48 protein-coding genes and 1 pseudogene (2 of these 49 running past the window's edge) are annotated in these 57671 nt (G+C 73.1%); 17 read left to right on the plus strand and 32 right to left on the minus strand.

Going from position 1 to position 57671, the window contains the following annotated elements:
* Positions 1-314, minus strand: the 5' end (the start) of a protein-coding gene (locus HUT12_RS28645; RefSeq protein ID WP_176095255.1) for an NADH-quinone oxidoreductase subunit C. The gene continues 499 nt to the left of window position 1, outside the view; 314 of the gene's 813 nt are visible here — the first part of the coding sequence; its start codon is at positions 312-314; its stop codon lies beyond the left edge, outside the window.
* 156 nt (positions 315-470) lie between these two features.
* Here HUT12_RS28645 and HUT12_RS28650 point away from each other — a divergent pair, with 156 nt between their 5' ends.
* Positions 471-1517, plus strand: coding sequence for a glucose 1-dehydrogenase (locus HUT12_RS28650; protein ID WP_131054099.1), 1047 nt, complete (start codon positions 471-473; stop codon positions 1515-1517).
* Positions 1518-1534: 17 nt separating this feature from the next.
* Here the strand turns inward: HUT12_RS28650 and HUT12_RS28655 are convergent, their stop codons facing one another.
* The 5 genes from HUT12_RS28655 to HUT12_RS28675 all read right to left on the minus strand — a co-directional run bounded on the left by HUT12_RS28655 (position 1535) and on the right by HUT12_RS28675 (position 6979).
* Positions 1535-2848 carry a DUF2252 domain-containing protein gene (locus tag HUT12_RS28655; RefSeq protein WP_131054100.1) on the minus strand — a complete coding sequence of 438 codons (1314 nt, stop codon included), beginning with the start codon at positions 2846-2848 and terminating at the stop codon, positions 1535-1537.
* 90 nt (positions 2849-2938) lie between these two features.
* Entirely contained in the window at positions 2939-3562 is a 624-nt protein-coding gene (nuoB, locus tag HUT12_RS28660; RefSeq protein ID WP_176095256.1) for an NADH-quinone oxidoreductase subunit B, read from the minus strand.
* 128 nt (positions 3563-3690) lie between these two features.
* Positions 3691-5166, minus strand: a complete 1476-nt coding sequence (locus HUT12_RS28665) for an aminotransferase class V-fold PLP-dependent enzyme (protein ID WP_176095257.1) — start codon at positions 5164-5166, stop codon at positions 3691-3693.
* Positions 5163-6632, minus strand: coding sequence for an MFS transporter (locus HUT12_RS28670; RefSeq protein ID WP_176095258.1), 1470 nt, complete (start codon positions 6630-6632; stop codon positions 5163-5165). Before HUT12_RS28670 ends, HUT12_RS28665 begins: the two co-directional genes overlap by 4 nt.
* A gap of 32 nt (positions 6633-6664) precedes the next feature.
* Entirely contained in the window at positions 6665-6979 is a 315-nt protein-coding gene (locus HUT12_RS28675) for an MGMT family protein (RefSeq protein ID WP_176095259.1), read from the minus strand.
* Between the two features lie 61 nt (positions 6980-7040).
* Here HUT12_RS28675 and proB point away from each other — a divergent pair, with 61 nt between their 5' ends.
* Positions 7041-8150, plus strand: coding sequence for a glutamate 5-kinase (proB, locus tag HUT12_RS28680; protein ID WP_176095260.1), 1110 nt, complete (start codon positions 7041-7043; stop codon positions 8148-8150).
* Between the two features lie 94 nt (positions 8151-8244).
* Positions 8245-9489 carry a glutamate-5-semialdehyde dehydrogenase gene (locus tag HUT12_RS28685; RefSeq protein WP_176095261.1) on the plus strand — a complete coding sequence of 415 codons (1245 nt, stop codon included), beginning with the start codon at positions 8245-8247 and terminating at the stop codon, positions 9487-9489.
* 112 nt (positions 9490-9601) lie between these two features.
* Here HUT12_RS28685 and HUT12_RS28690 read toward each other — a convergent pair whose 3' ends face one another.
* The 6 genes from HUT12_RS28690 to HUT12_RS28715 all read right to left on the minus strand — a co-directional run bounded on the left by HUT12_RS28690 (position 9602) and on the right by HUT12_RS28715 (position 17566).
* Positions 9602-10432: a prenyltransferase/squalene oxidase repeat-containing protein gene (locus HUT12_RS28690; protein WP_254876980.1), complete on the minus strand. Its 831-nt coding sequence runs from the start codon at positions 10430-10432 to the stop codon at positions 9602-9604.
* A 189-nt stretch (positions 10433-10621) separates the two neighbouring features.
* Entirely contained in the window at positions 10622-11803 is a 1182-nt protein-coding gene (moeZ, locus tag HUT12_RS28695; protein ID WP_131056131.1) for an adenylyltransferase/sulfurtransferase MoeZ, read from the minus strand.
* 133 nt (positions 11804-11936) lie between these two features.
* Complete coding sequence (locus HUT12_RS28700; protein ID WP_176095263.1) at positions 11937-12761, minus strand: DUF3152 domain-containing protein; 825 nt, start codon at positions 12759-12761, stop codon at positions 11937-11939.
* A 60-nt stretch (positions 12762-12821) separates the two neighbouring features.
* On the minus strand, positions 12822-13637 hold the full coding sequence (locus HUT12_RS28705; RefSeq protein ID WP_176095264.1) for a DUF3152 domain-containing protein: 816 nt from the start codon (positions 13635-13637) through the stop codon (positions 12822-12824).
* 96 nt (positions 13638-13733) lie between these two features.
* Positions 13734-14696 carry an alpha/beta fold hydrolase gene (locus HUT12_RS28710; protein WP_176095265.1) on the minus strand — a complete coding sequence of 321 codons (963 nt, stop codon included), beginning with the start codon at positions 14694-14696 and terminating at the stop codon, positions 13734-13736.
* Between the two features lie 23 nt (positions 14697-14719).
* The gene (locus tag HUT12_RS28715) at positions 14720-17566 is read right to left on the minus strand and encodes a hypothetical protein (protein ID WP_176095266.1); all 2847 of its coding nucleotides are present in this window, start codon (positions 17564-17566) and stop codon (positions 14720-14722) included.
* Between the two features lie 145 nt (positions 17567-17711).
* Between HUT12_RS28715 and HUT12_RS28720 the strand changes: the two genes are divergently transcribed.
* Together HUT12_RS28720 and HUT12_RS28725 are read left to right on the plus strand one after the other, a co-directional pair.
* Complete coding sequence (locus tag HUT12_RS28720) at positions 17712-18350, plus strand: TetR/AcrR family transcriptional regulator (protein ID WP_131056701.1); 639 nt, start codon at positions 17712-17714, stop codon at positions 18348-18350.
* Between the two features lie 63 nt (positions 18351-18413).
* Positions 18414-18644 (plus strand): DUF3107 domain-containing protein, encoded by a 231-nt coding sequence (locus HUT12_RS28725; protein WP_131056703.1) that lies wholly within the window; start codon positions 18414-18416, stop codon positions 18642-18644.
* A gap of 3 nt (positions 18645-18647) precedes the next feature.
* Here HUT12_RS28725 and HUT12_RS28730 read toward each other — a convergent pair whose 3' ends face one another.
* Positions 18648-19301 (minus strand): ferritin-like fold-containing protein, encoded by a 654-nt coding sequence (locus HUT12_RS28730; RefSeq protein ID WP_176095267.1) that lies wholly within the window; start codon positions 19299-19301, stop codon positions 18648-18650.
* 357 nt (positions 19302-19658) lie between these two features.
* On the opposite strand from HUT12_RS28730, the gene HUT12_RS28735 reads away from it, so the two are divergent.
* From HUT12_RS28735 to HUT12_RS28745, 3 genes are all read left to right on the plus strand, one after another.
* Entirely contained in the window at positions 19659-21404 is a 1746-nt protein-coding gene (locus HUT12_RS28735; RefSeq protein ID WP_176095268.1) for a DEAD/DEAH box helicase, read from the plus strand.
* 168 nt (positions 21405-21572) lie between these two features.
* On the plus strand, positions 21573-22727 hold the full coding sequence (locus tag HUT12_RS28740) for an SAM-dependent methyltransferase (RefSeq protein ID WP_176095269.1): 1155 nt from the start codon (positions 21573-21575) through the stop codon (positions 22725-22727).
* A 118-nt stretch (positions 22728-22845) separates the two neighbouring features.
* A complete protein-coding gene (locus HUT12_RS28745) occupies positions 22846-23262 on the plus strand; it encodes a helix-turn-helix domain-containing protein (RefSeq protein WP_176095270.1) in 417 nt (138 codons plus the stop codon).
* Position 23263: 1 nt separating this feature from the next.
* Here HUT12_RS28745 and HUT12_RS28750 read toward each other — a convergent pair whose 3' ends face one another.
* Both HUT12_RS28750 and HUT12_RS28755 read right to left on the minus strand, forming a co-directional pair.
* A complete protein-coding gene (locus tag HUT12_RS28750) occupies positions 23264-24265 on the minus strand; it encodes a hypothetical protein (RefSeq protein ID WP_254876981.1) in 1002 nt (333 codons plus the stop codon).
* 133 nt (positions 24266-24398) lie between these two features.
* Positions 24399-26558: a RecQ family ATP-dependent DNA helicase gene (locus HUT12_RS28755; protein ID WP_176095271.1), complete on the minus strand. Its 2160-nt coding sequence runs from the start codon at positions 26556-26558 to the stop codon at positions 24399-24401.
* Between the two features lie 349 nt (positions 26559-26907).
* Here HUT12_RS28755 and HUT12_RS28760 point away from each other — a divergent pair, with 349 nt between their 5' ends.
* The 3 genes from HUT12_RS28760 (at position 26908) to HUT12_RS28770 (ending at position 29965) form a co-directional block, all read left to right on the plus strand.
* Positions 26908-27696, plus strand: a complete 789-nt coding sequence (locus HUT12_RS28760) for a hypothetical protein (protein WP_176095272.1) — start codon at positions 26908-26910, stop codon at positions 27694-27696.
* A gap of 273 nt (positions 27697-27969) precedes the next feature.
* Positions 27970-29304 (plus strand): TrkH family potassium uptake protein, encoded by a 1335-nt coding sequence (locus tag HUT12_RS28765; RefSeq protein WP_176095273.1) that lies wholly within the window; start codon positions 27970-27972, stop codon positions 29302-29304.
* Positions 29294-29965 carry a TrkA family potassium uptake protein gene (locus HUT12_RS28770; protein WP_131054300.1) on the plus strand — a complete coding sequence of 224 codons (672 nt, stop codon included), beginning with the start codon at positions 29294-29296 and terminating at the stop codon, positions 29963-29965. Before HUT12_RS28765 ends, HUT12_RS28770 begins: the two co-directional genes overlap by 11 nt.
* Before the next feature lie 8 nt (positions 29966-29973).
* Here the strand turns inward: HUT12_RS28770 and HUT12_RS28775 are convergent, their stop codons facing one another.
* The 7 genes from HUT12_RS28775 to HUT12_RS28805 all read right to left on the minus strand — a co-directional run bounded on the left by HUT12_RS28775 (position 29974) and on the right by HUT12_RS28805 (position 38906).
* On the minus strand, positions 29974-31641 hold the full coding sequence (locus HUT12_RS28775) for a serine/threonine-protein kinase (protein ID WP_176095274.1): 1668 nt from the start codon (positions 31639-31641) through the stop codon (positions 29974-29976).
* Between the two features lie 70 nt (positions 31642-31711).
* Positions 31712-33265, minus strand: a complete 1554-nt coding sequence (locus tag HUT12_RS28780; protein ID WP_176095275.1) for a fused MFS/spermidine synthase — start codon at positions 33263-33265, stop codon at positions 31712-31714.
* Positions 33266-33301: 36 nt separating this feature from the next.
* On the minus strand, positions 33302-34306 hold the full coding sequence (locus HUT12_RS28785; protein ID WP_131054303.1) for a hypothetical protein: 1005 nt from the start codon (positions 34304-34306) through the stop codon (positions 33302-33304).
* Positions 34307-34566: 260 nt separating this feature from the next.
* A complete protein-coding gene (locus tag HUT12_RS28790) occupies positions 34567-35376 on the minus strand; it encodes an inositol monophosphatase family protein (protein ID WP_176095276.1) in 810 nt (269 codons plus the stop codon).
* Positions 35369-35821: a response regulator gene (locus tag HUT12_RS28795; protein ID WP_131055476.1), complete on the minus strand. Its 453-nt coding sequence runs from the start codon at positions 35819-35821 to the stop codon at positions 35369-35371. Before HUT12_RS28795 ends, HUT12_RS28790 begins: the two co-directional genes overlap by 8 nt.
* Positions 35818-37704: an ATP-binding protein gene (locus HUT12_RS28800; protein WP_176095277.1), complete on the minus strand. Its 1887-nt coding sequence runs from the start codon at positions 37702-37704 to the stop codon at positions 35818-35820. The genes HUT12_RS28795 and HUT12_RS28800 overlap by 4 nt, the downstream gene beginning before the upstream one ends.
* Positions 37701-38906 carry a PP2C family protein-serine/threonine phosphatase gene (locus tag HUT12_RS28805; RefSeq protein ID WP_131055480.1) on the minus strand — a complete coding sequence of 402 codons (1206 nt, stop codon included), beginning with the start codon at positions 38904-38906 and terminating at the stop codon, positions 37701-37703. Before HUT12_RS28805 ends, HUT12_RS28800 begins: the two co-directional genes overlap by 4 nt.
* Positions 38907-39108: 202 nt before the next feature.
* Between HUT12_RS28805 and HUT12_RS28810 the strand changes: the two genes are divergently transcribed.
* Positions 39109-41487 (plus strand): M28 family peptidase, encoded by a 2379-nt coding sequence (locus tag HUT12_RS28810; protein WP_176095278.1) that lies wholly within the window; start codon positions 39109-39111, stop codon positions 41485-41487.
* A gap of 71 nt (positions 41488-41558) precedes the next feature.
* Here the strand turns inward: HUT12_RS28810 and HUT12_RS28815 are convergent, their stop codons facing one another.
* The 3 genes from HUT12_RS28815 to HUT12_RS28825 form a co-directional block, all read right to left on the minus strand.
* Positions 41559-41813 carry a Smr/MutS family protein gene (locus HUT12_RS28815; RefSeq protein WP_030329768.1) on the minus strand — a complete coding sequence of 85 codons (255 nt, stop codon included), beginning with the start codon at positions 41811-41813 and terminating at the stop codon, positions 41559-41561.
* Positions 41814-41937: 124 nt separating this feature from the next.
* On the minus strand, positions 41938-42306 hold the full coding sequence (locus HUT12_RS28820; protein ID WP_117226333.1) for a M48 family metallopeptidase: 369 nt from the start codon (positions 42304-42306) through the stop codon (positions 41938-41940).
* A 155-nt stretch (positions 42307-42461) separates the two neighbouring features.
* Positions 42462-43208 carry an ROK family protein gene (locus HUT12_RS28825; protein ID WP_176095279.1) on the minus strand — a complete coding sequence of 249 codons (747 nt, stop codon included), beginning with the start codon at positions 43206-43208 and terminating at the stop codon, positions 42462-42464.
* A 79-nt stretch (positions 43209-43287) separates the two neighbouring features.
* Between HUT12_RS28825 and HUT12_RS28830 the strand changes: the two genes are divergently transcribed.
* The 3 genes from HUT12_RS28830 to HUT12_RS28840 all read left to right on the plus strand — a co-directional run bounded on the left by HUT12_RS28830 (position 43288) and on the right by HUT12_RS28840 (position 46549).
* Entirely contained in the window at positions 43288-44925 is a 1638-nt protein-coding gene (locus HUT12_RS28830; RefSeq protein ID WP_131051879.1) for an ABC-F family ATP-binding cassette domain-containing protein, read from the plus strand.
* A gap of 139 nt (positions 44926-45064) precedes the next feature.
* Positions 45065-45790, plus strand: coding sequence for a methyltransferase domain-containing protein (locus HUT12_RS28835; RefSeq protein WP_176095280.1), 726 nt, complete (start codon positions 45065-45067; stop codon positions 45788-45790).
* Between the two features lie 222 nt (positions 45791-46012).
* The gene (locus HUT12_RS28840) at positions 46013-46549 is read left to right on the plus strand and encodes a phospholipase (protein ID WP_131051877.1); all 537 of its coding nucleotides are present in this window, start codon (positions 46013-46015) and stop codon (positions 46547-46549) included.
* Between the two features lie 113 nt (positions 46550-46662).
* On the opposite strand, the pseudogene HUT12_RS28845 reads toward HUT12_RS28840, so the two are convergent.
* Both HUT12_RS28845 and HUT12_RS28850 read right to left on the minus strand, forming a co-directional pair.
* Positions 46663-49422: pseudogene (locus HUT12_RS28845) on the minus strand (NB-ARC domain-containing protein); the annotation flags it as partial.
* 202 nt (positions 49423-49624) lie between these two features.
* A complete protein-coding gene (locus tag HUT12_RS28850) occupies positions 49625-49843 on the minus strand; it encodes a zinc ribbon domain-containing protein (RefSeq protein ID WP_131051875.1) in 219 nt (72 codons plus the stop codon).
* Between the two features lie 38 nt (positions 49844-49881).
* Between HUT12_RS28850 and HUT12_RS28855 the strand changes: the two genes are divergently transcribed.
* Together HUT12_RS28855 and HUT12_RS28860 are read left to right on the plus strand one after the other, a co-directional pair.
* Positions 49882-51393: a lytic transglycosylase domain-containing protein gene (locus HUT12_RS28855; RefSeq protein ID WP_131051874.1), complete on the plus strand. Its 1512-nt coding sequence runs from the start codon at positions 49882-49884 to the stop codon at positions 51391-51393.
* Positions 51394-51465: 72 nt separating this feature from the next.
* The gene (locus tag HUT12_RS28860) at positions 51466-52482 is read left to right on the plus strand and encodes a GNAT family N-acetyltransferase (RefSeq protein WP_176096019.1); all 1017 of its coding nucleotides are present in this window, start codon (positions 51466-51468) and stop codon (positions 52480-52482) included.
* A 31-nt stretch (positions 52483-52513) separates the two neighbouring features.
* Here the strand turns inward: HUT12_RS28860 and HUT12_RS28865 are convergent, their stop codons facing one another.
* The 5 genes from HUT12_RS28865 to HUT12_RS28885 form a co-directional block, all read right to left on the minus strand.
* Complete coding sequence (locus HUT12_RS28865; protein ID WP_254876982.1) at positions 52514-52951, minus strand: helix-turn-helix transcriptional regulator; 438 nt, start codon at positions 52949-52951, stop codon at positions 52514-52516.
* A 479-nt stretch (positions 52952-53430) separates the two neighbouring features.
* On the minus strand, positions 53431-54414 hold the full coding sequence (gene hemB, locus HUT12_RS28870) for a porphobilinogen synthase (protein ID WP_176095282.1): 984 nt from the start codon (positions 54412-54414) through the stop codon (positions 53431-53433).
* Between the two features lie 20 nt (positions 54415-54434).
* A complete protein-coding gene (locus HUT12_RS28875) occupies positions 54435-56015 on the minus strand; it encodes a uroporphyrinogen-III synthase (RefSeq protein ID WP_176095283.1) in 1581 nt (526 codons plus the stop codon).
* Positions 56012-56983, minus strand: coding sequence for a hydroxymethylbilane synthase (gene hemC / locus HUT12_RS28880; protein WP_131051882.1), 972 nt, complete (start codon positions 56981-56983; stop codon positions 56012-56014). Before hemC ends, HUT12_RS28875 begins: the two co-directional genes overlap by 4 nt.
* A 171-nt stretch (positions 56984-57154) precedes the next feature.
* Positions 57155-57671, minus strand: partial view of a glutamyl-tRNA reductase gene (locus HUT12_RS28885; RefSeq protein ID WP_131051870.1) — the 3' end only. 809 nt of this gene lie beyond the right edge of the window; the window shows 517 of its 1326 coding nt (coding positions 810-1326); its start codon lies off the right edge, out of view; its stop codon occupies positions 57155-57157.

Consider the following 57671-nt stretch of genomic DNA (forward strand, 5'->3'; position numbering starts at 1 on the left):
GACACCACCGAGTCGACCGTGGGCGTGGCCCGGGACACCCGGGTCCGCAGCAGCACCCCGTGCCGGTGCGTGGTGGACCAGAGGTGAGCCACCACGTCGAACCCGTCGGCCAGCTCGTCGACCGCGGAGAGCCAGTCGAAGTAGTCGCAGGCCAGCTCCGGGTCGTCCCGCACCGCGAGCAACGCCGCCCGCCACTGCTGCGGGGGTACGTCGACGGTGGCCCGGGAGTGCGCCTGACCCCCGGAGAGCGTCGCGGTGGCCTCGACGGGGGCGAGCAGCGTGACGAGCCGCCGGCCGACCTCTTCCGGTGTCATGCCGCTGATCCTAGGGCGTGTCCGGCCGCCCGTGCCCGGCTGCGAGCCGGGTCCTGCGGTCGGTGACCCGGCCCACGGCCCGGCCGGTGGTGCGCGGCCGGGTGGAGATCCCGGCTTTGCCGGCGGCGGCCCGTCGGCGCCCGACAGGATGGGCCGGTGCGCGCTGTGACCGTGACCCCGGGAGTACCCGGCTCGCTGCGACTGCTCGACGACTACCCGGAACCCGCCACCGAGGAGGGCGCGATCCTGGTCGAGGCCGTCGCGGTGGGAGTCTGCGGCACCGACATCGAGATCATCGACGGGCAGTACGGCGAGGCGCCGCCCGGCGCCGACCGGCTGGTGCTCGGACACGAGTCGCTGGGCCGGGTGCTGGAGGATCCGACCGGCACGCTGCAGACCGGTGACCTGGTCGCCGGGATCGTCCGGCACCCGGACCCGCTGCCCTGCCCGAACTGCGCGGTGGACGAGTGGGACATGTGCCGCAACGGCCTGTTCACCGAACACGGCATCAAGGGACTGCCGGGGTTCGCCCGCGAGCGGTGGCGGCTGCAACCCCGGTTCGCCGTCGGCCTCGACCCGGAGCTGGGCGAGGTGGGCGTCCTGCTCGAACCGACGAGCGTGGTGGTCAAGGCGTGGGACCACATCGACCGGATCGGGCGGCGGGCGGAGTGGCAGCCGCGTACCGCCCTGATCACCGGTGCCGGGCCGATCGGCCTGCTGGCCGCCCTGCTGGCCAGCCAGCGGGGGTTGTCGGTGCACGTGCTCGACCTGGCCAGCGACGGACCCAAACCGGCGCTGGCCGGTGCACTCGGGGCCACGTACCACTCCGGGCCGGTCGAGGAACTCGACTTCGAGCCGGACGTGATCGTCGAGTGCACCGGCGCACCGGTGGTCGTCCTGGAGGCCATGTGCAAGGTCGCACCGACCGGGATCGTCTGCCTGGCCGGGGTCTCCAGCGGCGGCCGGATCATCGACTTCGACGCCGGTGCGCTCAACCGCACCCTGGTGCTGGAGAACAACGTCGTCTTCGGGTCGGTGAACGCCAACCGGCGGCACTGGGAAGCCGCCGCCGAGGCGTTGGCCCGCGCCGACCGGGACTGGCTCGGCGCGCTGATCACCCGCCGGGTGCCGCTGTCGGAGTACGCCTCGGCCTACTCCCCCGGCCCTCAGGACATCAAGGTCGTCATCGACTTCGGCGCCTGACCGGCCTCCCGGAGCTGCTACACGCCCGGCAGTTCACCGTTGCGGAACAGGTCCACGAAGAGCTGATGGTCCTGCCGGGCCCGCACACCGTACGCGTGGGCGAAGTCGACCAGGTGCGCGACGAAGCCGGCGGGGTCCGCGTCGACGGCCGCGACGATCGCCTCCTCGGTCGAATAGTCGACCAGGTCGTGGCTGGACTCGTCGTCGGCGACCGAGTGCATCCGGGCGACCGCCCGACCGAGGTCGGCCAGCACCCCGGCCAGTTCTTCGGGCTCGTTGACGTCCGCCCAGTCGAGGTCGGCGGCGTACGGGGAGACCTCGGCGACGAGTTGACCCACCCCGTCCAGCTCGGTGAAGCCGACCCACGGGTCGGCGTGCGCCTGGAGGGCGCGCTGCGACTCGGCCGTCCGGTGGCCCTGGTGGCGGAAGTAGCCACGGACACGCTCGTCGTCGACGTAGCGGGCGACCGCCGGGACCTGGGCCTGCTTCATGTAGATCAGGACGTCGTTCTCCAGCGCCTGGGTGTGCCCCTCCAGCAGCAGGTTGTACGACGGCAGCCCGGCCGAGCCGATCCCCACCCCCTTGCGCAGCACCACGTCCTTGATCTGCGCCGCCACCGGCCGGGTCTGGGTGCTGGCGGGCAGCGTGTCCAGGTAGTCCTGGAAGGCGGCGCAGACCCGCGCCCGGACGTCGTCGTCCACCTCGTACACGCCGTCGCGCAGCGAGAACCGCCGCTCGTACTGGTCCACGGTGGTCTGCTCGCGCAGCAGGTCGACCCGGGTGTTGAGGCGGGCCTGCTGGAGCACCCGGCGCAGGACGCCGTCGGCGTTGTCCAGCGTGATGGAACCGATCGCGTCGTCACCGCCGGCGGCGATGGCCCGCAGCTCGGTCAGGTAGTGCTCGGCGAACGCCGTCACCAGGTCGCTGATCACCCGGTCGGAGAGCGCCTTGGTGTAGCCGATCAGGGCCACGCTGGCGACGAAGCGCCGCAGGTCCCAGGTGAACGGCCCGACGTACGCCTCGTCGAAGTCGTTGACGTTGAAGACGAGTTGGCCGGAGCCGTTCATGTAGGTGCCGAAGTTCTCCGCGTGCAGGTCGCCGTGGATCCACACCCGGCTGGTCTGCTCGTCGAGGAACCGCTCGTCGGCGAAGTCGCCACGCTGGTCGGCATAGAAGACGCTGGCACTGCCCCGGTAGAACGCGAACGGCGACGCGGCCATCTTGCGGAACTTGCGCCGGAAGGCGGCCGGGTCGAGCGCCATCAGGGTGCCGAACTCCTCGGTCAGCACCTTGACGATGAAGGCGGAGCGCGGCTCCGCGAAGTCGGTCATGACCGCACGCTAGCGCCCGGCCGCCACCGTGGCGGCTACCGCGCCGAGCGGGGTGCCCCGCTGGCCCCGGATCGGGCGTCGCCGCGAGTTTCAGGAGGTCGGAGGGCGTACCGGCGGGGCGGTGAGGGAGGCCGCGTCGCGGGGTGGCACAGCCGGTGGGGCGCCGTCGGCGGGCCGCGCGTCGGCCGGTGGGGCGCCGTCGGCGGACGGTGCGTCGGCCGGTGAGGCGAGCGGGTCGGGGCGGGGTACGCCGCCGATGCCGGACTGCTCGGCGGCGATCTTCTCCTGGAGGCGGAGGATGCCGTGCAGCAGCGCCTCGGGCCGGGGCGGGCAGCCCGGCACGTAGACGTCGACCGGGATGAGCTGGTCGACACCCTTGGTCACCGAGTACGAGTCCCAGTACGGGCCGCCGCAGTTGGAGCAGGCGCCGAACGAGATGACGTACTTGGGCTCGGGCATCTGGTCGTAGAGCCGCTTGATCGCCGGGGCCATCTTGTCGGTGACCGTGCCGGAGACCACCATCAGGTCGGCCTGGCGGGGGCCGTGCGCGAACGGGATCACGCCGAGCCGCATGAAGTCGTGCCGGGACATGCTGGTCGCGATGAACTCGATGGCGCAGCAGGCCAGCCCGAAGTTGAAGACCCAGAGCGAATACCGCCGGCCCCAGTTGAGCACGAACCGGATCGGCTCGCCGAGCACCGCCGGTAGCTGCACGACCGTCCCCTTCCCGTCCCCGACAGTCAACCACAGCGCCCGTCCGGCCCGGCCGGGCCGCTCGGTAAGGAGGGGTCCCCTGCTAACGCCTCGTGTATATGAAGGGCCCCCTCCTAACAAGAAAGCGCTCAGAACGACGGGCGTTGCAGCAGACTCACGAACTCCACCAGGAGGCGCTCCCGCAGCGCGGGTGGGGCGGCGTCCAGGAGAGTGTTCACCGGTGCCATCCGGTCCGGCAGTCCACCGCCACCACCGAGGCCCAGTCCGGCGGCCAGCCCGGCGACCAGGTCGGCGGTGAGCGCCTCCGGGGTGAGCGCCCCGGCCAACGCGAGCAGGTCCGGCGGCAACGCGACCGGGCCGGCCGCCTCGGCCGCCGCGACCGCCTCGGCCAGGTCGGCGCCGAACTCCGCCGCCGTCGGCGCGACCGCCGCGGTCACCGTCAGGTGCACGCTGCACGGCATACCGGCGTACGCGAGCTGGGGCTGGGTGTGCCAACCCCGCGCGGCCAACTCGTCGACCAGGACGAACAGGTCGGGGCCGGACTCGGTGGCGGTGAAGCAGACCACGGTCGACTCGGGCTCGGCGACCAGCCGCAGCCCGTCGACGCCGCGCACCGCGTCGGCCAGTACCCGTACCGCCTCCCGGGTCCGGCGGGCCAGCTCCAGGTAACCGTCGTCGCCGAGATGGCGAAGGGTGGCGTACGCGGCGGCGATCGGACCACCGGACCGGGTGGAGGAGATCACCGGGTTGACCATCGTGTACCCGGGCCAGTCGGCGTACGCGAAGTACTGCGGTGCGCGCAGCCCGGCATCACGGTGCAGCAGCACCGAGACGCCCTTCGGCGCGTAGGCGTACTTGTGCAGGTCCACCGAGATCGAGGTGACCCCGGTGACGGCGAAGTCGAACGCGGGCAGGTCGGCGCCGAGGCGACGCAGGTAGGGCAGGGTCCAGCCGCCGAAGCAGGCGTCCACGTGGCAGCGCACCCCGGCGGCGGCGGCCGTCTCGGCGATCTCTGCCACCGGGTCCACCACGCCGTGCGCGTACGAGGGGGCGGAGCAGACCACCAGCACGGTCTCCTGCGTGATCGCGGCGGCCACGTCGGCGACCGAGGGGCGGAGCGTGTCGGGGTCGACCGGCACCGTGTCGAGCGCCACCCGCAGGTAGTGGGCGGCCTTGGCGAACGCGGCGTGGGCACTGGCCGGCACCACGATCCGGGGTGCGGTGATCTCGGGCCGGGCGTCGCGGGCCGCCTTGACGGCCAGGATCAGCGACTCGGTGCCGCCACTGGTGACACTGCCGACCACCTCCGGCGCGCTCGTGCCGGGCCCGCCGCCGAGGACCCGCGCCGCCGCGCCGACCAGCGCGTTCTCCATCGTCAGCAGCGAGGGGAAGGCGGTCGGGTCGAGCCCGTTGACGTGTGCGCTCTCGGCGTACGCCGCCGCCGCCAACTCGTCCAGCCCGGCGACCGCCGCGTCGTACACGTACGCGAACAGTCGCCCGCCGTGCGTCGGCCGGTCGGCCTCCCGCAGCCTGCGGACCTCCGCCAACACCTGTTCCGCCGGTACGCCGTGTGCCGGCAGTGCCGACCCGCTCTCGTCGATCATGGAGTAGTGGTGCCCTTTCCGTGGCTTTCAACAGCATTCGTCCCGGCGACAACTCCATGATCGACGCCGGAGACACGGGGGGCGTCGGGAGCGTCGGGGAGGGGGGAGGCGTGGGGGGTGAGGGTGGCCAGGAGGGTGGGGGTCAGGTCGTAGGGGCGGAGCAGGAGGGTGGCCAGGCCGATCAGCAGGGCCGGGAGGAGGGTGAAGCCGAGCAGGACGCCCAGGCGGGCGGTGTCCGACTGGACCGCGGCGGTGCCGGTGGTGGAGGAGACGTAGCCGGTGAGCGCGAGCACCAGACCGAAGACGCCCGGACCGAGGGCCAGGCCGAAGGTCTCGCCGGCCGTCCAGAGGCCGGTGAAGACGCCCGCCTGCCGCCGGCCGGTGCGCGCCGTGTCGTACGCGATGCAGTCCGGGAGCATGGCCAGCGCGAACACCTGCTGACCGGCGTACCCGACGCCCAGCGCCGCCACCAGCAGATAGACCACGACGGCGGGCAGCACCGGCGCGGCGACCAGGGCCAGCCCACCGGCGGAGAGGATCAGCGACGCGGCCACCAGGGCGGCCAGTTTGCCCAGCCGGGCACCCACCCGCGACCACAGCGGCATCACCACCAGCGCCGGTCCGACGAAGCAGAGGAACAGCAGGGTCGGACCGGTCGTCGGGTCGCGCAGGATCTGGTCGGCGAAGTACTGCACCCCGGCGAGGATCGTGGCCACCCCGGCGGACTGGACCACGAAGCAGAGCAGCAGCGCCCGGAACGGCCGGTTCCGACCGGCGACGGTGAGCTGGGCACGCAGGCTCGGCTCGCTCTCCCCGACCGAGCCCTGCGGGGCCGACCGGGTGCCGAGGAACGCGCCGACGGCACCGACCGCGATCAGGGCGGCCACGAAGACGCCCATCCAGCGGTGCCCCGGCACGCCACCGCCGGCGGCGTCGCGGACCAGCGGGGCCACCGCACCGGCGACCAGGATGGCCAGCGCCAACACCGCGATCCGCCAGGTCATCATCCGGGTACGTTCGGCGTAGTCGTCGGTCAGCTCGGCCGGCATCGCCACGTACGGCACCTGGAAGAAGGCGAACGCGGTGGCCGTCGCCAGGAAGGCGATCGCCACGTACGCCCCGGCGGCCGGTCCGGCGCCGAACGGCGCGGCGAAGATCGACCCGAACAGCACGGCCAACGCCAACCCACCGACGAGCAGGTACGGCCGGCGGGCACCCCACCTCGACCGGGTCCGGTCGGAGATCCGCCCGGCGACCGGGTTGACCAGCACGTCCCACGCCTTCGGCAAGAGCACCAGCAGGGCCGCCACTCCGGCGGCCACCCCGAGCGTGTCGGTCAGGTACGGCAACAGCAGCAGCCCCGGCACGGTGCCGAAGGCTCCCGTGGCCAGCGAACCGAGCGCGTACCCGGCGTGCACCTTGCGCGGCAACCCGGCCGCCCCTGCTCCACCCGGCGACGCGTTCATGGCGCCGAATGTTACTCACGTTATGGCGCGGGTCACATCCCCTCTCCGGGCTGCCACTGCGCCGCCCGCATGTCGACCCGGCCCGCGCGCAGCGGCGTACCCTCGCTGAGCCACCGCGCCCGCGCCTCGGCGGCGAGGCGTGGTGGCATCGTGCCGGTGGCGTTGACCACGCGGTGCCAGCCGACGGCCCCACCGTGCCGCGCCATGATCGATCCGATGAGTCGGGCGGACGCCCGTCCGGAGCGCTCGGCGAGCGCGTCGGCCACCCCGCCGTACGACATCACCCGGCCCGGCGGTATCCGGTCGACGAGCTCCAGCACCGCCTCGACGTACTCGTCTGGTGTCACAAGCGGCCAGACTATGGGAAGGCCGCCGGGCCGTACCGCGCCGACCACGCAGAATAGGCGGGTGCGTGACGCGGTAACGGCGGCCCGGCGGGTCGTTGTCAAGATCGGTTCCTCCTCGTTGACCACCGCCACCGGCGGTCTGGACGACGGGCGGGTGGACGCGTTGGTCGACGCCCTCGGGACACGGATGGCCGACGGACGTGAGGTCGTGCTGGTCTCCTCCGGCGCGATCGCCGCCGGCCTGGCCCCGCTCGGGCTCTCCCGGCGACCACGGGACCTGGCCACCCAGCAGGCCGCCGCGAGCGTCGGTCAGGGCCTGCTGATCAGGCGGTACGCTGCCGCCTTCGCCCGGCACGACCGGACCGTCGGGCAGGTGCTGCTCACCGTCGACGACGTGACCCGCCGGGCGCACTACCGCAACGCGTACCGCACCCTGCGCAAGCTGTTGGATCTGCGGGCGGTGCCGATCGTCAACGAGAACGACACGGTCGCCACCGAGGAGATCCGGTTCGGCGACAACGACCGGCTGGCCGCGCTGGTGGCCGCGCTCGTCGACGCCGACCTGCTGGTGCTCCTCTCCGACGTCGACGCGCTCTGGACCGGCAACCCGTCACGTCCCGGTGCCCGCCGGATCGCCGAGGTACGCGACGAGTCGGACCTGGTCGGAGTCGACGTCGGCGGTGCCGGGCGGGCCGGTGTCGGCACCGGTGGCATGGTGACCAAGGTCGAGGCGGCCCGGATCGCCACCGGATTCGGCATCCCGGTGGTGCTGACCTCCGCGCCGCAGGCGGTCGCGGCGCTGGCCGGTGAGCCGGTCGGCACCTTCTTCCATCCCAGTGTCAGCCGCCCGGCCGCGCGGCTGTTCTGGCTGGCGCACGCCACCGCGCCCCGGGGACGGCTGCACCTCGACCCCGGCGCGGTCGCCGCGGTGGTGGGCCGCCGCAAGTCGCTGCTGCCGGCCGGGATCACCGCCGTGGACGGGGCGTTCACCGCCGGCGACCCGGTCGACCTGGTCGACACCTCCGGCGCGCCGGTCGCCCGGGGACTGGTCAACTACGACGCGGTCGAGCTGCCCGGCCTGCTCGGGCGGTCCACCTCGGATCTTGCCGCAGCGCTCGGTCCGGCGTACGAACGGGAGGTCGTCCACCGCGACGACCTGGTGTTGCTGTGAGCGGACGATCCGCCGGCTTGAAGTGATTGCAGGGGGCCCTTCCTATGCACGAGGCGTTAACAGGGGGCCCTTCCTTACATCGAAGGAGCGTGTCATGAGCGTGAGCGAGCAGGCCCGGCGGGCGCGTACGGCGGCGGAGGCGCTGGCCGTGGCGACACGTACGGCCAAGGACGCGGCGCTGCACGCGATGGCCGACGCGCTGGTGGCGCGTACGCCGGAGATCCTCACCGCGAACGAGGCGGACCTGGCGGCCGGGCGGGAGGCCGGGCTGAGCGCGGCCGTGCTGGACCGGCTCGCCCTCAGCGAGACCCGGGTGGCCGGCATCGCCGACGCGCTGCGCCAGATGGCCGGGCTGCCCGACCCGGTGGGTGAGGTGGTACGCGGCTCGACCCTGCCCAACGGGCTGGAGCTACGGCAGATCCGGGTGCCGTTCGGCGTGGTCGGGATCATCTACGAGGCGCGGCCGAACGTGACCGTGGACGCCGCCGGCATCTGCCTGAAGTCGGGCAACGCGGCGCTGCTGCGCGGTTCCTCGTCGGCCGCGCACTCCAACGCGGCGCTGGTGACGGTGCTGCGGGACGCCATCGACGGTGCCGGGCTGCCCGCCGACACGGTGCAGTTGCTCGACGCCACCTCACGCGACTCGGTCAAGGAGCTGATGCGGGCCCGGGGGCTGGTGGACGTGCTCATCCCGCGCGGCGGCGCGTCACTGATCCGCACCGTGGTCGAGGAGTCGACGGTGCCGGTGATCGAGACCGGGGTGGGCAACTGCCACGTCTACGTGGACGCCGCCGCCGACCCGGTCAAGGCCGTCTCGATCACCCTCAACGCGAAGACGCAGCGACTGTCCACCTGCAACACCGCCGAGTCGCTGCTGGTGCACCGGAACGTGGCGGACGCCGTACTGCCTCCGATGCTGACGGCGTTCGCCGAGGCCGGGGTGACGGTGCACGGCGACGCCCGGACGGCGGCGTACTCGGACGCGGTGGTGGCCGCCACCGACGAGGACTTCGCCACCGAGTACCTCTCGGCCGACATCTCGGTGGCCGTGGTCGACTCGCTCGACGCGGCGGTGGCGCACATCCGGCGGTACGGCAGCGGCCACACCGAGGCGATCGTCACCGACTCCCAGTCGGCCGCCCGGGAGTTCGTGGCCCGGGTGGACGCGGCGGCCGTGATGGTGAACGCGTCGACCCGGTTCACCGACGGCGGCGAGTTCGGCTTCGGTGCCGAGATCGGCATCTCCACCCAGAAGCTGCACGCTCGTGGCCCGATGGGCCTGCCGGAGCTGACCAGCACGAAGTACGTGGTCACCGGGGACGGTCACCTGCGGAGCTGAGCGGCAGGCGCCCGATCCCGGTGGCAACGACTGGCCCTGGTGGCACCGGGATCGGCCCTGGTGGCACCGCACGGACCGTGGCGTCGACCGGGAGACGGTGGCATCGGCCGGATCAGCGGAAGGCGCGGATCACCGCAAGGGTGGCGTGCACGTCGAACTGGTGGCCGTCGTCGCTGCTCCAGCCGCCGTCGCTGCGTTGCGTCTCGGTGAGCCGGCGACGGGCCGCCACCATCGTCCACTCCTGTTCGTCGACCTCGACGCGGCGCAGGGTCGAGGCGAGCCAGGCGGCGTCGGCCGGAGACGCCTCCGGCATCCGCTCGGCGAGCAACGCCTTGATCCGTGCCGATTCGTAGAACAACTGCTGCCGGTGCAGGACAGCCGCACTCAGCCAGCCGGCGGCCAGGAAGGACGGCCAGCTGCCGTCGGGGCGCAGGTGGGCGGCGAGCGCCTGCCCGGCGGCGTGCACCACCCCGGCGTACGCGCCGCCGACCCGGTGGTCCAGCGGCCCGGCGGCGCGGGCGTCCAACCCGGCCACTGTGAGCCAGAAGGCGGCGTTGGCGGTCAGGTAGAGCCGCGCCTCCGGGCTGCCCGGCCGGGCCCACTCCGGGGCGGTCTCGGCCAGCGCCGGATCCTCCTCCCAGCAGCCGTCGCGCTGTTGGGAGGCGGCGAGCCAGTCGAGTGCGCGACGCGCGGCCGGGCGACCCAACGCCCCGAGGTCGTCCAGTTCGGCGAGACGGAAGCAGGTCGCGTCGACCGAGGCGACCGGGTCGCCCCAGGAGGCGGGCCAGCCGCCGCCCGAGGTCTGGCCGACCTCGGCACTGTCCAGCGTCTCCGGTTGCGGCGGCGTGCCGGTGCGCAGCCAGGAGAGACGGGCACGTTCGACCGTGTCCCCGTGAGCCACCACGAATCCGATCGCGGCGTCGATATCGACCACGGCGGTCACGCTACCGGCGGGAACATGATCCCGCCTCGGTACAACGGGCAGGTGGGACCGGCCGTCGGCCGGGTGGCGCGCGGGCCGTCGGCCGGGTGGCGCGCGGGCCGTCGGCCGGGTGGCGCGCGGGCCGTCGGCCGGATGTTAGGAGGGGTCCCCTGCTATACCTGAGGCGTTAGCAGGGGACCCCTCCTTACATCAGTACGCGGGCAGGGAGGGATCGATCTGCTTGATCCAGGAGAGCACGCCGCCCTGGACGTGCACAGCATCCCGGAAGCCGGCCGCCTTGAGCGCGGCGAGCGCCTCGGCGGAGCGGACACCGGACTTGCAGTGCAGCACGATCTGCCGGTCCTGCGGGAGCTTGGCGAGCGCCTCGCCGGAGAGGATCTCCCCCTTGGGGATCAGCGTCGCGCCGGGGATGCGGACGATCTCGTACTCGGCCGGCTCCCGCACGTCGACCAGGAAGATGTCCTTGCCGGCGTCCTGCCACTCCTTGAGCTCGGCGGCGGTGATGGTCGCGTCGACGACCGCCTCCTGGGCCTCCTCGGAGACCGCGCCGCAGAAGTCCTCGTAGTCCTCCATCAGGTCGGTCAGGGTGGCGTTCTCGCCGCAGAGCACGCAGTTCGGGTCCTTGCGAACCTTGATCTTGCGGTAGCTCATCTCCAGGGCGTCGTAGACCATCAGCCGGCCGACCAGCGGCTCACCGATGCCGGCGAGCAGCTTGATCGCCTCGTTGACCTGGATCGAGCCGATCGAGGCGCAGAGCACACCGAGCACGCCGCCCTCGGCGCAGGAGGGGACCATGCCGGGCGGCGGGGGCTCCGGGTAGAGGCAGCGGTAGCAGGGGCCGTGCTCGGCCCAGAACACCGACGCCTGGCCGTCGAACCGGTAGATCGACCCCCAGACGTACGGCTTGCCGAGCAGCACCGCCGCGTCGTTGACCATGTACCGGGTGGCGAAGTTGTCCGTCCCGTCCACGATCAGGTCGTACTGGGAGAAGATGTCCCGGACGTTGTCCCGGTCCAGCGCGGTGTTGTGGATCTCGACGTTGACCAGCGGGTTGATCTCGCGGATGCTCGCCGCGGCGGACTCGGCCTTGGATCGGCCGATGTCGGAGACCCCGTGGATGATCTGCCGCTGCAGGTTGGACTCGTCGACGGTGTCGAAGTCGATGATGCCGAGCGTGCCGACACCGGCGGCAGCCAGGTACATCAGCGCGGGCGAGCCGAGACCACCGGCGCCCACACAGAGCACCCGGGCGTTCTTCAGCCGCTTCTGCCCGGTGACTCCCACGTCGGGGATGATCAGGTGACGGGAGTAGCGGCGGATCTCGTCTACGGTCAGCTCGGCGGCAGGCTCGACGAGCGGGGGCAACGACACGGTGGACTCCCCGGGATCGATGTGGCGGTCAACCGAGCCATTGTTGCTCGCCGGCCCACCCGCCGACCATGAGCAGCGACACGTCGCCCGGCATGCGGGAGCGGGAATATCCCGGACCGGGTGACGGCCGGGGTCAGGTGGCCGGGTCGCCGACGTACCGCAGGCCGTCCAGGTACGGCCAGGCGTACGCCAGGCAGCCGTCCAGGCCGTACGTCTGCTGCTGCATCACCGGCGCCGGTCGGCCCGCGCCGGGGCACGTCTGGTGCCCCTCCCCGAACTCGTGGCCCACCTCGTGGTTGATCACGTAGGCCCGGTACACCGCCAGCGGCGCACCGTAGCCGGGTACCGCCTCCGCCCAGCGCGCCAGGTTGATGATCACCTTCCCGGGTAGCCGGCACGAGGTGTAGCCCTCGGTGCTCAGACCGCCGGTCGCGCACATCGCCTCGGAGGTGGCCGGCGTGGCCAGATAGAGAGTGAAGTCGGCGTACTCCGGGTCGTCGATCCGGCGGACCCGCAGGTCCCCCGAGCCGATCCAGCTCCGCGGATCACCGAGCACCGCGTCGACCTCGGCGGCGAAGGCGTCCGGGTCCTGCCCGGTGCCCTGCTCGACGGCCACCCGGTAGTGCACGACCCGGCCGTCCAGGCCGCGCACCGGGGACGCACCGCCGGCCACCGCGAAGCTGCCCGCACCGACCATCGGGTACGCCGGTCCCGATGGCGCGGTCGCCGTGTCGTCGTACGCCCGACCGGCCGGTGCCGCGCCGGTCGATCGTTCCTCGGCCGGTGCGATGCGCAGCACGAGGGTGACCGTCAGCGCCAGCGCCACCGAGAGGGTCACGACCAGCCGGCGTCGACGCCGACGGACCGCCGGACGCTGCCCCGGCGGCGGCTCCTCCGGCCGGGACTCCGGCGGATCGTCCGGCAGCCCGGGGCTGCCGTTGAGGGGCGAGGACGGCATATGCCCATCGTCGCACTCTAATCGGGCATATCAGAGCATTACCGCACGGTCGGTCCGCCTCTACAGCGGCGGGCCGGCGTACCGCTTCCCGTCCAGGTACGGCCACGGGTTGGCCACGCACCCCTTGAGGAAGATGGTCTGCTGCATCATCACCGGGGCCGGCTCACCCCGCCCCGGACAGCGCTCGTGCCGGTGGCCCAGCTCGTGCCCGACCTCGTGGTTGACCACGTACGTGCGGTAGACCGACAGCGGCACCTCGGCCTCGACGTAGTGCGGCACCGACTGCCGCCACCGGTCCAGGTTGATGATCACTTTCCCGGGGGCCCGGCACGAGGTGTACGGGCGGCCGCCGATCCGGATGTCGACCCCACCGGCCGCACACATCCGCCCCGCCGTGGTGGCGGTGGCCAGATAGACGGTGAAGTCGTACCGGGACGCGGTCTCCACCTGCCGCAACCGCAGCTTCCCGCTGTCCACCCAGCTTCCCGGCCCGGCCAGCGCCGTGTGGACCGCCAGGGCGAACTCGCCCGTGTCCACGCCCGCGCCGGACTCGACCGCCACCCGGTACCGCCGCACGTCGCCGGCCGTACCCAGCACCGGACCGGTCCGCTCGTCGTAGTCGAAGCGACCCGGCCCGGACGACGGGACCGGCCCGGACTCCCGCAGCACCGGCTCGGGCGACGGGACCACCGCCGACGGCGACGGTGACACGGGCGACGGCGAGACCGAGGGCGGCACCGGCGGTGGGGACGCCACCGCCGCCACCTCGTCGGCGGAACCGACCGGGGTCCGGGTCACACCGGTCACCAGCGCCGCCCCCGCCCCGAGCGCCACCACCAGCACGGCCAGCCGGCGCACCACGGCACGCCGCGACATGGTGGTCGTGGCCGGTCCCGGTGACCGGGTGTGCCGACCGACGGAGCCAGACCGCCCACGACCACCAGGACTACGCATTCGGGTCATCCTGCCAGGTCAGCTCTCCCGGGCGCACTCCGCCGACTCGGTCAGAAGCCCGACCACGGCTCGCGCCACCAGGCGCGGCACCTCCAACTGCGCGACGTGCCCGACGCCGTCGAGCATCAGCAGCCGACTGTCCGGGATGACCCGAGCGGTCTGCGGTGCCACGCGGACGTCGACCAGGCGGTCCTGCCGACCGCCCACCACCAGCGTGCGGGCCCGCACCGCCCCGGCCATCCGCCACAGCGACCCCGACCCCGGCAGGTACGACCGTAGGAAGCTGGAGACGATCCCCCGGAACGTCCGGACGTACGCGGCGGCGTAGTGGCTTTCCTCGTACCGCACCCGGACCTCCTCCACCGCCTCCTGCCGGCGCTGTTCGGAGATCCGGCTGATGTCGGCCACGCACGCCTCCATCGACTGCTGCGCCATCACCTCCGGCGCGAGTTGGGCCAGCCGCCAGGCGGCCAGTTGCTCGGCGCGGGGTATCGCCAACAGTGGCAGCATCCGGCCCTGCAACGACCGCCGGAAGTCGAGGAACGGCAGGGCCGGCGACACCAGGGTCAGCGTCCGCACCAGATCCGGCCGCAGCGCGGCCACGCGGACCGAGACCGCCCCGCCCAGCGAGTTGCCGAACAGGTGCACCGGGCCCCGGTCGGAGTGCTCGATCCAGCGGATCACCCGGTCCGCGAAGGACGGCAACGTGTAGCGCAGGCCCGGCTCACTGCGCCCGAACCCCGGCAGGTCGATCGCCTGACCGTCGAGGCGGTCGGCGAGCAGGCCGGCCAGGTCCGTCCAGTTCTGCGAGGACCCGCCCAGGCCGTGCACGTACAGCGCCGGCTCCGCGTCCGGGCCGGTGGCCGGCGTCTCCCGGACATAGGTCACCGTGCCGTCCAGGCGTACCTGCCGGCCCGGCCAGGGCGGCGGCATCGAGGGGGCGGGCAACAACCGATCGGGCCAGAGGGTGGCAGGCTTCACCACTCCAGTCTGCCCCGAACGGGTCAGGCCAGCAGAGCCTCCAGCCGCCGGTTGACCGCGGCCAGGCTGGCGCGGACCACCGCCTGCCGGGGGTCGCCGGCCACCAGCGCCGACCCGGCCAACTGCTCGACCCATCCGTCGCAGACCAACAGCACCACGACGGTGGCCACCTCGCAGTTGCCGAACGGCACCACGGCGGCGTGCTCCACGAAACAGCGTCCCCGCTCGGCGGTGGGGTCGGCGCCGCGCAGCAGCTCGTCGATGGCGGCCGCGGCGGCCACCGCGCAGAGCCGCAGCACGTACCCGTCGACGGCCGGGCCGGTGGCGTACCCGGCGGCACTCTGGTCCCCGGCGAGCAGGCGCACCTCGACGGTCGCGTCGAGACCGAACGTGCTGACCTGGACGTGGTCGAGCACCACCCGGGGACCGGGCACCCCGCCGGTGTCCAACGGCCGGGACGGCGCGGACTCGGTCGTGGTGAGCTGCCCACCCGAGTAGGAGGAGCCGAGTGTCGCCGGGCTGCCGGTCGGGCCGGGTTCCTCGACGACGGCCCGTCCCCGGGGCGGGGCGGGCGTCGGGCGTCGGCGGCGGGCGGGCTCCGGCTCGGTGCGGGACGGTGGGGCCTCCGTCCGCGCTACCGCCGGGCGGGACGGTGGGGCCTCGGTCCGGACCCCCGCCGGGCGGGCCGCCGGACGTCGGGGCTCGACGGGCGGACGTGACTCGCCGCCGTCGCGGGGGTCGGTGGAGCGGCGGCGCACCGGCACGGCCGGTGGTCCCGGCGCTTCGCTCGGCGCGGCGGCCAGCCCCATCCGCTCCTGGAGCAGGCGGGCGACGTGCCGGCTCACCTCGGCCGGGTCGGCACCGTCGGAGAGGTCCAGACGCAGGCTGTGGGCACCGGCCGGGGTACGCCGCAGGGCCGCGTCGCGTACTCCCTCCACGCCCCGCACCGCGTCGAGGATCGCGTTGACGTCGAAGCCCTCGGGCCGCTCACGCAGCGGTGCCGGTTCGTCGTCGCGACGCAGATGGGTGGCGATCCGGGCGAGTTCCGGGGTTTCGGCGGGTGGGTCCACGGCTGGCGGCTCCGGCACGACGGGCACGTCCGGCTCGGCGGGGACGCGCTGCGGCAACACCGCCGAGGTGCCGTCCGGCGACCGCTCGCCGGGCGTTTCGGGATCGGGAGCTGATCGGCGGGCCGCGTAGGGGGCCGCGCTCGTCGGGACGGGCGCGGACGGGGTGCGTTCACGGTGCGTGGGCACGTCGGAAGCCCGGACGCCGGATGCCTGCTCGGTCGGAGCCGGAGTGGCGGGCGGGCAGGGCGAGGCGGGCGGCGGGGCGGTCGGCCCCGGATCGCTGGGCACCGGTCGGAGCCGGAACGGCCGGTAGGCCGGGCCGCCGCCGGAGGCGTTCGCGGCCTCGGTGGCCGGCGGCCTGGGCGGCTCGGGCGGGGTCGTCTCGCGCGCTCCGGCCGGTGATGCGCTGGCGGGCGGTGCGCTGGCCGGGTCACGTGCCCAGGGCAGGCGGTCGTCGGCGGGCGGCGGGCCGCCGACACGCATCCCCCAGGGCAGGCCCTCCTCGGTACGCGCGCCCCACGGCAGGCCCTCGTCGGCCGGAGCCGCGCTGACCGGACGGGTTCGCCAGGAGGCGCGCTCGTCGGCGGGAACCCCGCTGACCGGGGACGACGACCAGGCCGGCCGCTCGTCGGCGGGCGCGCCACTGACCGGGGACGACGACCAGTGGGGCCGCTCGTCGGCCGCCCACGCGGGCCGGTCCCGCGTCGGTGGCGCGGCGGTCGGTTCGGTGGACTCCCGTGCGGGGCGCTCGTCGACCGGTGGCGCACTGGTCGGCGCGGCGGCCCACGAGGGCCGGTCGGTGGACCCGGGCGGTCCGGCCGGGGTACGCGGCCCGGACGCCTCCGGCCGGGTCGGCTCGTACGGCCGGGGCCGCTCGACCGGCACCGGCTGGTAGGGGCGGGTCGGCTCCACCCGGACCGGCTCGTACGGTCGGCTCGGTTCGCTGGACCAGCCCTGCCCCGAGGTCTCCCGCCCGCGTCGGCCGCTCTCGTCCTCGCCGCGCGCCCAGGACGGCGCCCAGTCACTCGGCGGGCCGGAGCGGGCCCAGTTCGGCTGCTCGTCCTCCGGCGGGTCTGCCTCCGCCGACCAGCCAGCACGCCGGTCGGCACTCGGCGGAGGCCATCCACCGCCCTGGTCGGCGGCGTAACCGTGGTCGCCGGACGGACCGGCAGCGGGGTGGGACGGACCGGTCGGCTCGGCCGGGTACGGCTCGTCCCAGCCGCGCGACCGGCCGGCGGACGGATCGTCCCCGTGGCGCTCGGCGGTGGGCGCATGCACGCCGGGCGGCATCTCGAAGCCGGAGGCGGCGGTGCCGACGGGCGGCACCTGCACGGCCGGCGGCGCCGAGGTGGGCAGGCCGGCGGTCGAGGTCACCGGCTGCTCGCCGGCGGGGGTGGGACGTGGCGCCGGCACCACCATCCGGTCGTGACCGGCGTCACGGCCCGACTCACGCAGGCCGGGCGGGGCACTGACCGGGGTGTGTCGACCGGCCGACGACTCGTCCTCGGGGTGTACGCCGTTGACGTGGTGTCCGTTCGTGCGCGTCGCGCGTTCCGGCTCCGACTGGTCACCGGCGGGAGCGGGCAGGTCGGCGTAGCGTGGTGAGGCGGTCGCCCAACCGGAGGGCGGCTCGGGGTGACGCCGGGGCGCGCCGAGGTCGCGGGAACCTTCCGCCCCCCACGACCAGTCGGCCGCCGACGGTGCCCACCCGTTGCCGGAACGGGCCAGGTCATCCCACTGACCCGTCCCGTCGCCGTGCTCTCCCGGGGTGGCGGCACCGGGTTGCCCTGCTTCACTCACCGCGCGCTCCTTGGTCGCCCCCGCTGAGGCTACCGTGTGGCGACAGTGGCGATAAGTTACAGCGGCGGGCCAATTCCGCGCGGGGCCATGGCGGCCCTGAGCGGTTCGGGCGAAATGCGGCCCGTCTACAGACTCGGAGGTTCCCATGACCGCTGTGGGGAACGGCGCCCAGACCACCGGCAGGCCGACCCGCCTGCCCCGTTCGGCACGCCGCAAGCAGCTGCTCGCCGCTGCTCAGGAGGTATTCGTCGCGCAGGGTTACCACGCCGCGGCCATGGACGACATCGCCGAGCGGGCCGGCGTCTCCAAGCCCGTGCTGTACCAGCACTTCCCGGGCAAGATGGAGCTGTATCTCGCCCTGCTCGACACGCACTGTGACGCAATCGTCGCCAAGGTGCACGACGCGATGGCGAGCACCGCCGACAACAAGGAGCGGGTCAGCGCGTCCGTACGGGCGTACTTCGACTTCGTCGACCACGAGAGCGAGGCGTTCCGCCTGGTCTTCGAGTCGGACCTGCGTAACGACCCGGCCGTGCGGGAGCGCGTGGAGCGGGTCGAGCAGGGCTGCATCGCGGCGATCACCGACACCATCATCTCGGACACCGGGGTCAGCCGGGCTCATGCGGAGCTGCTCGCCTCCGGCCTGGTCGGCGCCGCCGAGACCGCGGCACAGTTCTGGCTGGCCCGCGGGCGGCAGGTACCCAAGGCCGAGGCGGAGGCGTTGGTGGCCGCGCTGTCCTGGCGGGGCATCGCGAGCTTCCCGCTGCAAGGTGAGTCAGCCTGAACTCGCACCTTGTGATCGGATAGCCTTCGCACGGCGACCATTTCGCCCGACGGAGGAGGCACAGTGGAGGTCAAGATCGGGGTGCAGTACGCACCGCGCGAGCTGGTCCTGGAGAGCGCACAGTCGCCGGCCGAGATCGAGCAGATCGTGACCGACGCGATGGCCAGGAACGAGGGCGGCACGCTCTCCCTGACCGACGAGAAGGGCCGGCGGGTCATCGTGCCGGTCAGCAAGGTCGCTTACGTCGAGATCGCCGAGGCGTCCCCTCGGGCAGTGGGCTTCACCGTCCGCTGACGATCAGTTGTTGAGGCCGGCGGCGGCCATCCGCGCGGTGTGCGCGGCGGTCAGCCGCCGGAACAATCCGGGTACGTCCGCCTGCCCGTACGCGACGATCAGGGCGGTCAACGTCCCCCGGTCGGCGGCGACCACCCGGCCGGCCTGGGACAGCGCCTCGCCGACCAGTCGCCGGGCCCACATGGACAACCGACCGGCGACCTTCGGGTCCGCCGCGACGGCGTGCCGGATCTCGGCGGCGGCGAACTCCGCGTACCGCGAGTCACGCAGCACGTCCAGGACCAGGCGCCGGTCCGGCTCCCGCAGCGCCTCGGCGATCTCGCGGAGGAAGTCCTCGGTGATCCCGTCACCGACGTACGCCTTGGTGACCGCTTCCGCCCAGTCCCGGGGCTCGGTCGAGTCGTGGTACCCCTGCAACGGCTCGACGTAGGCCGCCATCGCCTCCTCCACCGGCACACCGAGCACCGCCAGCCGGTCGGCCAGCCGCCGGTAGTTGGCGATCTCGGCGGCGGCCATCTCGCTCAACGCGGCCCGACGGCGCAGATCCGGGGCGAACCGGGCATCGGCTGCCAGACGTTCGAAGGCGAGCAGTTCACCGAGGGCCACCAGGCCGAGCAGGTCGGCGACGGCGTGATCGGGCGCGGCGGGGGCGGACACCCGCGCAGGCTACCGCCGTCGGCCGCCCGGGGAGCGCTCGGCGAGGCGTCACCGGGCGGGCTGACCAGGCAGCACCGACCACATGCATGTGATACAGGTCACATTGAAGCCCTCCCGGTGACTCTTGCCGGACTGGAATCGGGACGGCTTCACACCCGTTCAGGTAACATGGACGAGTTGCCGTAGGCGCCGATCCCGACCGGATTCAGATCCAACCCGGTCGACGTCCGACCCACGGCGCGCGTGCGGCCCGGTCCGCCCGGCATCTCTGCCGCCGACCGTGTGGCCCGCGCCAAAACCGAACGCGCCCTGAGGACATGACGGGGCGCACCCACGAGAGGGCACCCCCAAATCCACATGAGTGAGCCGATTCAAGACCTCACAGACGGCCAGGAACTGGCCCCGACCGCCCCGGTCCGACCGGAGGCACCGACCTTCGCCGAGCTCGGCGCGCGCGCCGAGACCGTCGACGCGCTGGCCGCGTCCGGCATCACCCGCGCCTTCGCCATCCAGGAGTACGCGCTGCCGATCGCCCTGCGCGGCGCCGACCTGATCGGGCAGGCGCCGACCGGCACCGGCAAGACCCTCGGCTTCGGCGTACCGCTGCTGGAGCGGGTCTTCGCACCGGGCGAGGGCAGTGACGGCGTGCCGCAGGCACTCGTCGTCGTACCCACCCGTGAACTGGGCATCCAGGTCGCCAAGGACATCGCCGCCGCAGGCCGCACCCGGGGCGTCCGGGTACTCCCGATCTATGGCGGGGTCGCGTACGAGCCGCAGGTCGACGCGCTGCGCAAGGGCGTGGAGATCCTCGTCGGTACGCCGGGCCGCCTGCTCGACCTGGCCAAGCAGAAGCACCTGCGCCTGCACGGCGTACGCGCGCTGGTGCTGGACGAGGCCGACCGGATGCTCGACCTGGGCTTCCTCGACGACGTCGAGCGGATCCTGGCGATGCTCCCGGAGGAGCGGCAGACCATGCTGTTCTCCGCCACCATGCCGGACCCGATCGTGACGCTGTCCCGGCGGTTCCTGCGTCACCCGATCACGATCCACGCCGGGCACACCGCCGAGACCGGCCCGTCCCCGCAGACGGAGCAGCTGGTCTACCGCACCCACTCGATGAACAAGATCGAGATCGTGGCCCGGATCCTCCAGGCGGAGAGCCGTGGCCTGACGATGATCTTCACGCGGACCAAGCGGGCCGCCGACCGGGTCGCCGAGGACCTCGACTTCCGTGGCTTCGCGGTCGCGGCCGTGCACGGCGACCTCGGACAGGGCGCCCGCGAGCGGGCCCTCCGGGCCTTCCGCGCCGGCAAGATCGACACTCTGGTCGCCACCGACGTCGCGGCCCGGGGCATCGACGTCAGCGGCGTCACCCACGTCATCAACTACGACTGCCCCGAGGACCAGGACACCTACACCCACCGGATCGGCCGTACCGGCCGGGCCGGGGCGACCGGTGTGGCGGTGACCTTCGTCGACTGGGACGACATGCCCCGCTGGCGGATCATCGACAAGACGCTCGGGCTGGACATGCCCGAGCCGCAGGAGACCTACCACACCTCCCCGCACCTCTACACCGACCTGCACATCTCGACCGAGGTGACCGGCACGCTGCCGACCGCCGAGCGCACCCGCGCCGGATTGTCCGCCGAGGTCGAGGAGGACCTGGGCGGCGGTCGCGCCCGCCGTGGCGGCGAGCCGCGCGGCGCCGGACGTCGCCAGGGCCGTGGACGCGGCGAGGGCGGACGCGGCGACAGCGGCGGACGCAGCGAGGGCGGACGCGGTGAGGGCCGGGGTCGTGGCGAGGGCCGGAGCCGCGCCGAGAGCGGTCGCGGGCCGGGCGGCGAGGCCGGGCCGGAGTCCGCCGAGGCCGGCGCAGAGCTGTCCGGCGAGGCCGGTGAGGGCACCCGCACGCCGCGCCGCCGTCGGCGCCGCCGCGCCGGCGAGGTCATCGCCGGTGTCGACTCGACCAACTCCGCCGAGACGGGCACCCCCGTCGAGGCCGCCACCGGCACCGAGGGCACCGCCGAGACGCCCCGCCCGCGCCGCCGTCGGCGCCGCCGGGCCACCGCCGGCAGCTCGGCCGAGGCCAGCACCGACTGATCCCGCTCCGTCCACCGGACGGAGCGGCACAGGAGACCACGCAACGGCATCGCGCCGACGACCAGCCCGGTCGTCGGCGCGATGCTGTCACCACCCGCCGCCTCGAACACACAGCACCGCCGCCCCGCCGATGTCGGCATGCCCCGGGCCGGCGTGGAAGATGGAGCGATGCCCGAACCGTTGGACTCCGCCCTGGCCGAGGTCCGCTCGATGCTGCTGGATCCCGCGCTCACCCGGGCCGTGGCCGCCGGTCGTCGGCGCGGCCAACGACCTTCCGTGGTCCGGGCCGAGCTGCGACCGGTCGCGCTCAAGGCCGGCCCGAGGTTGCAGATCTCGACGTCCGACGGCGACCGGCCGTACACCCGCAACGTGACCGCCGGGCCGGAGGCGGACGCGGCGGTCGAGGCGCTGCTGGCCGAGCCCTTCGGCAACTGGCACGTGGAGACCACCGGGGCCACGCTCCAACTGCGGGTCACCAAGTCGGGTGAGGCGCAGGTGCACCGCAGCGCCAGCGACCGCCCGGCCGCCGCTCCGGCCGGACACGACCGGGCCAAGGAGTACCTGCTCGACCCGGGCGACCCGCTCTTCGCCGAGATCGGCGGCTCGGCGGCCAAGCGTCGGCAGGTGGACGCGTTCCTGCGGGCGCTGGCGGCGACGCTGCCCGACGAGCCGGGTCCGCTGCGGGTGGTGGACCTGGGCTGCGGCAACGCGTACCTCAGCTTCGCCGCGTACCGCTACCTGTCCGGGCGCGGGTGGGACGTCGAGCTGGTCGGTGTCGACGTACGCGACGACCAGCGGCACCGCAACACCGCGCTGGCGCAGCGGCTGGGCTGGGCCGACCGGGTCCGCTTCGTGGCCGGCACCATCGCCGACGCGGTCGTCGAACCGGCACCGGACCTGGTGCTCGCCCTGCACGCGTGCGACACGGCCACCGACGAGGCGCTGGCCCGCGCGGTGCGCTGGGAAGCCCGGTGGGTGCTGGCCGCGCCCTGCTGCCACCACGACATCGCCGCGCAGCTCCGCGCCCGTCCGGCACCCGCGCCCTACGAGCTGCTGACCCGGCAGGGGATCCTCCGGGAGCGTTTCGCGGACGTGCTCACCGACGCGGTGCGGGCCGGTCTGTTGCGGCTGCACGGCTACCGGGCCGAGGTGGTCGAGTTCGTCGACTCGGCACACACCCCCCGCAACCTGCTGATCCGGGCACGACGCACCGGCGCCGCACCGACCGACGCCCACCGCGCGGAGTATCGCGAGCTGGTGACGCAGTGGCGGGTCTCACCACGACTGGAGACACTGCTCGCGCCGCTCGCCGAGAAGCGTTGACCCGACTCGACTCCGCCGTCACTGTCGTCTGGTCGATCAGTCAGTTGCGTCCGCAACTTCGCGTACTAGTCTCGAAGAACGCACCGTCGGGTGCCGGTCGGGAGGGCATACCCACCGGATGAGTTCGGCAGAGGTCTCGCCGCAGATGGCGTTCGCGCGCTTCGTGCGCCGCGCCATCGACGACGCCCGGGAGGAACGCGGGTGGACGGTCACCGACCTGGCCGGGCACACCGGCGTCGGGCGCTCGACCGTCTTCCGCTGGTTGGCCGGTGACTGGCAGGACTACCCCGAGTTGGCCAAGGTTCGCGGCTTCTGCGCCGCGCTGGACCTGCCGGTGGCAGCGGCCTTCCGCGCACTCGGCCTGCCCGACGCCGGCCCCGGGCCCTGGCGACGCGGCGACGAGGGCCCGGTCGAGGCCGACGTCCGGGTGATCCTGCAACGGCTGGCGGACCCGGCCGTGCCGGCCGAGGAGAAGCATCACATCCGCGACCTGCTGCGTTACCTCGCCCGCCGACCGATCCGCCGGGCCGGCTGAGCTAGCCGACGGTCACCGTGAACTCGGCGGTACGGACCTGCCCGCCGGTGGCGAAGTCCAGATAGAGGCGGTACCGCCCCGGCCCCGGCGCGGTCAGCCAGAACTGGATCGCACCGTCGACCAACTCCGTCTCGGGGTGCACGTGCAAGTACCCGAGGTCGCCCTCGCGCAACGCGACGAGATGCCCGTACGCGCCGAGGTACCGCTCCAGCGCCGGGGCGGCGCCGTCCGCACCGGCGACCCGGAAACTCAACGGCACCGTCAGCCCGGGTTCGGGGCAGCCCTGGTATCCGACGGTCCACCCGTCGACCATGTCGGTGGTGGCCGGGGCGGGCAGGTCCCGGGGCTGGTACGTGCCGGGGGCGACCAGGTCCACGCCGAGCGTGGTGGCGGTCTGCCGGCCGTCGTCGGCGAGCGCGGTGAAGTCGGCGTACGCCCGCCACAGGCCGGGCTGCGCCAGGGTGAGCGGCACCGACCAGGTGCCGTCCGCCGCCATGGTCGGGTGCAGGTGCTGATAGCCGCTCAGGTCGCGACGCACCACGATGACGTGCATCGGCTTGTCGTGCACGACCGCGAACCGGGTGACCGCGCGGCGCTGCCCGTCCTCGACCCGGAACCGCAGCTCACCTTCGCGGCCGGCGGTGAACTCGACCGACAGCGGGGCGAGCGTGTAGCCGTCCCGGCTGATCGCCAGCCCACCGGCTTCAGCGGCGGCCTCCTGGTCGGCGCCGTGCGAGTGCGCGCCGACGCCGGGTGCGTGACTGTGGTCGGCCAGCGCGCTGTCCCCCGCGCCGCCGAGTGCCGCTGCCGGACCACCGCCGTTGATCCGGCCGAGGCCGAAGCCGAGCAGCACGGCCAGCACCAACCCGCCGACCACCAGGGCCAGCCGCAGCGTGGCCCGGTCCGGCGTCGCGGGGACCGCGTCCGGGTCGCCGCCCGCCGCCGGCCGCTCGGCGACCCGCACCGACCCGAACGCGGGCGCGTCGGGTTCCTGGTCAGCCATGCGCCCACCGTACCGCCGGATGCTGCGGCGCCCCGGCGGGTACGCCCGGTCGTGGCTCCGGTCGCACCCGCGGACCGGTCCCGGTCTGGCCTGGCACGTGGGTGAGGGTGTCCGCCCGGCCGTGTGCCGAGCGTCAGCCGGCGACGGCGAGGGCCAGCGGCAGGACGTCGGGGGCACCGGCGCGGCGCAGTTCCCGCGCCGCCATCGTCATCGTCCAGCCCGAGTCGACCAGGTCGTCGACGAGCAGGACCGGGCCGTCCAGCCCGGTGAGGGCGTCGGCGAGCGGCTCGGGCAGGGTGAGGGCGCCGTGCAGGGTGCGTACCCGCTGGGCGCTGTTGCCACGCGGACCGGCCGGCGGACCGGCCGAGACGACCCGGCCCAGCAGCGGCAGCCGCCCGACGGCGGCGATCCGCTCGGCCAGCGACCCGACCAGCACCGGATGGGTCCGTGAGTCGACCGCGACCACGCCCGCCGGGCGGCGGGGCCACGGGTCGTCGCCGTGCGCCCACGCCTTGAGCACCTCGATGACGGCGGCAGCCAGGTCGTCCGGCAGCGGGCCGTCCGGCGTGCCCGGCCCGACCAGGCCGCGCAGCCGGCCACCCCAGCCGAGGTCGGAGAGCCGGCCCACGGCCCGTCCGGAAAGGGCCTGCTCCGTCGGGGCGATGCGGCCCTTCAGCGGTACGCCGACCGCCTCCAACCCGGTCGGCCAGAGCTTCTTGGGCGCGAGCGGCACGCCGGGGCGACCCAGGAACGTCTGCGCGGTGGTCAGCGCGGCCGGTGACACCTCCGCCGTGAACAGCGGCGCGGCGCACCGGTCACAGCGCCCACAGTCGGCCGCCTCCGCGTCGTCCAGACAGTCCCGCAGGTAGCGCATCCGGCAGTCGGTCGTCGCGGCGTACCCGAGCATGGCCTGTTGCTCGTCGGCGCGGGCGGCGGCGACGCGCCGCAACCGGGGCTCGTCGTAGACCCAGGTTTCGCCGGTGGCGAGCCACCCACCGCGCACCCGGCGGACGGCGCCGTCCACGTCGAGCACCTTGAGCATCAGTTCCAGCCGGGCCCGGCGCAGGTCGACCAGGGGCTCCAGGGCCTGGGTGGAGAGCGGCCGGCCGGTGTGCAGCGCGGCCAGCACGGCGCGGACCTGGTCCTCGGGCGGGAAGGCGAGCGACGCGAAGTACCGCCAGATGGCCTGGTCCTCGACACCGGGCAGCAGCAGCACCTCGGCATGCTCGACCGCGCGGCCGGCACGGCCGACCTGCTGGTAGTAGGCGATCGGCGACGGGGGCGCGCCCAGGTGCACCACGAAGCCGAGGTCCGGCTTGTCGAAGCCCATGCCGAGCGCGCTGGTGGCGACCAACGCCTTGATCTTGTTGTCGAGCAGGTCCTGCTCGGCGGCGCGGCGGTCGGCGTCCTCGGCCTGCCCGGTGTACGCGGCCACCGTCCAGCCCCGCGACCGCAGGAACTCGGCGGTCTCGGTCGCCGACGCCACGGTCAACGTATAGATGATGCCGGAGCCGGGCAGCCGGTCCAGGTGGTCGGCGAGCCAGCCGAGCCGGTGCGCCGGGCTCGGCAGGTCGAGTACGCCCAGCCGCAGCGACTCCCGGTCCAGGCTGCCGCGCAGCACGAGGACGTCCGGTCGCTGCCGCCCCGACGTGACCGCCTCGGTGCCGAGCTGCTCGGCCACGTCCCGCGTCACCCGCTCGTTGGCGGTGGCGGTGGTGGCCAGCACCGGCGTCTGCTCCGGCAGGTTGCCGAGGAAGGTCCGCAACCTCCGGTAGTCCGGCCGGAAGTCGTGCCCCCAGTCCGACACACAGTGCGCCTCGTCGACCACCAACAGGCCGGTGGTGGCGGCCAACCTCGGCAGTACGCCGTCCCGGAAGTCCGGATTGTTGAGCCGCTCCGGGCTGATCAGCAGCACGTCCACCGCACCGGCGTGGATCTCGCCGGTGATCTCGTCCCACTCGTCGAGGTTGGCCGAGTTGATGGTGCGCGCCCGGATACCGGCCCGGGCCGCCGACTCGACCTGGTTACGCATCAACGCCAGCAGCGGCGACACGATCACGGTGGGCCCGGCCGGCTCCCGGCCGTCCACCTCCTGCCGCAGCAGCGCGGTGGCCACGAAGTAGACCGCCGACTTGCCCCAACCGGTGCGCTGCACGCAGAGCACCCGCCGTCGGTCGACCACCAACGCCTCGATCGCCCGCCACTGGTCCTCCCGGAGCCGGGCGTCCTCGCCCGCCAGCCGCCGCAGCACCGCCTCGGCCCGCTGCCGGATCGTCGTCCGTTCCTGGCTCATCCGGCCTTTCTACCAGCACCGTCGGACGACCGGCCCGTCACGGCGTGCGCTCAGCGCGCTCGGCGGGCTCGGCTGCCAGGCGGGCGGCAGGGTGCCCTGCTGCGGTCGGTCCGGTGTTGTCCCCGGCGTCCTTTGCTCTGCTTCAACTGGCGCAACAGAATCCGGGCGTGTTCGGTGCGTGGGGTGAAGCAGAGCAAAGGGCGCACGGTGAGGTGACCGACGGCCCACGAGAGGCGCGGCGGACCGGCGGTGATGTGGGGGTGGGTGGGTGGCCGTACGACGTGGTGGCGGGACGCGGCAGCGGGGCGTCTGGCATACGATTCCGTTCGATCCGCGGAAGAGAGACGAGATGACTCAGCGAACCGGTACCACCGCCACGACCCGGCGCTTCGCGGTCGCGACGATCGCCCTGCTGGCCGCGACCCTGGTGGCCGGCTGCGACGACAAGGACGCCCCGGAGGCGGCCCCGCCACCGCCGGACCCCAAGCAGGAACTGCTGGACGCGGTACCCGGCGACCAGGACCCGGCGTTCCGTTTCACCACCTCCGGCGACGTGTCCGGAGTGGTCGACCCGGCGAACCGGGGCATGGACATCGACACGGTCACCAAGGACAAGGACTTCACCCTGGAGATGTCCTTCCGGATGATCGAGTCACGCACCTGGATGAAGGTCAACTTCAAGGGCGACAAGAACATCCAGAAGCTGATGAAGCTGCCCACCACGTGGATGGAACTGGACCCGACGAAGGTCGACGGGCCGGACTCCCTGCCCACCTACGAGGGCACCGACCCCGGCAACGCCGAGGTGATCATCCAGGCGGCCAGCGACGTCCAGGCCGGTGAGGGCGGGACGTACACCGGCACGGTCGACCTCTCCGCCCAGCCGGACCTGGCGGACGCCCTGGAGGGCGTGGCCAAGCTCAGCGACGCCATCACGCAGATCCCGCTCACCGCCGTGGTGGGGGCGGACGGCAACCTCACCTCGCTCACCCTGGCGATCCCGGCCGACGGGGAGCAGAAGGCGTCGGAGTACGTGGTCGAGTACTTCGACTTCGGCAGCGCCCCCGCGATCGTCGCGTTCACCGAGGACGAGGCAGAGAAGGCGCCCACGGCGGCGTACGACCTGCTCAACGGCTGATCGGTCAGGGGCGGCACGGCGACGGGCCGCCCCTGCCGCCGTACCCTCCCGCTTGTCCCCGGCCAGGCGACGTCAGGTGCGGGACAGGTGACACGGCCCGTCGTGGTCGGCCGCGATTCCCTCGCCACAACTCCATGATCGGCGCGAGGGGCGAGGACAGCGGCCACTGCCGCACGGTGGCCGGTGGCTGGTGGCTGGGGCGCCTGACGGTCGGTGGAGGCTCGGGATCTCGATTCCCGCACCCCGAACCGGACGGAATCGGAAGATTGTCTGGTGCGCCGGTTCCTTCGTCACCCCGTGCGGCTGGTACCGGTCGGCTTCCTCGTGACGATCCTGCTCGGCGCCGGCCTGCTGATGCTGGAGCCGATGACCATCCAGCACCAGCACCCGCCGTTTCCGGTCGCGCTGTTCACCGCCACCTCGGCGGTCTCGGTCACCGGGCTGGCCATCACCGACACGCCGAACTACTGGTCCGAGACCGGGCTCGTGGTGATCACGGTGCTGACCCAGGTCGGCGGACTCGGCATCCTGACGCTCGCCGCACTGGTGGTCCTGACCGTGTCCCGGCGGCTCGGTCTGCACAACCGGATGCTGGTCCAGGCCGAGACCCTGGAGTACGGACTGGGTGACGTACGCCGGCTGCTGATGCGCATCGGGACCACGGTGCTGGTCTGCGAGGTGGTGATGACGGTCGTGCTCACCGCCCGGCTCTGGCTCGGCTACGAGTATCCCCTGCGGCGAGCGCTCTGGTCGGCGTCCTTCCACTCGATCCAGGCGTTCAACAACTCCGGCTTCTCGCTCTACTCCGACGGGCTGCTGGCCTTCGCCCGGGACCCCTGGGTGACCCTGCCGCTGGCTCTCGGTTCGATCGTCGGCGGGCTGGGGTTCCCGGCGCTGTTCGAGGCGGTCCGCCAGTGGCGGCGGCCGGTGCGCTGGTCGGTGGCCACCAAGCTGACCATCTGGGGCAGCGTCGTGCTGGTGGCCGTCGGGTTCGTGATCCTGCTGGCCAGCGAGTGGTCCAACCCCTGGACCATCGGCCAGTACGACGTTCCGGGCAAGGTGAACGCCGCGTTCACCCAGATCACGTTCTCCCGCACCGGCGGCTTCGAGGTGATGCCGATCGACCGGTTGCGGGAGGAGAGCTACCCGCTGCTGATCGCGTTGATGTTCGTCGGCGGCGGCAGCGCCAGCACCGCCGGTGGCATCAAGGTGTCCACGTTCTTCCTGCTCGCCTTCATCATGTGGGCGGAGATCCGGGGCGAGCCGGACGTCACGGTCGGGCACCGGCGCATCGCCACGTCGAGCCAGCGGCAGGCGTTGACCGTCACCCTGCTCAGCGTCGCGATGGTGGCCGCCGGCACCAGCGTGTTGATCCTGCTCACCGACGGGTTACCGCTCACCAGCACGCTGTTCGAGATCACCTCGGCGTTCAGCACCACCGGGCTCACGGTCGGGCTGACGTCGTCGTTGGAGGACGGGGGCGTGTTCCTGCTGACCGTCCTGATGTACATCGGCCGGGTGGGTCCGCTCACCCTCGGCTCGGCGATCGCCCTGAACACCCGTCGCCGTCTCTACCGCTACCCGGAGGAGCAACCCATTGTCGGCTAGAAGATCCGACGACGAGACCATCGCCGTGATCGGGCTGGGCCGTTTCGGCTGTCACCTGGCCGAGTCGCTCAGCGCCCTCGGGCACGACGTGCTGGCCATCGACCGCAACGCCCAGCAGGTGCAGAAGTGGTCGGCCCAGCTCGACGAGGTGGCCCAGGCCGACTCCACCGACGAGGACGCGCTGCGCCAGCTCGGCGTCGCCGACCTGCAACGCGTGGTGGTGGCCATCGGCGCCTCGGTGCAGGCCAGTGTGTTGACCGTGCTGGCTCTGGTCGAGCTCGGCGTACCGCAGATCTGGGCGCGGGCCACCTCCGCGCAGCACGCGAAGATCCTCTCCTCGGTCGGCGCGCAGCACGTGATCTTCCCCGAGGCGGAGACCGGCGAGCGGCTGGCCCACCTGATCGTCAGCCGGATGCTCGACTTCGTGGAGTTCGACGACGCGTTCGCCATCGCCAAGCTCCGCGTACCGGAGTCGCTGGTGGGACAGGCGATCAGCGAGGTACGGCTGCTGGACCGCTACGGCGTACGCGTGATCGGTATCAAGCCGCCCGGGGAGAGCCGCTTCCGCTACGTCTCCGACGGGCTGGAACTGGTCCGGGACAGCACGCTCATCGTCGAGGGGACCATCGAGCACGTACAGCGGTTCTCCCTGGTCACCTGAGGTCGGTGTCACCCCTTGCCGGGCTTGCCCTTCTTCGGCTTGTCCTTGCCGGGTTGCTTGTCCTTGCCCGCCTTCTCCTTACCGGGCTTCTCCTTGCCGGGCTTGGTCTTCGTGCCGGCCGGCTTCTTCTCCGCCCCGCCCTTGGCCCTGGTGCCGCCGGAGCCGCCCGAACCGGCCTTCGACGTCGTGGTGGTGGCCTTCACCGGCTTACCGGCTGCCGGGGCGCTCCCGGCGACCCCGGAGACCTGCACCCCGCACCGCGCGTCGCCGACCCGGAACTCCACCGGCAGCGGGTTCGGTCCGGTGTACCGGCCGGTCAGGCTCATCTTCTCGGTGGCTCCCGGCGCCAACGTCGGCTTCCCCGACGCCGGTTGCACGGCGACCGATCGGCCCTGCTGGCGGGCCTGCGCCGGGCTCGCCTTGGTCACCTTCTGCTTCCCGGGGAAGGTGAAACTCATCGTCCAGTCGCGCAGTTCCCGCTCGCCGGAGTTGGTCAGGCTCAGCTCGGCGGTGAACTCGGTGCCCGAGTCCGTCCGCAACGCGTAGCTGACCTGGCAGGGGACCGTCTCCTCGACGCCCATCCGGGCCTGGGTGAGCTGATCGATGCCGCCACTGGCCGGGCTGCGCGAGGTCATCGTCCAGACCATCGCCGTGACGCCGATCAACGCGGTGGCGGCCACCGCCGCCTCGATCCGGCGGCGGCGGGTCGTGGCACGGCGGGTCCGCTGGCCGGCGAAGGGCAGCGCGTCGGTCGCGGCGGACCAGGGCAGAATCGTGGTGCCGACGCTGGCCAGCATCATCGGCGCGGGGGCCCGTTCGTCCTCGGCCCGCGCGGTCACCTTGCCGACCGCCTCGGCGAGGCACCGGGCCAGTTCGGCGGTACGCGGCCGGTCCTCCGGGCACTTCGCCAGGCAGCGGTGCACCAGCGCGGCGACGCCGTCGGGCAGCCCCGGCACGTCCGGCATCGGCTCGGGTTCGCGGTACAGGTGCGCCCGCAGCATCTGCGTGGTGGTGTTCGCCTCCCAGGGCAGCCGCCCGGTGAGCATCCGGTAGAGCAGCAGGCCGACCGCGTACACGTCGGTGGCCGGGCTGACCTGGCCGTTGTCGAGCCGTTCCGGGGCGAGGTAGGCGGGGGTGCCGAGCAGTGTGCCGTCCGGCCCCTTCTCGCTCTCCCCGACCAGCGCCGAGATGCCGAAGTCGACGACCTTGACGCCGGTCGGGGTCAGCATCACGTTGCCGGGCGTGACGTCCCGGTGCACCACACCCCGGGCGTGCGCGGTGGCCAGTGCGGAGGCCACCTCCGCCGCCACCGTCACCGCCTCCCGCCACGGCAGCCGGGCGTCGCGGCGCAGTCGTGCGGTCAGCGGAGCGCCGTCGATGAGTTCCATCACCACGTACGGCACGGTCAGCCCGACCTGCTCGGACTCCCCGTAGTCGTACACGTTGGTGATGTTGGGGTGGCAGAGCCGGGCGGCGGCCTGTGCCTCGATCCGGATCCGGTGCCGGAACGCCCGGTCGCTGGCCAGCCGGGACGCGAGGACCTTGACCGCCACCTGGCGGCCGAGCACCTCGTCGTAGCCGCGCCAGACCACCGACATCCCGCCGGTGCCGACCTGCTCGATCAGTCGGTACCGCTCACCGACCAGTTGCGTGCCCCTGCGTTGGCCACCACCCATGGTCGGCGTTGTTGCCCGACACGAACCCGCCTACACCTTTCTGGTCGGATTCGGTCAGGATCTCACCCGATCAGGCGGTCGCGAGCAATTGGTCCACCGGCGCGTAGTCATCGGTCAACACCAGTGCGTCACCGACGAAATCAGTCAGGTCGCCGCCGGAGAGCAGGCTGACCGCCTCGTTGCGGTCGTCCAGCCGGGCCCGCACGGCGGCCAGCGGCAGCGGCGTGTCCGAGGCGACGATCAGGAAGTTGGCGCCCCGCTCCCCCGCCAGCGCCTCCGGCGGGGCGATCAGCGCGACGTGCCGGAACTCGGCGGAGACGGTGGCGACCTCGCTGCGGATTAAGCGCAGCGGCGGGTAGTCGATCACGTTCTGCACGTACACCCCGCCGGGCCGGACGACCCGCCGCACCTCGGCCGCCATCTCCCGGGTCGCCAGGTGCCACGGCACCACCAGGTGGCCGAACGCGTCGCCGACCACGAAGTCCCGCGTGTCGGTGCCCTCCGCGACCACCAGCATCCGGGCGTCGCCCACCGCGGCCCGCAGGTCCGGTCCCTGCCGTACGCCGAGGTGGCGCTCACCCAACTCGACCAGCCCGCCGTCGATCTCGAAGACCAGGTTGTCGGTGCCGGGCCGGGTGGCGGTCAGGTAACGCGGCACGGTGAACCCGCCGCCGCCCAGGTGCAACGCGTCGAGCCGCTGGCCCTCCGGCGCCATCACGTCCGCCACCGCCCCGATCCACCGGGTGTACGCGTACTCCAGGTGGGTCGGGTCGGCCAGGTCGACGTACGAGTGTTGGGCCGAGTTCAGGAGCAGCGTCCGCCCGCTGGACCGGCCGGGATCCGCCTCCACCCGGGCGCAGTGGTACGCCGTCTCCACGTCGCACGGGTCCGGCGCCACCACGGTCAGTCCCACCCCGACCAGCCCCAGCACCGCCAGCGCGGCCCTGGTCCGGGCCGGACCCGGCAGGCCGGCCCGGTCCTGCCGGTGCAGGTACACCCCGAGCGCGATCCCGGTGATGCCCAGCGAGGCGGCCAGCCCGAACAGGATGACCGTGCTCGGCAGCGCAGCGACCAGCACGAAGCCGGTGACCAGGGTGGCCGTCACCGCACCCAGGGTGCCGATGCCGGAGAGCCGGCCGACCACCTGACCGGTCCGGCGCAGGTCGGCGAGCTGAAGCTTGATCACCAGCGGGCTGACCGAGGAGAGCAGCATCGCGGGCGCGAAGACGGCGACCACAACGAGCAGCAGGATCGCGCTCTCCGCGCCGCCACGCAGCACCTCACCGGCGTACCGCACCGCCGGCAGGGTGATCGCGGTGGCGATGCCGGAGAGCACCAGCGCGGGCGCCAGCAGCGTACGCGGATTGCGCCGGTCGGCCAGCCAGCCGCCCGCCCACGCCCCGTACGCGATCGCGGCCAACGCGATGCCGATGACCGAGCTGGTCACCTGGAGAGTGACCCCCACGTACGGCCCGACGAGGCGCAACGCGGCGGTCTCCAGGACCAGGACGGCTCCGCTGGAGTAGAAGACCAGGAACGCGGCGAGCCCGTTGGGCAGTGCCCGGGGTGCCTCCGGTTCGGAGGGCACGGCGGGCACCGCCACCTCAGGCGATGGAGAGTTCATCGTGGCGATGGTACGCAGCGGGAAAGGGGCGCCGGGTCAGTACATCGAAGTGTGAACATGGTTCGTGTGATCCGCGGCCGGACTGCCACTGCCGCCGTACGCCCGCCAGCCGGTCCCCGGGTGCCAGATCTGTCGGTACCAGATCACGTAGAGCACACCGAGCCGGTCGGCGTTGCGGACGTGCCAGGCGGCCAGGCTGTCCCCGTACGACTTGTCGCCGCCGGTGGCCGTGCGGTCCTCGAACCCGTTCGTGGCGGCCGAGAAGTCGCAGGCCCGGCCCTTCGGGTGCTCACCCGAGCCGCCGCTGCGGTAACAGGAGACGTGCCGCTTGTAACCGGCCGCCTTGGTTTGGTTGAGCATGTGCAGCGTGCGCGCGGTGATGCAGCCGGAGGTCGTCGGGTCGTTCACCGAGCACGACTCACCGGGCCAGGAGCCGTCGGAGTTGCGCGGTGCCGGGCTGGCCGAGCTGGAGTTGCCGCCGCTGAAACCGCCACTGCCGCCCGAGCTGACGGCGGCCAGGGCCGTCTCGGCCTCCTTCTTCTTCTTCGCCATGACGGCGAGCTGCTTGCGCTGCTCGCGCACCTCGGCGTTGATCGCGAGCTTCGCCTGCCGGGCCTCCTCGCGGGCCGCGGTCAGCTCGCGCACCCGGCGACCGTCCCGCTGGGCCATCATGTCCAGGCTGGCGGCCCGCTGCACGAAGGCCTCCGGGGTGCCGCTGTCCAGCAACGCGGCCGCCGCGCTCAGCCGGCCGACCCGGTAGGACTGCGCGGCCACCTCGCCGACCAGATCGGTCAGCTCGCCGAGCCGGCCCTCCACGTCGGCCAACTGCGCGGCCATCTCCTTCTGCCGCTTCTCCGAGCCCTGAAGCTTCCGCTTGGCCTCGATGTGCGCCTTGGCGGTCGACTCCAGGGCGTCCCGCAGCTTCTTGCTGCCCCCCTCGTTGGGCTCGGCGTACGCCGGGACGGCCCCGAGGCCGAACAGCAGCGCCACCGCGGCGAGCAGGGCGATCAGCGGCCGGAGAGCCCGCCGCCCGATGGGCATGGACCTGCGCACGAAAGCATCCTTCCGTCGGCCGCCGGCCCCCGATGGGGCGCTGCGCGGCGTCGGCCGCCGCCGACGCCGGTCGGCGGCCTGCTGGCGAAGACCGCCGGTCAGGATACCGGACCGGACCCGCAGAACCACGCCCCCGAACCCCGCACCGGCCGCACCGTCGACACACCGACACCACGCCCTCACCCAGCGCACTCGCATTCACGTCGGTCACGGCGTGCGAGCGGTCGTGGATCTCCCGATGCCAGCGGTCAGGGTGCCAGGAGCGTGTTGTGCACCTCGGTCCACACCTTGTCGCTGGCGGCCACCAGCAGACCCGGCTCGGTGTCGGCCGGGTGGTAGTCGGTGCCGTCGAGACGACGGGCCACCCCACCGGCCGCCCGGACCAGCAGCGTGCCGGGGCCGTGGTCCCAGGGCAGGGTGCGCCAGAACAGCACGAACTGCTGCCGCCCGGTGAGCACGTCGAGATACTCGCGGCCGGCGCAGTGCTGGCCGGGCAGCAACTCGCCGATCCGGGAACTGCCGGCCACGACCGTCCGCTGGGACGGCCCCGGCAGGAACTTGGTCATCGCGGCCCCCCGCAGCTCACCGACGGGTGGCGCGTCGGCGGGCAGGCGCAACGGCGCACCGTCGACGTACGCGCCCGCGCCGTCCTGCGCGGTGGCCAGCGTCCCGGCGACCGGATCGAGGATCCACGCGGCCGTCGGACGCCCCTCGGTGAGCAGGGAGACCATCAACGCGAACGGGGACTTGCCGGCCGCGAAGTTGGCGGTGCCGTCGATCGGGTCCACCAACCACACCTCGCCCGAGGAACCCAGGTGCCGCAGCAGGCCCGGATCGTCGGCCACCGCCTCCTCGCCGACCACCACCGAATTGGGGCGTAGCCGACGCAGCCCGGCACTGATCATGTCCTCGGACCGGCGGTCGGCGACGGTGACCAGTTCACCGGGGGCCTTCTCGGTCACGTCGGCGTCGTCGAGGTGCCGGAAAAGCGGTAGCACCACCCGGTCGGCGGTCTCCCGCAGCAACCCGGCGACGTCGTCGACCAGGGTGTCAGCCACGCGGCGGCAGCTTCACCACGCTGACGAAGAACTCGTCGATCTGTCGGACCACCGCGATGAACCGCTCGAAGTCCACCGGCTTGGCGACGTACGCGTTGGCGTGCAACTGGTAGCTGCGCAGTATGTCCTCGTCGGCCTGCGAGGTGGTGAGCACCACGACCGGGATGCGGCGGAGCTGCTCGTCCTTCTTGATCTCCTCCAGCACCTCCCGGCCGTCCCGGCGCGGCAGGTTCAGGTCGAGCAGGATCAGGTCGGGCATCGGCGCGTCCGCGTACTCGCCCTCGCGGCGCAGGTAGGCCAGCGCCTCGGCGCCGTCGGAGACCACGCTCAGCCGGTTGCGCAGCTTGTGCTCCTCGAAGGCCTCCCGGGTCATCAGCACGTCGCCCGGGTCGTCCTCGACCAGCAGCACCTCGATCGGGCTGTTGCCGTCAGCCGGCGCGGTCATCTCACCGCCTCCTTCATGCCACCAGTTCCGTTGCCCGCCGCCCCGTCCGGGGCCTGCGGTCCGCCGTCGTCGGGCGACCCGCCGGTGCGCTGCGCGACGCCGGACGAGGGCCGCCCCGCACCCACCTCTTCGCCGACCGTACCGCCGTCACCTGGGGTTTCCGCACCCGATCCGGCTCCGTCACCGCGCGACGACCCCGCGTCGACGCCGGTGGCCCCGGCCGTCGACGGCCCGTCACCGGGCCGCTCCGCCGCGTCCGGCCCGGCGCCATCCGCGTCCGACGCCGCCTCGGCGGTCGATCCGTCCGCACCGGCGGTCTGCCTGGCGCGCTCGATGTCGGCGGGGAGCGCCGGCAGGGTGAAGCGGATCGCGGTGCCCTCCGGCACGTCGGTGTCCACCCAGACCCGGCCGCCGTGGTACTCCACGATCTTCTTGACGATCGCCAGCCCGATGCCGGTGCCCGGGTACGCGTCCTTGGCATGCAGCCGCTGGAAGATCACGAAGATCTTCTCGGCGAACTCCGGCTCGATCCCGATGCCGTTGTCCTGGCAGGTGATCTCCCACTCGTCGTCGACCAGCCGGGCCGAGACGTGCACCTTCGGGGTGACGTCCGGCCGGCGGAACTTCACCGAGTTGCTGACCAGGTTCACCAGCAGATTGGTGAGCAGCGGCTCCTCGCCCCGGATCACCGGCAGGTCGCCCCAGGTCAGCTCCGCGTCGGCGTACTGGCGGGCCGGCTCGGTCTGCGCCGACACCTCGCCCATCAGGCGGTTCAGGTCCACCTCGGTGAACCCGGCGGTGATCCGGCCGATCCGGGAGAACGCCAGCAGGTCGTTGATCAGCCGCTGCATCCGCTGCGCGCCGTCCACGGCGAAGGCGATGTACTGGTCGGCCCGCTCGTCGAGGCGGCCGGCGTACCGGCGCTGGAGCAGCTGGCAGAAGCTGGCCACCTTGCGCAGCGGCTCCTGCAGGTCGTGCGAGGCGACGTAGGCGAACTGCTCCAGGTCACGGTTGGACCGGGTCAGCTCCTCCGCCTGCTTCTGCAACTGGGTGTTGACCCACTCGATCCGTTCCCGCGCCTCGCGTACCTCGGCCAGGTCCGCGGCGATCTTCTGGCGCATCGCGTCCACGTCCTCGCCGAGACGCTGGAACTCCGGGGGCCCGGCACCGGTGATCCGGTGCGAGTAGTCGCCGGTGGCCACCTGACGGACCTGCCCGGCCAGCGTGGTCAGCGGACGCAGCACCATCCGGTCCAACGAGAGCAGCAGCGCGATGCCGGCCAGCGCGACCACCAACGCGGCGACGATGAGCAGCACGACGAGCAGGTTGCCGGTCCGCTCGACGTCGCGGGCGGTCGCCTCCCGGGCGGTGAAGATCTCGTCCTGCAACGCGGCGACCGAAGCGCGCAACTCGTCGAACCGCTGACGGCTCTCGTCGGTCAACAGGGCCTGCCCCGCCGCCGTGCCGCTGCTGTTCGTGGTGTCGATCACCGGCTGGGCGACGGTGCGCCGCCACTCCTGTGCCTGCTGCTCGACCACCACGAGGTCGTCCACGATGGCCGGGTACTTGCCGGACAGCTTCCGGATCTCCCGGGCTGTCGCCTGCTCCCGCGCCAGTCCCTGCTCGTACGGGCCCAGGTCCTCCGGATCACCGGTGACCGCGTAACCGCGTACCCCGGTCTCCTGGTCGAGAAGCGCGTTGAGCATCTCCTGGCCCTGCACCCGCAGCGGTCCGACCTGCATCAGCAGCACGTCGGTGTACTCGCGGTTCTTGGTGGCCACGACCGCCTCCGCGCCCGCGACGCTGAGCAGGATCGCGCCGACCACGCCGAGCATCACCAGCACCCGGCGACGCAGCGTCCACGCACTCGCCACCAGGTTCATCGGCCGCCGCCCCGGGAGACCAGCAGCATCGCCACGTCGTCCGCGAACGGGCCACCGTTGAGCTGCTCGGCCCGACCGACCAGCCAGGCCGGCATCTCGGAGAGCGGGAGCTTGCGGCTGTCCGGCTCGGCGAGCAGGCGGGTGAGGCCGGGCACGTCGAGGCGTTCGTCACCATCGCCCACCCGGCCCTCGATCAGGCCGTCGGTGTACATCAACAGGGACCACTCATCGGTGTCGAACTCCAGGTCGAAGGCAGTCGGCCGGCGCGGCCGTACGCCGAGCAACAGACCACCCGGTGCGGGTACGGGCACCACCCGCCCACCGGTGAGCATCACCGGCGGCGGATGACCCGCCAGCCGGACGGTCGCCCGGTTGGCCGCCAGGTCGAGGCGGACCGCCGCGACCGTGGCGAAGATCTCCTGGAGCCGGCGCTCGCTCATCAGCACCTGCTCCAACGCGGGCAGCACCTCGTCGTCGGGCACCCCGGCGAGGACCAGCGCCCGCCAGGCCACCCGGAGTTCGACGCCGAGCGCCGCCTCGTCCACCCCGTGCCCGCAGACGTCCCCGACGATCAGGTCGACCCGGTCCGGGCGGGTCTGCACCACGTCGTAGAAGTCCCCGCCGATCAGGGCGGCGTGCCGACCGGGGCGGTAGAACGTGTGCACCGCGATCTCGTCGGTCGACATCAGCGGCTGGGGCAGCAGGCCGCGCTCCAGACGCGCCGACTCGGCCTGGCGCAGCTCCACCTCGCGCAGCCGGCGGGCGTTCTCGTCGGCCCGCTTGCGTTCCACCGCGTACCGCAGCGCCCGGGTCAGCAGCACCCCGTCGACCTGGCCCTTGACCAGGTAGTCCTGTGCCCCCTCGGCGACCGCCACGATGCCCAGGTGCTCGTCCGAGCGCCCGGTGAGTACGCACACCGCCGCGCTGCCGGACATCTCCAGCACCTGCCGCAGCCCGTCCAGCCCCTGCGCGTCGGGCAGCCCGAGGTCGAGCAGGACGCAGTCGACCCCGGCGACGCGTTTGCGGGCCTCGCGCAGGCTCGTCGCGACCAGCAGGTCGATTCCCGAGTTGGTCTCGGCGAGCAGCTCGCCCACGAGGAACGCGTCTGCCTCGTCGTCCTCGACCAGCAGCACCCGGAGTCGCTCACCGGGCGGCAGGTTGGGATTGCCGCCGAGACCGCCCTGCGGATACGGCCACGACACGACGGAGGGACCGGTCACACCGGTCCCCCGGTGCGGCCGGGTCACCGCCGCCACGGGCGGGAGGTCGTTGGCGATGTCGGGCTCCTTCCGAGTGCCCTGCTGATCCTGTATTAGACAACGTTCGCACACAACACGAGGGGGCGGCCCGGCCCGGCATGGAGGATGATGTCCACCCCCAGGTCCCACCCCCGAGGAGCCACCCGTGGGCGTTCCCCCCAGCCCCGCCGCCGACCGTGCCCTCTCCCGACCGGCCCGGCGACCCCTGGCCGCGCTCGCGGCACTCGTCGCGCTGGTCGCCGTCGGCACCACCGCGCTGCTCGACATCCGGCCCCCGGCACCCCGTCCGGCCGACGCGCCGGCCGGTGAGTTCAGCGCCGGGCGGGCGTACCCGCACGTGCAGCAGGTGGCGAGCCGGCCGCACGTCGCGGGCAGCCCGGCCAACGACGAGGTCCGCGCCCACCTGGAGACGGTGCTGCGCGGTCTCGGCCTACAGACCGAGGTGCAGGACACGGTCGCCGAGGAGGCCGGTCAGCTCAGCGGGGCGGCGGGCGGGGCCACGCTGGCCCGGGTACGCAACGTGGTGGCCCGGCTGCCCGGCACCGCCTCCACCGGCACGGTGTTCCTGGTCGCCCACTACGACGCGGTGCAGACCGGCCCGGGCGGCAACGACGACGGCGCCGGTGTCGCCACCATCCTGGAGGTGGCCCGGGCCCTGACCGACGGCCCCGCCCCGCGCAACGACATCGTGTTCGTGCTCACCGACGCCGAGGAGGCGTGCCTCTGCGGAGCCTCGGCCTTCGCCACCGAGCACCCGCTCGCCGCCGGCAAGGGAGTGGTGCTCAACCTGGAGGCGCGCGGGCGGACCGGGCCGGTGATCATGTTCGAGACGTCGCCCCGGAACGCCGCGCTGGTCGACGTCTTCGGTCGGGCCGCACCGCATCCGGTGGGCACCTCGTTCGCCGTGGAGGTCTACCGGGCGCTGCCCAACGACACCGACTTCACCGCCTTCCTCGACGCCGAGTTCGTCGGGCTGAACTCGGCGTACCTGGACGGCGGGGCGATCTATCACACCCCGCTGGACACCCCGGCCTCGATGGACCGGGCCAGCCTCCAGCACCACGGCGACAACACGTTGGGACTCGCCCGCGAGTTCGGCGCGATCGACCTCGGCAACCTGCGTGCCGGCCACGACGCCACCTACTTCCCGGTGCCGGGCGGGCTGGTCCGTTACCCCGGCACGCTGGTGCTGCCGCTGGCACTGCTGGCGCTGGCGGCCGTCGTCGCCCTCGGCTGGCTGGCCCGCCGCCGGGGTCGGGTCACCACCGGTCGGCTGGCCGCCGGCTTCGCCCTGGGGCTGGTGCCGATCGTGGTCGCGCCGGTCGGCGCACAACTGCTCTGGGTGGCGATCACCGCCCTGCGGCCCGGGTACGCCGAACTCCTCGACCCGTACCGTCCGACCCTCTACCGGCTGGCCGTGCTGGCGCTCGCCGCCACCGTCCTGTTCACCTGGTACGCGCTCACCCGTCGCCGGGTCGGTCCCGCCGCGCTGGCCGTCGGAGGGCTCGGCTGGCTGGCGCTGCTCGGCGTACTCCTCGCCGTGCTGGTGCCCGGCGGGGCGTACCTGGCGACGCTGCCGGCCCTGGCAGGCGCGCTCACCGGCCTGGTCGCGGTCGCCACCCGTCGCGACGGCCCGGTGCCGGTGGTCGCCGTCACCCTCGGCGCGGCGGTGGCGGTGATCGTGCTGCTGCCCACCGTGGTGCTGCTCTTCCCGGCCCTCGGCATGGGCATGGGCGGCGTGGCCGCCCTCTTCGCCGTGCTGCTCGGCCTGGCCGCGCTCCCGGTCGTGGACCTGCTGCACCCGGAGGCCGGCGGCCAGCGCGGCATGGTGGCGCTGCGGGCCCGCCGACTCGGCGCCCTGCCGGCCGGGGCCGCCGCGCTGGCCACCGTCGTCCTCGCCGCCACCGGCTTCGCCGTCGACCGCTTCGACGCCGCGCACCCGGTGCCCACCCACCTGATGTACGCCCTGGACACCGACACCGGCACGGCCCGCTGGCTCAGTCACGAGTCGACCCCGCAACCCTGGACCGACGAGTACGTGGACGGGACCATCCGGATCGCCGACGAGTTCCCCGGCATCGGCGCCGAGGAACTGTTCGCCGGTCCGGCGCAGGCGGCGGCCCTGCCCGCGCCCCGACTGGAGGTGCTGGCCGACACCGGCACCGCCGACGAGCGCACCCTGCGGCTACGGCTCACCCCGCAGCGCCCGGTACGCCTGACCACCCTGCACGTCGACACCTCCACCGCGACGGTCCGCAGCGCGCAGGTGGCGGGGCGGCCGGTGCCGGTCGAGGTCCGCGACGGCCGGTGGGGTTTCGGGGTGGTCTTCCACGCCCCACCGCCGGAGGGCATCGAGATCACGCTGACCGTCGCGCCGAAGGCCCCGCAGGTCGCGTTCCGCGCGATGGACGCCAGCGACGGGCTGGACGCGGTACCCGGTTTCCGGCCCCGACCGCCGGACGTCGGTGTCGCCGGCTCGCACAGCTCCGAGATGCTCGCCGTGGCCCGCACCTATCCGCTGTGAGCGGGCTGCCCGGCCGGTGGGCCGGGCGCCCGCTGGCGCGGTCCCGCCGCCCGTGCTGCGGCGGGTCTGGCCTACTTCCAGCGGAAGTGCACGAAGAGTCGGCCGAAGTTCTTGGAGTCCTTCTCGACCCGGTGGTAGAGCTGCTTGACGTCCTTCTGGTCGAGGAAGCGCAGCACCCGCTTCTTGAGCTGACCGGAGCCCTTGCCCGGGATGATCTCCACGAGGGTGGCCTTCTTGGCCACCGCCTCGTCCATGATCCCGCGCAGTGCCCGGTCGATGTCGTGGCCCTTGTTGAAGATCTCGTGCAGGTCCAGCTTCAGCTTCATGCCCCGTCCACCGTCCGGTCGGCTCCCATGCGGCCATCGTAGGCACGTCCCCGGCAGGGCCCGGAGACGACGAGAGGGCGGCCCGTCCGGGCCGCCCTCTCGTCGTCGTGTCGCGTACGCCGCCTCAGCGGCTACCGCCGACCCGGGTCTCGACCCGCCGCAGCGCGGTCGTGTAGTCGTCGTTGGCGGAGTGCATGGCCGCCGCGATGCGCAGGTGCCGCAGCGCGTCGGTGTACCGGTTCAGCCGCTCCAGCGTCCGGCCCAGCACGTGGTGGGCGTAGTGGTCGCTGGGGTTGCGGTCGATCAACTCCTGCAACTGCTCCTCGGCCCGCCGGAGCTGGGCCGACTGGAAGTACGCCCGGGCCAGCAACTGGCGGACGGCGGAGTTGTCGGGCTCGGCCTCGACGATCGGCTCGAGCAGCCGGGCCGCTCCGCTCGGGTCGCCCGACTCGAAGAACAGGGTCGCTCGCCGGTACTCAGCCAGAAGATCCATTCTGCCCACCCCCTAGTTCGCACCACTGCCCTGACGCTGGCACAACACCGGCGGGCGCGCGAGTGTTCCCGCACGACTCCGCCGGGGGGTGGGGCGGCTGCACGTGTTAGCAGGGGTCCCCTGCTATGCCGCAGGCGTTAGCAGGGGACCCCTGCTTACACCAGGTCCCAGGCGCGGACACCACCGACGATGCCGGCGCTGTTGGGCACCACCACCACGTCGTCGCCCATCCGGGCGAGTTGCTCGGGCCGGATCAGCCGGGAGTTGCCGCCGCCCAGATAGAGCCGGTCCCAGCGGAACACCGGGCGCAGCCCCTCCACCACCTGCCGGATCCGTCGGGACCAGAACGCGTCGCCCAACCGGCGGCGTTCCGGCTCGCCCACGTACGTGTCGTAGGTGGTGCCCCACCGCACCGGGGCGTGCGACAGCTCCAGGTGCGGGGCGAGCACACCACCGTCGAAGAGGGCGCTGCCCAGCCCGGTGCCGAGGGTCAGCACCAGCTCGCAGCCGGTGCCCGCGACCACCCCGGCACCGTGCACCTCGGCGTCGTTGAGCACCAGCGTGGGCAGCTCGAACGCGGCGGCGAGGGCGCTGCGGGCGTCGTACCCGGACCACTGGGCGTTCAGCGCCGGGTCGACCCGGCTGCGCGGGCCGGAGCGGGTCACGTAGTGCGGGGTGGTGACCACCACGCCGTGCCGGATCATGCCCGGCATGCCGACGGTCACCCGGTCGGCGGAGGGGAGCCGGTCGCCGAGTTCCCGCAGGGTCCGCACGAACAGCTCGGGCGGTAGCGGGTAGGGGGTGGGCACCCGCATCGGTTGGGCCCGCATGGTGCCGGCGGCGTCCAGGACGGACGCCTTGATCCCGCCACCGCCGCAGTCGATCGCCAGAGTGGTCTGCACGACCGTGAGTCTGCCTCGTGTGCCGCGCCCGGGCATGGCGGGCCACACCAACCACGCCGGCGGGTAGGCTCGGCTGCTTGTGAGCGCCACGTTGATCGCCAAGGACCTGGCCGCCGGGCACGGGGAGCGGACGCTGTTCACCGGGCTGGACCTGGTGGTCGCCCCCGGGGACGTGATCGGCCTGGTCGGGCCGAACGGGGCGGGCAAGTCGACGCTGCTGCGTACGCTCGCCGGGCTGTTGCCGGTGGAGGCCGGCAGTGTCGCGGTGAGTCCGCCCGGCGCGAGCGTCGGGCACCTGCCGCAGGAGCCGGACCGCCATCCCGGCGAGACGATCCGGGCGTTCCTGGCCCGGCGGACCGGGGTGGCCCGGGCGCAGGCCGCTCTCGACGCGGCCACCGAGGCGCTGACCACCGGTGCACCGGGCGCCGACGACGCGTACGCCACCGCGTTGGAGAGTTGGCTCGGCCTGGGCGGAGCCGACCTGGACGAGCGGGCCGAGGAGGTCGCTGCGGAGCTGGGTCTCGCCGTCGACCTCGACCACGAGATGACCGGGCTCTCCGGCGGACAGGCCGCCCGCGCCGGGCTCGCGTCGCTGCTGCTCAGTCGGTACGACGTCTTCCTGCTCGACGAGCCCACCAACGACCTGGACCTGGCCGGGTTGGAGCGCCTGGAGCAGTTCGTCACCGGGTTGCGGGCCGGCACGGTGCTGGTCAGCCACGACCGGGAGTTCCTGACCCGGACGGTGACCCGGGTGCTGGAGCTGGACCTGCATCAGCAGCAGGTCAACCACTTCGGTGGCGGCTACGCGGCGTACCTGGAGGAGCGGGAGGTGGCGCGCCGCCAGGCACGCGCCGAGTTCGAGGAGTACGCCGACACCAGGTCGTCGTTGGAGGCGCGGGCGCGCACGCAGCGATCCTGGATGGAGAAGGGTGTCCGCAACGCCCGGCGCAAGGCCACCGACAACGACAAGATCGGCCGCAAGTTCCGCTCCGAGGCGAGCGAGAAGCAGGCGGCGAAGGCCCGACAGACCGAACGGTTGATCGAGCGGCTGGACGTGGTCGAGGAGCCACGCAAGGAGTGGGAGCTGCGGATGGAGATCGCCGCCGCACCCCGTGCCGGCGCCGTCGTGGCCACTCTCCGCGACGCGGTGGTACGCCGGGGCGACTTCACCCTCGGTCCGGTGCATCTGCAGATCGACTGGGCCGACCGGGTGGCGATCACCGGGGCGAACGGCTCCGGCAAGTCGACGCTGCTCGCCGCCCTGCTGGGCCGGCTGCCGCTGGACACCGGTCAGGCCGCGCTGGGCCCGGGTGTGGTGGTCGGCGAGGTGGACCAGGCACGCGGGTCGTTCCTCGGGGACGCCCCGCTGCTGGACGCCTTCCGGGTCGCCGTACCGGACCTGTCGCCGGCCGACGCGCGGACGCTGCTGGCCAAGTTCGGCCTGCGCGCCCAGCATGTGCTGCGCCCCGCCGCGACGCTCTCGCCGGGCGAGCGGACCCGGGCCGCGTTGGCGCTGTTGCAGGGGCGCGGGGTCAACCTGCTGGTGCTCGACGAGCCGACCAACCACCTGGACCTGCCGGCGATCGAGCAGTTGGAGTCGGCGCTGGCCGGCTACCCGGGCACGTTGCTGCTGGTGACGCACGACCGGCGGATGTTGGACGCGGTACGCGTGGACCGCCGTCTGCGGGTCGACGCCGGGCGGATCGCCGAGTCCTGATCCCGGCCCGCCACACCGGGCTGACCGGCCCCTTCCCGGCGCACCGGTCCGGCCGACGGCCCACCGGAGCGCCGCCTTCTGGGCTAAGTTGCCCATAACGGGCAGCGATCGGGGTATCGCGCCGGCCGGAGGTGGGCGAATGGTCGCGTTGGCACACACCCCGCCCTCGGCCGAACGGCTGCGGGCGGTCGACGGGTTCCTCGCGGAGGCATGGGCGGACCAGGCCCGCCACGACGAGAGACTGCGACCGCTGGCCGTGGAGGTCCGCTTCGACCGGGGCGTCGCCCACCTGACCGGCGAGGTCGACGAGCCGGCCCAGCTCCGCCTGGTACGCGAACAGGTCGGCCGACTCGCCGGGGTCTTCGGCGTCTGGTGCCGGGTACGTGTCGGCGGACGCGACCCGGTGGTGGTGGACCTCGGCTGCGGCGGCACCAAGCAGTGGCCGGGCAACCTCGGGCTGGACATCTATCCGGCGCCCGGCGTGGACGCGGTGGCCGATCTCTCCGGCTCGCTGCCGCTGGCCGCCGACTCGGTGGACGTCCTGTTCGCGGTGCACATCCTGGAGCACCTGATCGACTTCCTGCCACTGCTCGACGAGTGCCACCGGGTGCTGCGCCCCGGCGGCGTCCTGCACGTGATGAGCCCCTGGTGGGGGCATGTGAACGCGGTCGCCGACCCGACCCACGTCCGACTGCTGGACGTACAGACCATCAAGGGGGTCTGCGCGATGCGTCCACCGGGCACACCGCGCTGGCACCCGTTGCACGCCGGCACCGACGGCGCCTCGATCTTCGCCGACCTCACGCCGTTGGGCGTGGACGACGACGGCCCCTCCCCCGCCCACATGGCCCGCTTCTTCGACTGACCACCCACCGGTCCACCCGGCACTGAGCGGCGAATCGGGCCGACCGGCCCGCGAATGCCCCGGACGTCGTCGACGTCCGGGGCATTCGTCTGTTTCAGCACGGTCACCAATATTTCTCAGTGGCTACACCCGGATACCAGGACCTTGATCGAGACTGTTCGAACTCCGGGTACTCGCCGGTAACCACTGCCCCCACCGCACACCCCCGCGGAGGTATCCCCCGTGCTCAGACGTCTCACCACCGTCCTGGCCTCCGGCGCGGTCGCGCTGGCCGCCACGCTCGCCGTGGCGTCCCCGGCGGCTGCGGCCGTCACGCCCGCCCAGAAGCTGTCCGTCCTGTCGAGCTGGACCCAGACCAGCGCCAGCAGCTACAACGCCTGGAACTCGGCCCGGCAGAACCGCACGCCGTGGGCCGGCTACAACTTCGACTGGTCCACCGACTTCTGCTCGTCCAGCCCGGACAACCCGCTCGGGTTCCGCTTCTCCCTCTCCTGCCACCGACACGACTTCGGCTACCGCAACTACAAGGCGGTCGGCCAGTTCAGCGCCAACAAGTCCCGCCTGGACAGCGCCTTCTACGAGGACCTCAAGCGGGTCTGCGCCACGTACAACTCGGTCGTCCGGCCGGCCTGCCTCAGCCTGGCCTGGACCTACTACCAGGCGGTGAGTGTCTTCGGCTCGGCCGCCGCCGTCCAGCAGTCCGACATCGACCGGGCCGCCCGGATGAAGGCCGAGGCCGAACTCCTCGCCCGCACCTGACCCGCGCGCCGAGGGGTCCGCGTCCGACGCGGGCCCCTCGGTCAGGCGTGTTCGGTGTGCCGGTCGGCGGCGGCGGTCGACTGCCGGGGCGTCGCCCGGCCCGCCCGCGCCGCGAACCGGGCCGAGTCGCCGGTCAGGTCGGGATGCTGGACGCCGAGTGCCAACGCCACGGCCTCGTCCAGGCCCAGTTCGGAGCCTTCGCCGTACGCCTCGTCGAAGGCGACGTCGCCCAACGTCCGGCGCAGCGCCACCTGCCGCTCGTTCCAGTAGCCGTCGTAGATGCCGGTGGTCGACCGCAGCCCCGCCCGGGTCGCCTGCGCCGCACCGAACAACCGGGCCGAGGTCAGCGGTTCGCCCCCCGCGAGGCAGCGCACCGCGATCGCGTTGAGCGTGTCGCAGGCCCGACCGTGGAAACCGTGGTTCATCCGGGACCGCAACGCCGCCAGCAGGTGCTCGTGCGCGGCCACCAGGTCGCCCCGGGCCAACGCCACCATGCCGAGCAGCATGTCCACCGAACGCCGACCCCGGTCGACCGGGCGGGCCGCCTCCACCGGTCGCGCCGCCGCGAGCAGGTCGGCCGCCTCGTCCAGGGCGCCCCGCCGCCAGAGCAGCTCGGCCAGCCGGAACACCGCGAACAGCGCGTCCGACTCCACCCCCTGCTCACGGGCCCAGTCGATGACCTCCCGGCAGATCCGTTCGGCCTCGGCGAACTGCCCCATGTCCACCAGCGGCGCCGCCCGGCCGGCGAGCACCCGGGCCAGCAGCCCGGCGTCCCCGGCCTGCCGTGCCGCCGCCTCGGCCCGCTGCGAGTAGCGCAGCTCCTCGGCGTACTCGCCGTCGCCACCGGCGTGCAGCGAGTGCATGTGGTACGCCGCCGCCAGCTCGGCCTCGGGGATCACCTCCCCGGTCTCGGCGATCCGGCTGTAGAGCCGGAACAGCCACAGCCGCCCCTCCCGGGCCAACCCGCGCTCACGCCACCACTGGTCGAGGCCACCGGCCAACCGCAGGCCCGCCCGGGCACTGCCGCCGGTGGCGCACCAGCGCAGGGCGGCCCGCAGCTCACCGGCGAGTGGATCGAGCGCGTACAGCGACAGCGTCACCGGTTGGCCGTCCGGGCCCAGGTGCGCCCGTTCCAGGGCGTGCGCCGACCAGCTCACGTGCCGGTTGCGCGCGTCCCGCTCCTCACCGGCCTCGGCGAGCCGGCGGGCCGCGTACGCCCTTATCGGGTCGAGCATCCGGTACGTGCAGCCGCCGGCCTGCGGCTCCGCCAGCACCATGGACTTGTCCACCAGCACCGAGAGCGGGTCGAGCGGGTCGTCGTCGAGCAGCCACTCCACGCTGGGCAGGTCGACCGGGCCGGCGAACACCGCAAGCCAGCGCAGCAACCGCGCGGCCCGGGGACCGAGAGTGCGGTACGACCAGGTGACGGTCGCCTGCATGGTCAGGTGACGTTCGATCGCCGACCGCGCCACCGCCCGCATTGCCGGGGTCTGCGGACTCGTCCCGGTCGCCGCCGCCACCAGGTCCACGGTGTCCCGCTGGTTGCCGGAGTTGCCGTGGTCGGCCGGAGGCGGCTCCGGGTCGTCCCGACCGGCGTCCAGAGTGCCCAGCACGTCGTCGAGGCGTTCGGCGAGCTGCCCGACCGAGAGCACCCGCAGCCGCGCCGCCGCCAGCTCGATGGCCAACGGCAACCCGTCCAGCCGGCGTACCACCCGGCGCAGATCCGCCGACTCGACCGGGTCCGGACGTCGTCCACCACGGGCGGCGGCGGTCCGGTCCAGCAGCAACGCGACCGCGTCGCTCTCGGTGCCGTCCGGTGACGGGTCGACCGAGAGCGGCGGGATGCGCCACACCACCTCGCCCGGCAACGCCAGGGGTTCCCGGGTGGTCGCCAGCACCTTCACCCCGCTGCCGCCGGAGAGCAGCCGGGACACCGCCTCGGCGCAGGCCGTCGGCTGCACGTCGCAGGTGTCGAGGACGATCAGCATCCGGCGACCGGCCGCGTACTCGACCAGGGTGTCCACCATGGGACGACCCGGTTCGGGACGCAGCCCGAGCACCGCGGCGATCGCGAACGCCACCAGTCCCGGATCGGTCACCGAGGCGATGTCGACGAACCAGACTCCGTCGGGGTACTCGTCCACCAGGTCGATGGAGAGTTCCACGGCCAACCGGGTCTTGCCGCCACCACCGGCACCGAGCACGGTGACCAACCGGTGTCCGGCCACCAGCTCGCGCAACTCGGCCCGTTCGACCTGCCGGCCGACGAACGAGGTGACCGGGATCGGCAGGTTGTGCGCCACCGCGTCGGCCGTACGCGGACGCGGGAACTGCCGCTCCAGGCCGGGCGCGACGAGTTGGAAGAGGCGTTCCCGGTCGTCGAAACCGCGCAACCGGTGCAGCCCCAGGTCGATCAGGGACGCGCCGAACGGCAGCGGATCGGCGTGCCGGGCGGTCGCGGCGGAGCAGAGCACCTGCCCGCCGTGCGCGGCGGCGGCGACCCGGGCGGCCCGGTGCACCTCCGGACTGGCGTACTCGCCGTCACGCGGCTCCGCCCACCCGGTGTGCAGGCCCATCCGGACCCGGGGTGCCGCCTCCGGCGTCGGCCACTCGTGCTCGCCGAGCGCGCGTTGCGCGGTCAGGCAGGCGGTCAGCGCGGCACCTGCGTCCCCGAAGGCCAGGAAGAACGAGTCGCCCTCGGTCAGCAGCTCGGCGCCCTCGGTCGCGGCGATCGTCCGGCGCAGCAGGCGGCGATGTTCCCGCAGCACCGGGCTATACCCGGAGCCGAGCATCTGCGCCAGTCGCGTGGAGCCCTCGATGTCGGTGAAGACGAAGGTCACCCAGCCACTAGGGAGGTGGATCCGTGGCGGCATGCGTGGAACCTCCCCCCTGACCTCGGCTTCATACTTCCCGAAACCAGATCATCACGCATCGTGAGAACGGTCGGCCGAGACTCCGCCCCAAGGTGCCATCGCACCCGGCGTCCGGGCAAGACCGACATCAACCGTCCCACCACGTACGACGACCCTCCGGCCGGTCCGACCACGTCCGACCGGCCACCGTCGCCAACGGCGTTCAACAGCCGCAGCCGCCACCGCAGCAGCCGCCGCCGGAGAGCGCGGGCGGGCCGCCGGAGGCACCGGAACCCCGTCCTGTGACCGCGACCGTCGACAACAACTTCACCGTGTCGGAGTGCCCCTTCGGGCAGGATGCGGGCTCGCCCGCCTGGGCCATCGGCCGGTTGACCTCGAAGGTGTCACCACAGGCGCGGCATCGGAACTCGTACCGGGGCATGGCATCAGGGTACGACCGGACCTGACGGTGGCGGCGACATGGGTGATACTCGACGGGTGGCAGACGGCGAAGAGCGGAGAACCCTTCGACCCCTGCGACCGGCCGCGCCGGGCGCCCAAACCGGTGCCACTACGGACAGACCGGTCAGCGCGGTACCCCGGCCGCGTCGACCGTGGCTGGACTCCGGCGGACCGGCCGACGGGTCGCCCACCACCGGGGCCGACGCGGCCACCAGCGCGCCGACGATCAGGGCCGCCACACCCGCGCCCGAGCAACCGGCCGAGCCCGAGCCCACGGCCGCCGCGAAGCCCGCCGCCACGGCCGACGGGGTGCCTGCGGCCAAGCCCGACGCCAAGCCTGAGCCCGACGCGAAGCCCGAGCCCACGGCAGACGCGAAGGCTGACCCCACGGCCGAGGCCAAGCCTGCGACCACGGCTGACGGCAAGGAAGCCACCAGAGCGGTCGGCGAACCGACGGCCACGGCCGACACTCCCGCCAAGGACCCGTCAGCCAAGGCCGACAGTTCCACCAAGACCGACGGTGACCCCTCGGCCACGGCCGACCCGTCCGGGACGACCGACGGGAAGACGGGAGACGGGACGGGTACCCGGCCGCCGCGAGCCCGGCGTCGCCGGGTGCGCTTCGCGCATGCCGTACGCGTGCCGGGTCCACGGGCCGCCGCCCTCGCGACCCGGGACTGGTCGCGGCGGCCCGGCGGGCGACTGACCCTGCCCGGGGTGTTCCTGCTCGCGCTGGTCATCGCGACCGCGACGGCCGGCGCGCTGCTGGTGCCGGCGACCGTCGGCGCGCCGCGTCCGGTGGCGGCCGACGCGACCGCCGGGCCGGAGACGACCGACGGCACCACACCGCTGACCGAGGCCCCGCCGATCGGCGCCGTCCCGCCGGGCACCGGGACGCTGCCGCCGGGCGCCACGCCGTTCCCGGGCGCGACGGGTGATACCGCGCCGGTGAGCGGACGCCCCTCCGACGCTCTGGCCGGGTGGGCCAGCGACGTGGGTGCCAAGACCGGCATCGACCCGATCGCGGTGCAGGCGTACGGCTACGCCGAGCTGGTGCTCGCCGAGACCAACCGGGCCTGCGGCCTGAGCTGGACCACGCTTGCCGCGATCGGTTTCGTCGAATCCCGACACGGGCAGGCCAACAACGCGCGACTCGGGCCGGACGGCAGGGCCACTCCGGAGATCATCGGACTGCCGCTGGACGGGCAGGGCGGTCGGATGCGGATCGCCGACACCGACCGGGGCGAGCTGGACCGGGACACCACCTACGACCGAGCGGTCGGACCGATGCAGTTCATCCCGACGACCTGGGAGGAGAACGGCGCCGACGCGGACGGCGACGGGATCAAGGACCCGCACAACATCCACGACGCCGCGCTGGCTGCTGGAATGTACCTCTGCAAGGGGGGCCGCAACCTCACCGTTCCGGGTGACTGGTGGAACGCCATTTTGTCGTATAACAACGTCGGTCGGTATGCCCAGGCCGTCTTCGAAACGGCCAACCGGTACGGACAGGCCAGTCGCACGTGAAGTGATCGTCCGCGCACATTGGAGGACTGGACACTTCCCCCCGGCAGCCGTTAACGGCAAGCTAGACGCGTGATGGTGCGCGAGTGGGACCCCAGGACCGCGTCGTCCGCCGAGATCGCGTCGCTGTTGGACACGCTGAACGCGGTCCTGGCGGTCGATCTTCCGCAGGATCCGCCATGGCGGGAGAGTTCCGTGCGGGAGTACCTCACCGAGGTGATGCCCGGCGAACGACGGATCGCCTGGGTGGCCCAGGCCGAGTCGGCCGCCGACGGGACGCCCGGCCCGATCCTGGGTCAGGTGCACGTGTTGCTGCTCGGCAGCATCGGCGTGCTGGAGGTGCTGGTACACCCCGACCACCGGCGCAGGGGCCTCGGCCGTGACCTGGTCCTGCGCGCCTCCCGTCGGGTCTACCAGGAGGGCTTCGAGTCGATCGGCGTCGAGGTGGTGGGTGACACCCCGGCCGTCGCCTTCTACGAGTCGCTGGGCTTCAGCCGGGAGTACGTCGAGACCCGGAGCGTGCTCGACCTGGCCGGTGTCGACTGGACCGAGTTGGCCGAGATGTCGACCGGTGTCGGCGCCGGCTACCACGTGCAGTTCCACCCCGGCGGGCCGCCGGACGACCTGATCGAGGCGTACGCCCGGGCCAAGGCCGAGATCCGGGACGTCGAGGACGGCGAGCTACGACCCAGCTCGTACGACCCGCAGCGGCTACGTGACAGTCTCGACTGCCTGCACCGGCGGGGAATGAAGCCGTACATCGTGCTCGCCCTGCACGAGAAGACCGGCGAGGTGGCGGGCCTGACCGAGGTGGTCGTGCCGGCGCAGCACCCGACCCGCGCGGACCAGTACGACACGATCGTGGTGCAGGAGCACCGCGGCTACGGGATCGACCGCGCCATCAAGGCTCGGATGCTGCTGGAGTTGCGCTCGGCCGAGCCGCATCTGACCGAGGTCCAGACCTGGAACGCCCAGGCCAACGAGGCCATGCTCAAGGTCAACGCGGAGCTGGGCTACCGGCCCGACCGGGAGTGGTGCGAGTACAGCGTCGACGTGGCCGAGTTGGTGCACCGCCTCGACGCCGCCCGCTAAAGCTCGGGCCGCTCCGCCGGGTCGCGGTCGGTCAGTAGTACCAGGATCGGGGGTCCGGGGGCGGCGGATCGTTGCGGTACTTCGCCACCCGTACCTCCCACTGGCTGCGCCGCCGACGGGCCTCTCGCTCGAAGCGGCACCGCTTGAACGTCTCCGGCGGACGGGCGAGTCCGTAGATGTCCGCCCACCACTCGCCCGGCTTCGGGTCGAGAATCGTGTCGAGATGTGCCGGGTAACGGCGGCCAGCCCCGTCCAGGGTGTCGTCCCACACCTCCATCGGCAGGATCACGTGCCCGTCCTGGTCGACCACGACGAGGTAGAGCCCGGCGGCGCCGATCAGGCGTTCCAGCACCGCGAGACTCGGAGTCAAGGTGCCGGACTCGACCCGGGCGACGGTGGAGGGCGCCACCCTCGCGAACCGGGCCATCCGCGTCTGACTGAGCCCGACGATCCGCCGGACACGCCGCACCAGACCAGCGATGGGAAACGCGCCGAGGGTAGGGCCGCGGTCTGTGGGCTCGAAGATGGAAGACATACCGGCGACCCTCGCCGACCCCCAGAACCCGCCGCAACCCCTGTGGATAAACCTGTGGAAAACTTGCGGCAGTCCGCCCGGTTCCGCCCCTCCCGGACTACCTCATCGGCCCCTTTGCTCTGCTTCAACCCACGCAACGGATTCGGCGCGGAACTGATGCGTGGGTTGAAGCAGAGCAAAGGGCGCCAAGGGGTTACCCGGAGCCGACGGGCCAGGCCACCAGGACCGTCGGCCCCCTGCCAGGCCACCAGGACCGTCGGGACATCGGGGCGACCAGGACCGCCGGGACATCAGGAGCCGGGCCCGACCACACAGCGGAGCGCGACGAGCTCTGACCGGGACGGACCGGCCAGCAGTGCCGACCAGCGCGACCAGCGGCGCTCCGTGCCGGCCGGGCCGGGTGCCGGGAGGGGTCAGTAGCGGTCGCGGAGCAGGCCGGCCGCTTCCACGGCCCAGTAGGTGAGGATGATCTGCGCACCGGCGCGGCGGATCGAGGTGAGCGTCTCCAGCATCACCTTCTCGCGATCGATCCAGCCGTTGGCGGCGGCGGCCTCGACCATGGCGTACTCGCCGGAGACCTGGTAGGCGGCGACCGGGACGTCGACCGCGGCCCGGACCGCGGCGACCACGTCGAGGTAGGGCAGGGCCGGCTTGACCATCACGATGTCCGCGCCCTCGGCCACGTCCAGCTCGACCTCACGCAGGGACTCGCGTAGGTTCGCCGGATCCTGCTGGTACGACCGGCGGTCGCCGTCGAGCGCCGACTCGACCGCGTCGCGGAACGGACCATAGAACGCCGAGGCGTACTTGGCGGTGTAGGCCAGCACCGCGACGTCGGTGTGCCCGGCCGTGTCGAGGGCCCGGCGTACCACGCCGACCTGGCCGTCCATCATCCCGGACGGGCCGACCATGCCGGCCCCGGCGTCGGCCTGGGCCACCGCCATCTCGGCGTACGCCCCCAGCGTGGCGTCGTTGTCCACCGACCCGTCCGGCCGGAGCAGGCCGCAGTGCCCGTGCGAGGTGAACTCGTCCAGGCAGAGGTCGCTCATCACGACGGTGGAGTCACCCACCTCGGAGACCACGTCCCGGATGGCGACGTTGAGGATCCCGTTCGGGTCGAGCCCGCCGGAGCCGCGCTCGTCGCGTGACGTCGGCACCCCGAACAGCATGATCCCGCCGACGCCGGCGCGTACCGCCTCGACGGCCGCCTTGCGCAGCGAGTCGCGGGAGTGCTGAAGCACGCCGGGCAGCGAACCGATGGCCCGGGGCTCGGTCAGCCCCTCCTTGACGAACATCGGCACGATCAGCTCGGCCGGGTCGAGACGGGTCTCGGAGACCAGCCGCCGCACGGCTGCGGTACGCCGCAGCCGGCGGGGGCGGTTCTCGGGGTACGGCACGGTGCCCTCCCTGACGACTACTACCGGAACCTGAGCGCGGTCGGCCCCTGGACCTTCGAGCCACGGCGCTGCTTCGCCGGCATCGCGGCGAGCTTCTCCCGCAGTTCGACGGCGTAGCCGGCGAGCGCCTCCACCAGGTCCGGCACGGATGCGTGCGGCGGCTGGACGTCGACCCGCAGGCCGAACTCCGTCGCGGTCTCCGCGGTCTTGGGCCCGATGACGGCTACCACGGTACGCGCGTGCGGCTTGCCGGCGATGCCGACCAGGTTCCGGACCGTGGACGACGAGGTGAACAGCACCGCGTCGAACCCGCCCGACTTGATCGCGTCGCGGATCTCGGCAGGCGGCGGGGCCGCCCGGACCGTCCGGTACGCGGTCACGTCGTCGACCTCCCAGCCGCGCTCGGTGAGCCCGGCGGCGAGCGTCTCGGTGGCGATGTCGGCGCGCGGCAGCAGCACCCGGCCCACCGGGTCGAGCACCTCGTCGTGCGGCGAGAACTCGGCCAGCAGCCCCTCGGACGACTGCTCCCCGGAGGGGATCAGCTCCGGCTGGATGCCGAAGGCACGGACCGCGTCGGCGGTGGCCTCACCGATACAGGCGATCTTGACGCCACCGAAGTGCCGGGCGTCCAGGCCGTGCTCGGCGAACTTCTCCCAGACCGCGCGCACCGCGTTGACCGAGGTGAAGATGACCCAGGCGTACCTGCCGTCGACCAGCCCCTTGACCGCGCGCTCCATCTGCGCCGGGGTACGCGGCGGCTCCACCGCGATCGTCGGCACCTCGCACGGGATGGCCCCGTACGCGCGCAGCCGGGCACTCATCGCGCCGGCCTGCTCCTTGGTGCGGGGCACCAGCACCTTCCAGCCGTACAGCGGGCGGTTCTCCCACCAGCTCAGCTTGTCGCGCTGGCCCACACCCTCACCGAGGGTCAGCACGACCCGGCCGGTGAAGCCGAGTGCCGCCGCGACGAAGGAGTCCACGGTCGACGTGGTGGTGTACTGCGTCTCCCCGGTGCCGTCCCCGGTCACCCCGACGTCGGTGGTGCCGTCGACCCCGGCGGCGAGCAGCCCGTCGCGGATCGCGGCCAGATCACCGGCGTCCACCGCGAGCGCCAGCGAGCCGCGCTGCACGGCTGCGGCCAGCGCCTCGAAGTCCAGCGAGCCGACGTCCTCGACGTCGGCGGCGGTGCGTACGCCGGGCAGCGGCACACCCGCGTACGCGGCCACGCCCTCGGCCTGGCCGACGCCGGGCACCACCTCGAAGTGCGCGGCGGTACGTGCCACCGCCTGCACCTCCTTGACCACCGAGTCGTGGCCGAACGGGTCGCCGGCCACCAGGTGCACCGCGTTCTGCCCGGAGCGGGCAGCCGAGATCAGCACCTTCGCCACGTCGCCCGGCGCGCCCTCGGCGGGGGTGAACTGGGCGTCTTCCCTGGCCTCGGCCCGGACGACGTCGAGTAGCGACTCGGGGACTCCCCGGTCGTACACCACCTGGTCGGCGTCGACCAGGGCGTCGTGCGCCCGGCGGGTGAGCAGGCCCGGGTCGCCGGGACCGGCACCGACGAATGCGATCCGGCCTACGGGCTTACGGGTGCGGGTCATTCTGTGCTCCCAAATTGCTGGGTCCCCGGGCCGTCGTGTCCTTGCGGGCCGAGGATCGAGTCGGCGCCGAGGTCGAGGAGTTCGGCGGCGAGTGCCTTGCCGATCTCCGCCGCATCGGCGGGCGTTCCGGTGCGGGACAGCCGGATGTCACGGGTGCCGTCCGGGCTGATCACCGCCCCGCGCAGGTAGATCTCATCACCGGTCTCGCCCTCGGCGAGTTCGGCGTAGGCGGCGACCGGAGCAGAGCATCCGGCCTCCAGGGTGGCCAGCATCGCCCGCTCCGCGATGACCGCAGCGCGCGACGGTGCGTCGTCGAGCGTGGCGAGCAGTTCGACCAGGTCCGGGTCGTCGACCCGGCACTCCACCGCCAGCGCTCCCTGCGCGGGAGCGGGCAGCATCAGCATCGGGTCGAGCGTCTCGGTGATGACGTCGGTCCGGTCCAGGCGGGCAAGGCCCGCCCGGGCCAGGACGACGGCGTCCAGGTCGGCCTCCGGGCCGAGCACCCGGGCCAGCCGGGTGTCGACGTTGCCCCGGATGGGGGTGACCGACAGTTGCAGACCCAGCGCGTGCAGCTGGGCGATCCGGCGCAGGGCACCGGTGCCGACGTTCGCTCCGGGGGCGAGCTCGGCCAACGTCTTCCCGTCGCGGGCGATGAGCGCGTCGCGCGGGTCCTGCCGCGGCGGGACCGCGGCGATGTGCAGCCCGGCCGCGGTGGCGGTGGGCAGGTCCTTGTACGAGTGAACGGCGAAGTCGATCGTCCCGGCGACCAGCGCGTCCCGCAGCGCGGAGACGAACACGCCGACCCCGAGCCGGTGCACCGGCGCGCTGGACCGGTCGCCGGCGGTGACCACCTCGACCAGTTCGACCGGCCTCCCGGTACGGGCGGTCAGGGCCTCGGCGACCTGCCCGGACTGGGCCATCGCCAGCTTGCTGCCCCGGGTACCGAGACGCAGTGGGGCGGCGCTCATCTGGCGCTCGCTCATGCCGGCCCTCCGCTCCGCTGCGTGCCACCATGAGGCACCTTCGCACTGAGCTGACGACTCACTCGCTGGCGCTCGCTCATGCCGGCCCTCCGCTCCGCTGCGTGCCACCATGAGGCACCTTCGCACTGAGCTGACGATTCACTCGCTGGCGCTCGCTCATTGCTCACCTCCGGGTGGGGTGATGTCGGGGACGGTGTCCACCGGCGAGGTCTGCGGGACCTGGAGGTCGAAGAGCTCGCGCAGCAGGGCGGCGTACTGGTCGCCGCCGGGTTCGGCGGCGAGTTGCCGGACCCGCACGGTCGGCTGGTGCAGCAGTCGCTGGACCACCCGGTGCACGGTCCGGGCCACCTCGGCGCGCTGGTCGTCGGTGAGGTCGGGGCGGCGCTGCGCGAGTCGGCGCAGCTCGGCGGTGACCACGTCGTCGGCACGGCCACGCAGGGCGGCCACGGTCGGTGCCACGTCGGCGCCGCGCAGCCAGGTGAGGAAGGACTCGACCTCGCCGGTCACGATCCTTTCGACGGCGGCGGCGTCGGCGGCGACCGGGCCTTCGGCGAGCAGGGCCGCCATCCGGTCGATGTCGATCACCTCGACGCCGGGCAGCTCGGCCACGCCGGGCCCGACATCGCGAGGTACGGCCAGGTCCAGCAGGACCAACGGGCCGCGCTCCGGCGCA

Origin of the sequence: Verrucosispora sp. NA02020 (assembly GCF_013364215.1) — a bacterium.
GTDB lineage: Bacteria > Actinomycetota > Actinomycetes > Mycobacteriales > Micromonosporaceae > Micromonospora.

Bases quoted from the DNA above. Each gene is read 5' to 3' on its own strand.
- HUT12_RS28655 (WP_131054100.1), bottom strand. From the start codon at position 2,848: ATGACCGACTTCGCGGAGCCGCGCTCCGCCTTCATCGTCAAGGTGCTG.
- HUT12_RS28665 (WP_176095257.1), bottom strand. From the start codon at position 5,166: ATGATCGACGAGAGCGGGTCGGCACTGCCGGCACACGGCGTACCGGCG.
- HUT12_RS28670 (WP_176095258.1), bottom strand. From the start codon at position 6,632: ATGAACGCGTCGCCGGGTGGAGCAGGGGCGGCCGGGTTGCCGCGCAAG.
- HUT12_RS28685 (WP_176095261.1), top strand. From the start codon at position 8,245: ATGAGCGTGAGCGAGCAGGCCCGGCGGGCGCGTACGGCGGCGGAGGCG.
- HUT12_RS28700 (WP_176095263.1), bottom strand. From the start codon at position 12,761: ATGCCGTCCTCGCCCCTCAACGGCAGCCCCGGGCTGCCGGACGATCCG.
- HUT12_RS28705 (WP_176095264.1), bottom strand. From the start codon at position 13,637: ATGTCGCGGCGTGCCGTGGTGCGCCGGCTGGCCGTGCTGGTGGTGGCG.
- HUT12_RS28720 (WP_131056701.1), top strand. From the start codon at position 17,712: ATGACCGCTGTGGGGAACGGCGCCCAGACCACCGGCAGGCCGACCCGC.
- HUT12_RS28735 (WP_176095268.1), top strand. From the start codon at position 19,659: ATGAGTGAGCCGATTCAAGACCTCACAGACGGCCAGGAACTGGCCCCG.
- HUT12_RS28740 (WP_176095269.1), top strand. From the start codon at position 21,573: ATGCCCGAACCGTTGGACTCCGCCCTGGCCGAGGTCCGCTCGATGCTG.
- HUT12_RS28745 (WP_176095270.1), top strand. From the start codon at position 22,846: ATGAGTTCGGCAGAGGTCTCGCCGCAGATGGCGTTCGCGCGCTTCGTG.
- HUT12_RS28750 (WP_254876981.1), bottom strand. From the start codon at position 24,265: ATGGCTGACCAGGAACCCGACGCGCCCGCGTTCGGGTCGGTGCGGGTC.
- HUT12_RS28755 (WP_176095271.1), bottom strand. From the start codon at position 26,558: ATGAGCCAGGAACGGACGACGATCCGGCAGCGGGCCGAGGCGGTGCTG.
- HUT12_RS28760 (WP_176095272.1), top strand. From the start codon at position 26,908: ATGACTCAGCGAACCGGTACCACCGCCACGACCCGGCGCTTCGCGGTC.
- HUT12_RS28775 (WP_176095274.1), bottom strand. From the start codon at position 31,641: ATGGGTGGTGGCCAACGCAGGGGCACGCAACTGGTCGGTGAGCGGTAC.
- HUT12_RS28780 (WP_176095275.1), bottom strand. From the start codon at position 33,265: ATGAACTCTCCATCGCCTGAGGTGGCGGTGCCCGCCGTGCCCTCCGAA.
- HUT12_RS28785 (WP_131054303.1), bottom strand. From the start codon at position 34,306: ATGCCCATCGGGCGGCGGGCTCTCCGGCCGCTGATCGCCCTGCTCGCC.
- HUT12_RS28795 (WP_131055476.1), bottom strand. From the start codon at position 35,821: ATGACCGCGCCGGCTGACGGCAACAGCCCGATCGAGGTGCTGCTGGTC.
- HUT12_RS28800 (WP_176095277.1), bottom strand. From the start codon at position 37,704: ATGAACCTGGTGGCGAGTGCGTGGACGCTGCGTCGCCGGGTGCTGGTG.
- HUT12_RS28815 (WP_030329768.1), bottom strand. From the start codon at position 41,813: ATGAAGCTGAAGCTGGACCTGCACGAGATCTTCAACAAGGGCCACGAC.
- HUT12_RS28820 (WP_117226333.1), bottom strand. From the start codon at position 42,306: ATGGATCTTCTGGCTGAGTACCGGCGAGCGACCCTGTTCTTCGAGTCG.
- HUT12_RS28835 (WP_176095280.1), top strand. From the start codon at position 45,065: ATGGTCGCGTTGGCACACACCCCGCCCTCGGCCGAACGGCTGCGGGCG.
- HUT12_RS28850 (WP_131051875.1), bottom strand. From the start codon at position 49,843: ATGCCCCGGTACGAGTTCCGATGCCGCGCCTGTGGTGACACCTTCGAG.
- HUT12_RS28855 (WP_131051874.1), top strand. From the start codon at position 49,882: ATGGGTGATACTCGACGGGTGGCAGACGGCGAAGAGCGGAGAACCCTT.
- HUT12_RS28860 (WP_176096019.1), top strand. From the start codon at position 51,466: ATGGTGCGCGAGTGGGACCCCAGGACCGCGTCGTCCGCCGAGATCGCG.
- HUT12_RS28875 (WP_176095283.1), bottom strand. From the start codon at position 56,015: ATGACCCGCACCCGTAAGCCCGTAGGCCGGATCGCATTCGTCGGTGCC.
- hemC (WP_131051882.1), bottom strand. From the start codon at position 56,983: ATGAGCGCCGCCCCACTGCGTCTCGGTACCCGGGGCAGCAAGCTGGCG.